The sequence below is a fragment of the Pseudomonas sp. MB-090624 genome, from assembly GCF_003205245.1.
Classification (GTDB): Bacteria; Pseudomonadota; Gammaproteobacteria; order Pseudomonadales; family Pseudomonadaceae; genus Aquipseudomonas; species Aquipseudomonas juntendi.
Window position 1 is genome coordinate 19601 of the sequence record NZ_QJRK01000021.1, and the last position, 56167, is coordinate 75767.

At 63.3% G+C, this 56167-nt stretch carries 51 protein-coding genes, 3 tRNA genes and 1 pseudogene (1 of these 55 only partly in view); 22 read left to right on the top strand and 33 right to left on the bottom strand.

Translation table 11 applies throughout. The features are described 5' to 3' along the window. The first annotated feature begins 24 nt into the window (after positions 1-24). The 3 genes from DMX12_RS13295 (at position 25) to DMX12_RS13305 (ending at position 436) form a co-directional block, all read left to right on the top strand. Positions 25-101: transfer RNA gene (locus tag DMX12_RS13295), tRNA-Asp, on the top strand. Positions 102-270: 169 nt separating this feature from the next. Continuing rightward, positions 271-346 (top strand) — tRNA-Val (locus tag DMX12_RS13300). Positions 347-359: 13 nt separating this feature from the next. Then, positions 360-436 (top strand) — tRNA-Asp (locus tag DMX12_RS13305). A gap of 108 nt (positions 437-544) precedes the next feature. Here DMX12_RS13305 and map read toward each other — a convergent pair. Further along, a pseudogene (gene map, locus DMX12_RS13310) lies at positions 545-1341 on the bottom strand (type I methionyl aminopeptidase). A 259-nt stretch (positions 1342-1600) separates the two neighbouring features. On the opposite strand from map, the gene DMX12_RS13315 reads away from it, so the two are divergent. The 3 genes from DMX12_RS13315 to nirD all read left to right on the top strand — a co-directional run bounded on the left by DMX12_RS13315 (position 1601) and on the right by nirD (position 8836). Continuing rightward, the gene (locus DMX12_RS13315; RefSeq protein ID WP_110678014.1) at positions 1601-5626 is read left to right on the top strand and encodes a bifunctional nitrate reductase/sulfite reductase flavoprotein subunit alpha; all 4026 of its coding nucleotides are present in this window, start codon (positions 1601-1603) and stop codon (positions 5624-5626) included. A gap of 295 nt (positions 5627-5921) precedes the next feature. Then, complete coding sequence (gene nirB / locus DMX12_RS13320; protein WP_110678016.1) at positions 5922-8474, top strand: nitrite reductase large subunit NirB; 2553 nt, start codon at positions 5922-5924, stop codon at positions 8472-8474. Then, complete coding sequence (gene nirD, locus DMX12_RS13325) at positions 8474-8836, top strand: nitrite reductase small subunit NirD (protein ID WP_110678018.1); 363 nt, start codon at positions 8474-8476, stop codon at positions 8834-8836. The genes nirB and nirD overlap by 1 nt, the downstream gene beginning before the upstream one ends. A 127-nt stretch (positions 8837-8963) precedes the next feature. On the opposite strand, the gene DMX12_RS13335 is transcribed toward nirD, so the two are convergent. From DMX12_RS13335 to DMX12_RS13355, 4 genes are all read right to left on the bottom strand, one after another. After that, on the bottom strand, positions 8964-9914 hold the full coding sequence (locus DMX12_RS13335) for a 2-hydroxyacid dehydrogenase (RefSeq protein ID WP_110678020.1): 951 nt from the start codon (positions 9912-9914) through the stop codon (positions 8964-8966). A gap of 40 nt (positions 9915-9954) precedes the next feature. After that, complete coding sequence (locus DMX12_RS13340; RefSeq protein ID WP_110678022.1) at positions 9955-10713, bottom strand: SDR family oxidoreductase; 759 nt, start codon at positions 10711-10713, stop codon at positions 9955-9957. An 18-nt stretch (positions 10714-10731) separates the two neighbouring features. After that, positions 10732-11442 (bottom strand): fumarylacetoacetate hydrolase family protein, encoded by a 711-nt coding sequence (locus DMX12_RS13345; RefSeq protein WP_110678024.1) that lies wholly within the window; start codon positions 11440-11442, stop codon positions 10732-10734. 203 nt (positions 11443-11645) lie between these two features. Then, positions 11646-12986 carry an MFS transporter gene (locus DMX12_RS13355; RefSeq protein ID WP_110678027.1) on the bottom strand — a complete coding sequence of 447 codons (1341 nt, stop codon included), beginning with the start codon at positions 12984-12986 and terminating at the stop codon, positions 11646-11648. Positions 12987-13400: 414 nt separating this feature from the next. Here DMX12_RS13355 and DMX12_RS13365 point away from each other — a divergent pair, with 414 nt between their 5' ends. Next, positions 13401-14330, top strand: coding sequence for an AraC family transcriptional regulator (locus DMX12_RS13365; RefSeq protein ID WP_054905610.1), 930 nt, complete (start codon positions 13401-13403; stop codon positions 14328-14330). A 10-nt stretch (positions 14331-14340) separates the two neighbouring features. After that, entirely contained in the window at positions 14341-15273 is a 933-nt protein-coding gene (pcaQ, locus tag DMX12_RS13370) for a pca operon transcription factor PcaQ (RefSeq protein WP_110678030.1), read from the top strand. Here the strand turns inward: pcaQ and DMX12_RS13375 are convergent. From DMX12_RS13375 to DMX12_RS13425, 11 genes are all read right to left on the bottom strand, one after another. Continuing rightward, a complete protein-coding gene (locus DMX12_RS13375; protein ID WP_110678032.1) occupies positions 15264-16610 on the bottom strand; it encodes a TolC family outer membrane protein in 1347 nt (448 codons plus the stop codon). The genes pcaQ and DMX12_RS13375 overlap by 10 nt on opposite strands. Beyond that, entirely contained in the window at positions 16580-18151 is a 1572-nt protein-coding gene (locus tag DMX12_RS13380) for a DHA2 family efflux MFS transporter permease subunit (RefSeq protein ID WP_110678034.1), read from the bottom strand. The genes DMX12_RS13375 and DMX12_RS13380 overlap by 31 nt, the downstream gene beginning before the upstream one ends. Beyond that, positions 18148-19212: an HlyD family secretion protein gene (locus tag DMX12_RS13385; RefSeq protein ID WP_110678037.1), complete on the bottom strand. Its 1065-nt coding sequence runs from the start codon at positions 19210-19212 to the stop codon at positions 18148-18150. Before DMX12_RS13385 ends, DMX12_RS13380 begins: the two co-directional genes overlap by 4 nt. 87 nt (positions 19213-19299) lie before the next feature. Beyond that, positions 19300-20100 (bottom strand): DUF3050 domain-containing protein, encoded by an 801-nt coding sequence (locus DMX12_RS13390; protein ID WP_110678038.1) that lies wholly within the window; start codon positions 20098-20100, stop codon positions 19300-19302. Between the two features lie 41 nt (positions 20101-20141). Further along, entirely contained in the window at positions 20142-21113 is a 972-nt protein-coding gene (locus DMX12_RS13395) for a fatty acid desaturase (protein WP_110678040.1), read from the bottom strand. A 10-nt stretch (positions 21114-21123) separates the two neighbouring features. Further along, positions 21124-21951: an SDR family oxidoreductase gene (locus tag DMX12_RS13400; RefSeq protein ID WP_110678042.1), complete on the bottom strand. Its 828-nt coding sequence runs from the start codon at positions 21949-21951 to the stop codon at positions 21124-21126. Beyond that, positions 21948-23093, bottom strand: coding sequence for an acyl-CoA dehydrogenase family protein (locus tag DMX12_RS13405; RefSeq protein WP_110678044.1), 1146 nt, complete (start codon positions 23091-23093; stop codon positions 21948-21950). The genes DMX12_RS13400 and DMX12_RS13405 overlap by 4 nt, the downstream gene beginning before the upstream one ends. Positions 23094-23097: 4 nt before the next feature. Beyond that, complete coding sequence (locus DMX12_RS13410; protein WP_110678046.1) at positions 23098-23541, bottom strand: type II toxin-antitoxin system RatA family toxin; 444 nt, start codon at positions 23539-23541, stop codon at positions 23098-23100. 9 nt (positions 23542-23550) lie between these two features. Continuing rightward, positions 23551-24807 (bottom strand): aspartate aminotransferase family protein, encoded by a 1257-nt coding sequence (locus DMX12_RS13415; RefSeq protein WP_110678048.1) that lies wholly within the window; start codon positions 24805-24807, stop codon positions 23551-23553. A 3-nt stretch (positions 24808-24810) separates the two neighbouring features. Next, the gene (locus DMX12_RS13420) at positions 24811-25884 is read right to left on the bottom strand and encodes an SDR family oxidoreductase (RefSeq protein WP_110678050.1); all 1074 of its coding nucleotides are present in this window, start codon (positions 25882-25884) and stop codon (positions 24811-24813) included. Between the two features lie 199 nt (positions 25885-26083). After that, the gene (locus DMX12_RS13425) at positions 26084-26821 is read right to left on the bottom strand and encodes an AraC family transcriptional regulator (RefSeq protein WP_110678052.1); all 738 of its coding nucleotides are present in this window, start codon (positions 26819-26821) and stop codon (positions 26084-26086) included. 270 nt (positions 26822-27091) lie between these two features. On the opposite strand from DMX12_RS13425, the gene DMX12_RS13430 reads away from it, so the two are divergent. The 6 genes from DMX12_RS13430 to DMX12_RS13455 all read left to right on the top strand — a co-directional run bounded on the left by DMX12_RS13430 (position 27092) and on the right by DMX12_RS13455 (position 30435). Beyond that, positions 27092-27856: an FKBP-type peptidyl-prolyl cis-trans isomerase gene (locus DMX12_RS13430; protein WP_110678054.1), complete on the top strand. Its 765-nt coding sequence runs from the start codon at positions 27092-27094 to the stop codon at positions 27854-27856. Positions 27857-28145: 289 nt separating this feature from the next. Beyond that, positions 28146-28586, top strand: a complete 441-nt coding sequence (locus DMX12_RS13435) for a YkvA family protein (RefSeq protein ID WP_029885873.1) — start codon at positions 28146-28148, stop codon at positions 28584-28586. Positions 28587-28663: 77 nt separating this feature from the next. Beyond that, positions 28664-28834 carry a YhfG family protein gene (locus tag DMX12_RS13440; protein WP_110678056.1) on the top strand — a complete coding sequence of 57 codons (171 nt, stop codon included), beginning with the start codon at positions 28664-28666 and terminating at the stop codon, positions 28832-28834. Beyond that, entirely contained in the window at positions 28831-29448 is a 618-nt protein-coding gene (locus DMX12_RS13445; protein WP_110678058.1) for a Fic family protein, read from the top strand. The genes DMX12_RS13440 and DMX12_RS13445 overlap by 4 nt, the downstream gene beginning before the upstream one ends. 283 nt (positions 29449-29731) lie before the next feature. Then, positions 29732-30070 (top strand): helix-turn-helix transcriptional regulator, encoded by a 339-nt coding sequence (locus DMX12_RS13450; RefSeq protein ID WP_054890369.1) that lies wholly within the window; start codon positions 29732-29734, stop codon positions 30068-30070. Then, positions 30067-30435 (top strand): hypothetical protein, encoded by a 369-nt coding sequence (locus DMX12_RS13455; protein WP_009686241.1) that lies wholly within the window; start codon positions 30067-30069, stop codon positions 30433-30435. The genes DMX12_RS13450 and DMX12_RS13455 overlap by 4 nt, the downstream gene beginning before the upstream one ends. 96 nt (positions 30436-30531) lie before the next feature. Here DMX12_RS13455 and DMX12_RS13460 read toward each other — a convergent pair whose 3' ends face one another. Continuing rightward, positions 30532-32613, bottom strand: a complete 2082-nt coding sequence (locus DMX12_RS13460; RefSeq protein WP_167524230.1) for a carboxy terminal-processing peptidase — start codon at positions 32611-32613, stop codon at positions 30532-30534. 143 nt (positions 32614-32756) lie between these two features. On the opposite strand from DMX12_RS13460, the gene DMX12_RS13465 reads away from it, so the two are divergent. Continuing rightward, complete coding sequence (locus DMX12_RS13465; protein ID WP_110678060.1) at positions 32757-33719, top strand: NAD(P)H-quinone oxidoreductase; 963 nt, start codon at positions 32757-32759, stop codon at positions 33717-33719. Positions 33720-33825: 106 nt separating this feature from the next. Here DMX12_RS13465 and DMX12_RS13470 read toward each other — a convergent pair whose 3' ends face one another. The 6 genes from DMX12_RS13470 to DMX12_RS13500 all read right to left on the bottom strand — a co-directional run bounded on the left by DMX12_RS13470 (position 33826) and on the right by DMX12_RS13500 (position 39217). Further along, the gene (locus DMX12_RS13470) at positions 33826-34479 is read right to left on the bottom strand and encodes an HAD family phosphatase (RefSeq protein WP_029885876.1); all 654 of its coding nucleotides are present in this window, start codon (positions 34477-34479) and stop codon (positions 33826-33828) included. A gap of 14 nt (positions 34480-34493) precedes the next feature. Then, entirely contained in the window at positions 34494-35483 is a 990-nt protein-coding gene (locus DMX12_RS13475; protein ID WP_110678062.1) for an ABC transporter ATP-binding protein, read from the bottom strand. A 1-nt stretch (position 35484) separates the two neighbouring features. Continuing rightward, positions 35485-36279: an ABC transporter permease gene (locus DMX12_RS13480; protein WP_009686246.1), complete on the bottom strand. Its 795-nt coding sequence runs from the start codon at positions 36277-36279 to the stop codon at positions 35485-35487. Beyond that, positions 36269-37099: an ABC transporter permease gene (locus DMX12_RS13485; RefSeq protein WP_371928263.1), complete on the bottom strand. Its 831-nt coding sequence runs from the start codon at positions 37097-37099 to the stop codon at positions 36269-36271. Before DMX12_RS13485 ends, DMX12_RS13480 begins: the two co-directional genes overlap by 11 nt. Then, complete coding sequence (locus DMX12_RS13490; RefSeq protein WP_110678064.1) at positions 37096-37902, bottom strand: alkaline phosphatase family protein; 807 nt, start codon at positions 37900-37902, stop codon at positions 37096-37098. The genes DMX12_RS13485 and DMX12_RS13490 overlap by 4 nt, the downstream gene beginning before the upstream one ends. A gap of 250 nt (positions 37903-38152) precedes the next feature. Beyond that, positions 38153-39217, bottom strand: a complete 1065-nt coding sequence (locus DMX12_RS13500; protein ID WP_110678066.1) for an ABC transporter substrate-binding protein — start codon at positions 39215-39217, stop codon at positions 38153-38155. A 315-nt stretch (positions 39218-39532) separates the two neighbouring features. Between DMX12_RS13500 and DMX12_RS13505 the strand changes: the two genes are divergently transcribed. After that, on the top strand, positions 39533-40246 hold the full coding sequence (locus DMX12_RS13505) for a UTRA domain-containing protein (protein ID WP_054912940.1): 714 nt from the start codon (positions 39533-39535) through the stop codon (positions 40244-40246). A 100-nt stretch (positions 40247-40346) separates the two neighbouring features. Here DMX12_RS13505 and DMX12_RS13515 read toward each other — a convergent pair whose 3' ends face one another. The 7 genes from DMX12_RS13515 to minC form a co-directional block, all read right to left on the bottom strand. Continuing rightward, complete coding sequence (locus DMX12_RS13515) at positions 40347-42500, bottom strand: mechanosensitive ion channel family protein (protein WP_054912951.1); 2154 nt, start codon at positions 42498-42500, stop codon at positions 40347-40349. 44 nt (positions 42501-42544) lie between these two features. Next, positions 42545-42712 carry a hypothetical protein gene (locus DMX12_RS29495; protein WP_009686254.1) on the bottom strand — a complete coding sequence of 56 codons (168 nt, stop codon included), beginning with the start codon at positions 42710-42712 and terminating at the stop codon, positions 42545-42547. A 220-nt stretch (positions 42713-42932) separates the two neighbouring features. Then, positions 42933-44222, bottom strand: coding sequence for a M18 family aminopeptidase (locus DMX12_RS13520; protein WP_110678068.1), 1290 nt, complete (start codon positions 44220-44222; stop codon positions 42933-42935). 180 nt (positions 44223-44402) lie between these two features. Then, positions 44403-45038: an RluA family pseudouridine synthase gene (locus tag DMX12_RS13525; RefSeq protein WP_029885883.1), complete on the bottom strand. Its 636-nt coding sequence runs from the start codon at positions 45036-45038 to the stop codon at positions 44403-44405. A gap of 153 nt (positions 45039-45191) precedes the next feature. Then, positions 45192-45446: a cell division topological specificity factor MinE gene (gene minE, locus DMX12_RS13530; RefSeq protein ID WP_009682849.1), complete on the bottom strand. Its 255-nt coding sequence runs from the start codon at positions 45444-45446 to the stop codon at positions 45192-45194. A 3-nt stretch (positions 45447-45449) separates the two neighbouring features. Beyond that, complete coding sequence (gene minD / locus DMX12_RS13535; protein WP_003252574.1) at positions 45450-46262, bottom strand: septum site-determining protein MinD; 813 nt, start codon at positions 46260-46262, stop codon at positions 45450-45452. A 120-nt stretch (positions 46263-46382) separates the two neighbouring features. Continuing rightward, a complete protein-coding gene (minC, locus tag DMX12_RS13540; protein WP_110678069.1) occupies positions 46383-47144 on the bottom strand; it encodes a septum site-determining protein MinC in 762 nt (253 codons plus the stop codon). 111 nt (positions 47145-47255) lie between these two features. On the opposite strand from minC, the gene DMX12_RS13545 reads away from it, so the two are divergent. Beyond that, positions 47256-48191, top strand: coding sequence for a lipid A biosynthesis lauroyl acyltransferase (locus DMX12_RS13545; RefSeq protein WP_110678071.1), 936 nt, complete (start codon positions 47256-47258; stop codon positions 48189-48191). 25 nt (positions 48192-48216) lie between these two features. Further along, positions 48217-49368, top strand: coding sequence for a patatin-like phospholipase family protein (locus DMX12_RS13550; protein ID WP_110678073.1), 1152 nt, complete (start codon positions 48217-48219; stop codon positions 49366-49368). 54 nt (positions 49369-49422) lie between these two features. On the opposite strand, the gene DMX12_RS13555 is transcribed toward DMX12_RS13550, so the two are convergent. Next, positions 49423-50250, bottom strand: coding sequence for a VacJ family lipoprotein (locus DMX12_RS13555; protein WP_009682854.1), 828 nt, complete (start codon positions 50248-50250; stop codon positions 49423-49425). Next, positions 50243-51541, bottom strand: coding sequence for a serine/threonine protein kinase (locus DMX12_RS13560; RefSeq protein ID WP_054912170.1), 1299 nt, complete (start codon positions 51539-51541; stop codon positions 50243-50245). The genes DMX12_RS13555 and DMX12_RS13560 overlap by 8 nt, the downstream gene beginning before the upstream one ends. 190 nt (positions 51542-51731) lie before the next feature. On the opposite strand from DMX12_RS13560, the gene DMX12_RS13565 reads away from it, so the two are divergent. After that, positions 51732-52100: a hypothetical protein gene (locus DMX12_RS13565; RefSeq protein ID WP_054890444.1), complete on the top strand. Its 369-nt coding sequence runs from the start codon at positions 51732-51734 to the stop codon at positions 52098-52100. Positions 52101-52140: 40 nt separating this feature from the next. Here the strand turns inward: DMX12_RS13565 and DMX12_RS13570 are convergent, their stop codons facing one another. After that, positions 52141-53706 (bottom strand): beta (1-6) glucans synthase, encoded by a 1566-nt coding sequence (locus DMX12_RS13570; RefSeq protein WP_110678075.1) that lies wholly within the window; start codon positions 53704-53706, stop codon positions 52141-52143. 197 nt (positions 53707-53903) lie between these two features. Between DMX12_RS13570 and DMX12_RS13575 the strand changes: the two genes are divergently transcribed. From DMX12_RS13575 to DMX12_RS13585, 3 genes are all read left to right on the top strand, one after another. Then, on the top strand, positions 53904-54764 hold the full coding sequence (locus DMX12_RS13575; protein ID WP_009682858.1) for a glycine betaine ABC transporter substrate-binding protein: 861 nt from the start codon (positions 53904-53906) through the stop codon (positions 54762-54764). A 239-nt stretch (positions 54765-55003) separates the two neighbouring features. After that, entirely contained in the window at positions 55004-55315 is a 312-nt protein-coding gene (locus tag DMX12_RS13580; protein ID WP_009682859.1) for a DUF485 domain-containing protein, read from the top strand. Next, on the top strand, positions 55312-56167 hold the 5' portion of the coding sequence (locus DMX12_RS13585) for a cation acetate symporter (RefSeq protein ID WP_009682860.1). The gene runs 809 nt beyond the window's last position; 856 of the gene's 1665 nt are visible here — the first part of the coding sequence; the start codon lies at positions 55312-55314; its stop codon lies beyond the right edge, outside the window. The genes DMX12_RS13580 and DMX12_RS13585 overlap by 4 nt, the downstream gene beginning before the upstream one ends.

Below are 56167 nucleotides of genomic sequence, written 5' to 3' on the forward strand. Positions count from 1 at the left end.
ATCACCCACCACTCGATGTATAGCGCAGCGGTAGTTCAGTCGGTTAGAATACCGGCCTGTCACGCCGGGGGTCGCGGGTTCGAGTCCCGTCCGCTGCGCCATATTCAACTTCCAGGGCCCACTGAACACCCGGAAGTTACAAAGAAAGCGACCTTAGGGTCGCTTTTTTTTGCCTGAAATTTTGTGCCTGATTTAAATGCGCAAAAACTTCGATAAGGGCTTGCCAGAGCGAAAAGTCGCCCGTAGAATGCGCGCCACACCGAGAGACATGGGTGATTAGCTCAGCCGGGAGAGCATCTGCCTTACAAGCAGAGGGTCGGCGGTTCGATCCCGTCATCACCCACCACTCGATGTATAGCGCAGCGGTAGTTCAGTCGGTTAGAATACCGGCCTGTCACGCCGGGGGTCGCGGGTTCGAGTCCCGTCCGCTGCGCCATATTCAACTTCCAGGGCCCACTGAACGCCCGGAAGTTACAAAGAAAGCGACCCTAGGGTCGCTTTTTTTGTGCCTGTATGCTTCAAGAGCCCGCAGAACGCTTCAGTTTCAGCCCCGGCGTTCTTCTTCACGCAACGTCAGCACTTCGAAACCGTCGTCCGTCACCGCCACCGTGTGCTCCCACTGCGCCGACAAGCTGTGGTCGCGGGTAACCACCGTCCAGCCATCTTTCAGTTCGCGCGTGCCGCGCCCACCCTGGTTGATCATCGGTTCGATGGTGAACACCATGCCTGGCTTGAGCTTCATGCCCATGCCGCGCTGGCCCACGTGCAACACCTCCGGTGCTTCATGCATCTGCTGGCCGATACCATGCCCACAGTATTCGCGCACCACGCTGTAGCCCGCGGCCTCGGCATGGGCCTGCACGGCGTGGCCGATGTCACCCAGCGTGGCCCCAGGGCGCACCTGCTCGATGCCTTTCCACAGCGCTGCATAGGTGGTGTCGACCAGGCGGCGGGCCTCGTCGCTGATCGTGCCAATGCAGTACATCTTCGAGGCGTCGGCGATGTAGCCGCCCTGTTCCAGGGTAATGTCGACGTTGACGATCGAGCCTTCCTCAAGCACCTCGTCGGCCCTGGGTATGCCATGGCACACCACATGGTCCACCGACGTATTGAGCGAGTAGGGGAACCCGTACTGGCCCTTGCTCGCAGGCCGGCCTTGAGCGTTTCGACAATGTAGGCTTCGGCGCGGTCGTTGATTTGCAGGGTGGTCACGCCGGGGCGGATGAAGTTGTCGAGGTCAGCGAATACCTGGGCCAGCAACTGGCCGGCCCGGCGCATCAGCTCGAGTTGGGCGGGGGTCTTGAGGATCACCTGGGGCATGGGGAAAGGGCGGTTGCTCATGCTGGAATTTGCCCCAGCATAGCGCCAGCGGGTGTGAAGTTGCCACCGCATGGTGCGCAGGGTGCGCACGGTACGCCAGAGCGCGGGCGTGGTAGAAGCGTCTGCTCCAGCTGGCCCACTAATTGCTGGCTACCTCCCATCCCGGGCCATCAACGTCGACAGCCCGCACATTCTCACGACAAAGGCGCCGTGTTGCCCCCGCTTGCTGCTGCAGGCCGGGGCAGCCGGCGCCTTTTTGCGTTTCCACAGGAGCCCGCCCATGGTCAATAACGAAGTGCGCAGCGTATGCCCGTATTGCGGGGTTGGTTGCGGCATCGTCATGAGCGTTGCCGACGGCAAGGTCGGCAAGATCAGCGGCGACAAGCAGCACCCCAGCAACTACGGCCGGCTGTGCACCAAGGGCCTTACCGCCCACTTGCCGCTGACGGCGGCCGGGCGCATGGAAGACGCCTACCTGCGCCAGCAACGCAACCAGCCGCCAGTGCGCGCCAACATGGACCAGGCAATTGCCGAGAGTGCTAAGCGCCTGCGTGGCATCATCGACCGGCATGGGCCAGACGCCGTAGCGCTCTACGTGTCCGGGCAGATGTCGCTGGAGGCCCAGTACCTGGCCAACAAGCTGGCCAAGGGTTTCATTCGCACCCGCCACATCGAGTCCAATTCGCGCTTGTGCATGGCCAGTGCCGGCAGCGGCTACAAGCTGTCGCTAGGCGCCGACGGCCCGCCTGGCAGCTACGAGGATTTTGAGCACGCCGATGTGTTTCTGGTGATCGGTTCGAACATGGCTGACTGCCACCCGATCCTGTTCTTGCGCCTGCTCGACCGGGTCAAGGCGGGGGCCAAACTGATCGTCGTAGATCCTCGGCGCAGCGCCACGGCCGACAAGGCCGACCTGTTCCTGCAGCTGCGCCCCGGCAGCGACATGGCCTTGCTCAATGGCCTGCTGCACCTGCTGCATCGCAATGGCCACACCCAACCGGACTTCATCGCCCGCCATACCGAAGGCTGGGACGACATGCCCGCCTTGCTCGATGACTACAGCCCCGAACGGGTGGCCGCCATCACCGGGCTGGCCGAGGCCGACATCGTCAAGGCCGCGCAATGGATCGGCAGCGCCGGCAACTGGATGAGCTGCTGGACCATGGGGCTGAACCAGAGCATTCATGGCACCTGGCACAGCAATGCCATCTGCAACCTGCACCTGGCCACCGGTGCCATTTGCCGCCCTGGCAGCGGGCCGTTCTCGTTGACCGGCCAGCCCAATGCCATGGGCGGCCGCGAAATGGGCTACATGGGGCCCGGCTTGCCCGGCCAGCGCTCGGCGCTGGTGGCGGCCGACCGTGCCTTCGTCGAACAGCAGTGGCAACTGCCACCCGGTAGCCTGCGCAGCGAAGCCGGCGAGGGAACGGTGGCCCTGTTCGAGCAACTCAAGGCCGGCGAGGTGAAAGCCTGCTGGATCATCTGCAGCAACCCGGTTGCCAGTGTCGCCAACCGCCAGCAGGTACTCGACGGCTTGCGCCAGGCCGACCTGGTGATCGCCCAGGACGCCTTCCTCGACACCGAAACCAACCGTTACGCCGATATCCTGCTGCCTGCTGCGCTGTGGGCCGAAGGCGAGGGCGTGATGATCAACAGCGAACGCAACCTGACCCTGATGCCCCGCGCTGTCGAGCCGCCCGGGCAAAGCCTGCCGGACTGGCAGATCATCGCCCGCGTGGCCTGCGCGATGGGCTATGGCGAGGCCTTCGATTACCCGAACGCCGAGGCGGTGTATGAGGAAATTCGCCGCTTTCACAACCCGGCCACCGGCTATGACCTGCGTGGCATCAGCTATGCCGACCTGCGTCAGCAACCCCGGCAGTGGCCCAGCGCCCCGGGGCGCGAGCAGCACCGCAGCCCGCTGCGTTACCTGAACGATGGCAGCAGCCAGGCGCTGCTGCTCGATGACGAAGGGCAGCGGCCGGCTATCGCCTTCCCCACGGCCAGTGGCAAGGCACGCTTCTTCGCCCGGCCCTGGTTGCCCGCCGCTGAGTTGCCGGATGACGCCTACCCCCTGGTGCTCAACACCGGCCGCGTGCAGCACCACTGGCACACCCTGACCAAGACCGGCAAGGTACCGGCGCTGAACAAGCTGGAGCCCGGCCCGTTCGTTGAAATCCACCCGGAAGATGCCGCCCGTTTGGGCATTGCCGAGAAAGACCAGGTGGCCGTTCGCTCGCGGCGTGGCCAGGCCGTGCTCCCGGCGCGTATCAGCGACCGGGTCATGCCGGGCAACTGCTTTGCGCCGTTTCACTGGAACGACCTGGTCGGTGAGCAGCTGGCCATCAATGCCGTGACCTGCGATGCGCTCGACCCTCTGTCGTTGCAGCCCGCATTCAAGCACTGCGCCGTGGCCCTGCAGCGGGTTGCCGGCGAGCGTATCGATGCCCTTGAACTGCACACCTCCGTTGCCGAGCCTGCCAGCATGCCTACCGCCACCTTGTCCCGCCTGTTAGGCCTGGACACCTTGCCGGCCCCGGTGCTGGCCGAAGACGAGCGCCACTATCTGCAAGGTTTTCTGCTGGGGCTGGCCCAGGCGCGCGCCGACGCTGTGCCCAGCCTGCCGGCCAGTGCGCCGCTGCCGGCCAGCCGGCGTATGTTCGTTGACGGCTTGCTGGCCGGGCTGTTCGCGACCCCTGCCCAGGCACCGGCCGCGGCGCCAGCCCAGCCGCTGCACCAGGTGGTATGGGCTTCGCAGACCGGCAACTGCGAACTGCTGGCCGAGCGCTGCGCCGAACGCCTGCGCGGCGCAGGCCTGCAGGTGCAGCTCAGTTGCATGCAGGCGACCCGCCCCAGCCAGCTGCGTGGCGCTGCCAGCGTGGTGTTCATCACCAGCACGTTCGGTGATGGCGAGGCCCCCGACAGTGCCGCGAACTTCTGGCAGGCGTTGCAAGGTGAGGAGGGCGGCCACTGCGCCGAGCTACCGTATGCCGTGCTGGCCTTGGGCGACTCCAGTTATGAGCAGTTCTGTGGTTTTGGCCGCAAGCTGGACCAGCGGCTGGCCGAGCTGGGCGGCCGGCGCCTGCTGCAACGGGTGGACTGCGAGCCCGACTTCGACGAAGTGTTTGCCGGCTGGCTGGAGGCACTGCTGCCAAGCCTGGGCAGCACCGCCGCGGCACAGCCGGCCGGCGCAGCGGCACCCGTGGCGGCTTACACCAAGCAGCGGCCCTGGGCGGCCACCCTGCTGGAAAACCGGCTGCTCAACGGCCCCGGTGCCAGCAAGGAAACCCGCCAGTTGGTCTTCGACCTCAGTGGCAGCGGTTTCACCTACGCCGCCGGCGACGCCCTGGGGGTATGGCCACGCAATTGTCCGGCGCTGGTCGCAGAACTGCTGGCGCTGATGCAACTCGACGGCCAGGCGCTGGTGGAATTGAAGGGCCAGCCAGCCATGCCGCTGGCCGAAGCCCTGCAGGCACACCTGGAAATCGCCAAGGTCACCCCACAGCAACTGCAGGTGTTCGCCGCTAATGCCCCCGACCTGCAGCGCCTGCTGCAGCCTGAGTGCAAGGCCGAACTGCAAGCGTGGTTGTGGGGCCGGCAACTGGTCGATGTGTTGCGCGCCTTCCCGCAGCAACTGCCACTGGCCAGTTGGCTCGCGTTGCTCAAGCCGTTGCAGCCACGGCTGTACTCGATCAGTTCCAGCCCACTGGCGCACCCGCAACAGGTGCACCTGACCGTTTCCACGGTGCGCTACGGTGATCGCAACGGTGTGTGCTCCAGCTTCCTGGCCGACCGGGCACAGGCGTTGAAGGTGGCGATCTTCCCGCAGGTGTCGAAGCACTTCCGCCTGCCTGAGGACGATGGTGTGCCGTTGATCATGGTCGGCCCTGGTACTGGCATTGCGCCGTTTCGGGCGTTCCTTGAAGAGCGCGAAGCGCGCGGCGCCAGCGGGCCGAACTGGCTGTTCTTCGGCGAGCAGCACGCTGCGAGCGACTTTTATTACCAGGCGCAATTGCAGGCCTGGCAAGCCACGGGGCACCTGCGGCTGGACACGGCGTTCTCGCGTGACCAGGCGCAAAAGATCTACGTGCAGACGCGCATGCTCGAGCACGGTGCGCAGCTGTGGCAATGGTTGCAGGCCGGGGCGTACTTCTATGTCTGCGGTGATGCCCAGCGCATGGCCAGGGATGTGGATGCGGCCTTGCGGGCGATTGTCGCCGAGCATGGCGGCATGGATGCGGCGGCGGCTGATGCCTACGTCGACGGCCTGAACCAGGCCCGGCGCTACCGGCGTGACGTGTACTGATGTGCACCGCGATGGGCTGCAGTGCACTGGGAATGTGCGCAGCCGGTGCCGGGTGGCGGGCGAGCGAGCCCGCTGCTGCAAAGGCCTGGAACGCTGTGCAGGCCCGTGCAGGCGCGGGTTTGCGCGTAACGTGTCCACCCCCGGCAACGGGCTTGGCACACTCCCTGCTTAGCCCATGTAACAACAAAGCCCACTGATCAACGGCGATCAACCGGGCCCCCTACCGTGATGAATACAGGCAAAGGCGCCTGGAGCTTCGGCTCCAGGCGCTTTTTTTTTGATCGAGGATCGGCTTATGAAGGCAACAGCGAGCAGCGGGCAACGAGAGCGACTGGTCATCGTCGGCAACGGCATGGTCGGCCACCACTGTGTCGAACAACTGGTCAGCCGCGGCGCCCTGCAGCAGTTCGAGGTACGGGTGTTCGGCGAGGAGCGCCAGCGCGCCTACGACCGAGTGCACCTGTCCGAGTACTTTGGCGGTAGCTGTGCCGAAACCCTGGCCCTGTGCGAGCACGACTTCTACACCACCAGCGGTGTGCACCTGCACCTTGGCGAAGCGGTCCTGCAGATCGATCGCGAGCGGGGCGAGGTGGTTACCGCGCAAGGCCGCTACGGCTACGACCAACTGGTCCTGGCGACCGGTTCCTACCCCTTTGTGCCGCCGATCGAGGGCTCCAGCGGTGATGCCCGCCTGGTCTACCGTACCCTCGACGACCTCGATGGCATTCGCGCTGCCGCCGCCAGCGCCCGCCGTGGCGTGGTGGTGGGGGGTGGCCTACTGGGGCTGGAAGCGGCCAACGCCCTCAAGTCGCTCGGCCTGGAAGCCCACGTGGTGGAGTTCGCGCCACGGCTGATGCCGGTGCAACTGGATGGCGAGGGCGGCGCAGCGCTCAAGGCACAGATCGAAGCGCTGGGCGTGGGGGTGCACCTGTCGCGTGCCACCCAGTCGATCAGCCAGGGCGACGCTTACCGCTACCGCATGAACTTCGACGGTGGAGAATACCTGGAAACCGACCTGATCGTGTTCTCCGCTGGCATTCGCCCACAAGATGCCCTTGGCCGTGCCTGCGGCCTGGACGTCGCCCCACGCGGCGGGGTGGTGATCGACGAGCACTGCCGCAGCAGTGACCCGCGCATCTTCGCCATCGGTGAATGCGCATCGTGGAACGGCAGCGTGTTCGGCCTGGTGGCTCCCGGCTACAGCATGGCGCGCAACCTGGCGGCATTGCTCTGCGGCGAGGCGCCGGTGCCGTTCAGCGGTGCCGACATGTCGACCAAGCTCAAGCTGCTGGGGGTGGACGTCGGTTCGATCGGTGATGCCCACGGTGCTACGCCCGGTGCACGCAGCTACCGCTTCATCGACGAAGCCAACAGCGCCTACCGGCGGCTGGTAGTGGATGCCAGCGGCAAGCATGTGCTGGGTGCGGTGCTGGTTGGCGACAACAGCTATTACGACACCTTGCTGCAGTATGCCCAGAACGGTATTGCCCTGCCGGCCGACCCCGCCGCGCTGATCCTGCCGCAAGGCGGCGCAGCACCAGCGCTGGGGGCCGACGCCTTGCCCGACAGCGCCACCATCTGCTCCTGCCATAACGTCAGCAAGGGTGCAGTCTGTGCCGCCATCGACAGCGGCTGCAGCGACCTGGCTGCGGTCAAGGGCTGCACCAAGGCGGCAACCGGCTGTGGCGGCTGCGCGGCCTTGCTCAAGCAAGTCTTCGAGCATGAACTGACGGCCCGCGGTGTAGCGGTGGACAAAAGCCTGTGCGAGCACTTCGCCTACACCCGGCAAGAGCTGTACGGCATGGTGCGGGTGGAGGGCATCCGCACCTTCAGCGAATTGCTCGCACGTCACGGCAAGGGCCACACCGGCTGTGACATCTGCAAGCCGGCGGTGGGCAACATCCTTGCCTCCTGCTGGAACCAGCCGATCATGGACCCGGCGCTGGTGCCGCTGCAGGACACCAACGACACCTTCATGGCCAATATGCAGAAAAACGGCACCTACTCGGTGGTGCCGCGTATTCCGGGGGGTGAAATCACCCCGGACAAACTCATCGTGATTGGCCAGGTGGCCAAGAAGTACGACCTGTACACCAAGATCACCGGCGGCCAGCGCATCGACCTGTTCGGCGCCCAGCTGCACGAATTGCCGCTCATCTGGGGGGAGTTGATCGAGGCCGGTTTCGAAACAGGCCATGCCTACGGCAAATCGACCCGTACGGTGAAGTCGTGCGTGGGCAGTACCTGGTGCCGCTACGGCGTGCAGGACAGCGTGGCCATGGCCCTGCGCCTGGAAGACCGCTACAAGGGCCTGCGCAGCCCGCACAAGCTCAAGTTCGCCGTGTCTGGCTGCACCCGCGAATGTGCCGAGGCGCAGAGCAAGGACATTGGTGTGATCGCCACCGACAAGGGCTGGAACCTGTACGTGTGCGGTAACGGCGGCATGCGCCCGCGGCATGCTGAACTGTTTGCCACCGACCTGGACGACGAAACCCTGGTACGCCTGATCGACCGCGTGCTGATGTTCTATATCCGCACCGCCGACAAGCTGCAGCGCACTTCGGTGTGGCGTGAAAACCTCGAGGGCGGGCTGGACTACCTGAAACAGGTGGTCATCGACGACAGCCTGGGCCTGGCCAGCGAACTGGAAGCGCAGATGCAGCATGTGGTCGACCAGTATCAGTGCGAATGGGCCAACGCCCTGAACGACCCTGAGAAGCTCAAGCGCTTCCGGACCTTTGTCAACGACCAGCGCGCCGACCCGGACGTGCACTTCGTGCGTGAACGCGAACAACGCCGGCCTGCCGCGCCGCTGCACCTGATCCCCACTGTCGAGGAGGCTGTCTGATGATGCTGTCCAATGCTGCTGTGAACGAACGCGAGAACTGGCAGGCCGTGTGCCGGGCGCAAGATCTGGTGGCCGACTCCGGTGTGGTGGTGTGGCTCGACGGTGCCCAGGTGGCGCTGTTCTATCTACCTGGCCAAGCCCAGGCGCTGTACGCGGTGGATAACCGCGACCCACGCTCCGGGGCCAACATCATCGGCCGCGGCTTGGTGGGGAGCGTGCAGGGTGAGCTGGTGGTGGCGGCGCCTTTGTACAAGCAGCATTTCAGCCTGCACACCGGGGAATGCCTGGAGGACAGCGGGCAGCGCTTGCGGGTATGGCCGGTGCGGTTGAAGGGTGACGCGGTGGAACTGGCTGTGGCCTGATTCTCGTGCATTGCCAGTGCCGGCCCTTTCGCGGGCTTGCCCGCTCCTACAGGTACAGCGCAGCCCTCAAGCCCTGCGATGACTCTGTGGGAGCGGGCGAGCCCGCGAAGAGGCCGGCACTAGTGCCTCAGAACACCAGCCCCTGCGGCGTGCGGCCGGCAAACACATCTACCAGGCTGGCCACCACCATCTCGCCCATGCGCGTGCGGGTCTGCACGGTGGCACTGGCCCGGTGCGGCTGCAGTACCACGTCCTCACGCTCGAACAACGCCTCGGGCGCTCGCGGCTCATCGGCAAACACATCCAGCGCCGCGCCGGCGATCTCGCCAGCCTGTAATGCCGCGATCAAGGCCGGTTCGTCCACCAGCTTGCCGCGCGCGATGTTGATCAGGTAACCCTCGCTGCCCAAGGCCCGCAGCACGTCGCGATCGATCAGCGCCTCACCCTTGTCGGCCGCCGCTGCAAGGATCAGTGCGTCGCTGTGCTTGGCCAACTGCAGCAGGTCGGCCTCGAACCCGTATGGCACATCCAGCGCCTGCAAGTCGGTGTAGCGAATCGGGCAACCGAACGCGGCTGCCCGCTGCGCCACCGCGCGGCCGACCCGGCCCATGCCAACAATGCCCACGCGCATGCCCGACACCTGACGGGCCAGTGGCAACGGTGCCAGCGGCGTGGCACTGGTGGCCCAATGGCCGGCGCGCACGAAACGGTCACCGGTGCAGATGCCCCGGCACACACCGATCAGCAGGCCGATGGCGAGGTCGGCAACGTCCTCGGTGAGGGCACCGATGGTCGCTGTCACCTGGATGCCGCGGTCGCGGGCGTAGGCCAGGTCGACCGCGTCGGTGCCGACACCATTGACCGCGATCACTTCCAGGTTGGGCAGGCGCGCCATCAGTGCCTGGCTGATACCTGTGTGGCCACCGGTGATCACGCCGCGGATATTGTCGGCATGCTGGCTGACATAGGCGTCCTTGTCGGCCTGTTCGTAGTAGCGATGTACGGTGAACAACTGTTCAAGGCGCTCACGGATCTGCGGGATGAGGATCGGGCTAAGTTGCAGGACTTCGGGTTTCATCGGTCACTCCATCAGGAACAGGGTTCATCAAAAGCAAGGTTCAGCCACGGCCAACGAATGGCATGTTGCTGGCCATCACGGTCATGTTCAGCACGTTGGCGTCCAGCGGCAGCGCAGCGATGTAGCGCACCGCGTCGGCCACGTGGCGCACGTTTAGCATTGGCTCGGCGGCGATCTCGCCATTGGCCTGGCGCACACCCCGGGTCATGCGCTCGGACAGCTCGGTCAGGGCGTTGCCGATGTCTACCTGGCTGCAGACGATGTTGTAAGGCCGGCCGTCCAGCGCCAGTGCCTTGGTCAGGCCCAGCACCGCATGCTTGCTGGCGGTGTAGGGCGCGGTGAACGGGCGTGGGGTATGCGCCGATATCGAGCCGTTGTTGATGATCCGCCCGCCTTGCGGCTGCTGGCGGCGCATCAGGCCGAAGGCCGCGCGGGCACACAGGAACACCCCATCGACGTTGGTAGCGATGACGTTGCGCCAGTTTTCCAGCGGCAGCTCGTCGACCGGTACGGCCGGGGCATTGATGCCGGCATTGTTGAAGATCACGTCGAGGCGCCCATGTTCCTCCTCGACGGTGGCAAACAGCTGCGCGACGCTCTGTTCATCTCGCACGTCAGTGGCTACCGCCATGGCTTCACCGCCCGCAGCCTGCGCCTGTTCGACGACCGCTTGCAGCGGTTCGAGACGGCGCCCGGCGAGGACCAGGCTGAAGCCATCCTCCAGCAGGGCGAGGGCGACGGCGCGGCCGATGCCGCTGCCGGCGCCGGTGACCAGAGCGATTTTCCTGTTCTGCTTCATTTCGTCACTCCAGGGGAATCAGGCAGCGTTGGCGGCTTGCCCGGCAGGGCGGGGGCCGACGTGCAAGTGCAGTTCGCCGATACCGTCGATGCCGGCGTGGAGGGTGTCGCCCGGGTTCAGCGCCGCCACCCCGGGCGGGCTGCCGGTCATGATCAGGTCACCCGGGCGGAGCGGCAGCTGGCGGGACAGCCGGCTGATGACTTCGGCCAACGTCCAGGTCTGCTGGCTGAGGTGGGCACGCTGGCGCTCCTGGCCATTGACCAGCAGCCACAGCGTCGCATTCAGCGGCCAGGCGCACTCGCTGGCGGGCACGATGGCAGTCATGGGGGCCGAGGCCTCGAACACTTTGGCCGCCTCCCAGGGGAGGCCTTCGGCCTTGGCCTTGCGCTGGTGATCGCGCCGGGTCATGTCCAGGCCGGCGGCAAAGCCGAACACGTGTTCCAGGGCATGCTCCGGGGCGATGTCGGCACCGCCCTTGGCGATGGCTGCGACCAGCTCGATTTCGTGGCAAAACTCGTCGGTCTGCGGCGGGAAGGGCAGCTCGCCCGCTGCCTCGACCACATTGCTCGCTGGTTTCATGAAGAACACCGGCTCCTGTGGCGCCGGCCCGTAGGTTTCCGGCCATGGGTAGTTGCGGCCCAGGCAGAACACCCGGCCGACCGGAAAGCGCACATCGCTGCCGCGGATCGGCAGGCTGACGATGGCCGGCGGGTTGAACAGGTAAGTCATGGGTCAATCCTCCTTGCTGGGGTGGCCAGCGTATGTCACGGGCTGGCCGCTAAAGTTGGACGAAAGCGGGGTTGGGTTGGACTATCCAGGCAACCTGTACCGGCCCTATCGCCGGCAAGCCGGCGCCCACAGGTCCAGGCAACTGCGCAGGCCTTGTGGGCGCTGGCTTGCCAGCGATGAGGCCAGCACAGGCCGTGGGAATCTCAAGCTGCAGTCTTGAGCTCGATGCGGTACAGCTTCCCCAGCAGCAGCGAATACGAAAGCGTCCCCATCAACGCCACCGCGCCAATGAACCAGAACGCCATGGCGAATGAACCGCTGGCCTGCACGATCGCGCCAATCACGATGGGCGTAACGATGCCGCCAATGTTAGCGGCCAGGCTGGTAATCCCGCCGGTCAGGCCGATCAACTCCTTGGGCGCCACTTCCGACACCGCCGCCCATGACGACGAAGCGATACCCTGGGCAAAGAACGCCAGGGTCAGGACGGCGATGCACAGCACGTTGGAGTCGGTGAAGTTCACCAGCACGATCGACATGCCCAGCATCGAGCCCACCACCAGCGGCAGCTTGCGGGCAAACGACAGCGAGTAGCCCTTGCGGATCAGCAGGTCGGAGACGATGCCCGCCAACAGGATGCCGACCGTGGCGCCAATGAACGGCATGACCGCGAAAATGCCGACCTTGATCAAGGTCAGCTGGCGCTCTTCGATCAGGTAGGTCGGGAACCAGGTCAGGAAGAAATACAGCGCCGAGGTGCTGGCGAACTTGCCCAGGCAGATCGCCCACACCTGGCGGTAGCGGAACAGCTCGGCGACCTGGCGCCAGTCGAAACGGGTGCGTTGCTGGCTGCTTTTGACCAAGCCGCCGCCGTTCTCTATGTAGGCCAGTTCTTCCTTGCTGACCTTCTTGCAGTTCAACGGGTCGCGGTACAGGAACAGCCACAGCACGCCAAACACGATGCCGACCAGGCCCGTGCTGTAGAACACATGGCGCCAGTCGTAGGTGGTCGCCAGCCACAGCAGGGCGCCAGTGAACAGCGCCGTGCCCAGGTACTGGCCGCACACGTAGATGCTGCTGGCCATGCCGCGCTCGCGGGCGGGGAACCACACGGTGACGGCGCGGCTGTTGGCCGGGAAGGCCGGGGCCTCCATGGCACCGACCGCCAGGCGCAGGCCGAACAGTGAGGCAAAGCCACTGGCCAGGCCCTGGGCCACGGTCACTGCCGACCAGCTGATCAGCGACACGCCGTAGGTCAGGCGCGAGCCGAAGCGGTCGGCGATAAAGCCTGCCGGCACCAAGGCCAGGGCGTAGGTCCAGGCGAAGGCGGAGAAAATCAGGCCCATCTCGACCTTGTCCAGGCCAAGGTCCTTGGCCATGAACGGCGCGGCGATGGAAATGTTCACCCGGTCGACGTAGTTGATGATGGTCGCCACCAGCAGCAGCGACAGCATGAACCAGCGGCGGCGGGTGGGCAGGCGCTGGGCAGGGGCCGCGTCCAGCGCGTACGACGACGCGGCGCGGGGGGTAGGCGTGCTCGACATGAGTCGACCTCGTTTGTTGTTGTTGGTAGAGGTTGGGCTGCAGTCCCTTTACTAAGGTGGTCGTACAACGTCTTGAATGCAACGGCGGTTTTAGATCGTTTTTTTCACGGGAGGCGAGGGAAGACTGCACTGTCCAAAAAATCGAGAGGTAGGGTTTTGACCGGTTTTTCTGCTGGGTGTCGCATTTCTAGCGGGCTGTGGACGTTCAGGGTTGCGCAGGTTTTTGCAGACAGGTTTAATTTGATGAGTTTGGACATCGTACAACTTGCGTTGCCTGTTCCGGCCGCTTCGCGGGCACGCCCGCTCCCACAGGTGCAGCGCAGCCTTCAAGCCCTGTGATGATGCTGTGGGAGCGGGCGTGCCCGCGAAGCGGCCGGAACAGGCAGCGCCATTCTGGAACCTGGAGTAAGCCCAATGCCCCCAAAGCGCGAGGTCCCGACCTACGTCATGCAGCAGCGCAGCGAGCTGATGGACTTCTACATCCGCGACCAGCGCGGCCGCCCCGCCGAGACAGCGCCGCATCGCCACGAGTACTTCCAGATCCAGGTCAACCTGGGCGGCGACACGGTGCAACACATCGGTAGCGTGCAGCGCCCCTTCAGGCGCAACACCCTGGCTTTCATCCTGCCGCACCGGGTGCATGTGATCCCGCACCCGGCCAACAGTGACTTCGTGGTGATCAACTTCTCCCAGACCTTCCTGCTGCCCCACTTGGCCTGTGACCCGATGGACCTGGAAGAGGTGTCGATCCTGCAGGCGCCAGAGCTGTCCCCCTTCCGCTTTCAGGAGCACCTCGACTTTTGCCTGGGCGAGGCCGACTTTGCCGAGTTACGCCAAGTCCTCGACCGCATGCGTGTACTGGATGCCAACCGCCGCTTCGGCACCCGCGAAATCCTCAAGGGCCTGTTGCTGCAACTGATCGGCCAGGTCTGTGGCCTGTATGCCGAGCCGCTGCGCGAACTGGCCGAGAGCAATGCCGCACAGCTCAGCCGCCGCGCTGCGCTGGGCCGCATGAGCGAATACCTGCGCAGGCATATCGACGACCCCGACCTCAACCTGCAGAAGGTCGCCGCCGCCACCTACCTGTCGCCCACCTACTTGACCCACTGGCTGCGCAAGGAAATCGGCAAGACCTTCAGTGAGCTGGTGCTGGAGCGGCGCATGCACGCCGCACGCAACTACCTGCTCAACGGCAGCCGCCCGGTGGGCGAGGTGGCACGGCTGTGCGGCTTTGCCGACGAAGCCTACTTTTCCCGACGTTTCCGCCAGATCCACGGCCTGCCACCCGGGCAGTTCCGCCGCCAGCAGCGCGACCCGGATACGCCACAGGCGGCGATGCGGTAAGCTTGCCGGCATGAACCTCGACACCCGCATCAAGTACCGCCACCTGCTGTGCTTTCTGGAGATTGCCCGGCAGGGCAGCCTGGCCAGGGCTGCCAACGTGCTCGCCATCAGTCAGCCGGCGATCTCCAAGACCCTCAAGGAGCTCGAAGACCTGCTGGAAACGCGGCTGTTCGCGCGCAGCCGCCAAGGGGTCGAGCTGACGCCGGCCGGTACGCGCTTCATGCGCTATGCCGGGCCCAGCGTGCAAGCCCTGCGCGATGGCGTCAGCAGCCTGCGCGGCGAGGCACGGGCGCCGTCGCAGGTCCGCATCGGCGTGCTGTCCACGGTCGAGGGCCTGCTCATGCCCGAAGTGCTGTGCCGCCTGCATCAGCGTCATGAAGCGCTGGTGATCAGGGTGGTGACCGGGGTCAGCGCACAGCTGCTTGGCCAACTGCACCTGGGGGAACTGGAGCTGGTGGTCGGGCGCATGACCGACAGCCCGCAAATCCAGGGTTTGTCGTTCGAGCACCTGTACAGCGAGTCGATGAGCCTGGTGGTACGCCCAGGTCACCCACTGCTGACCGGCACACCCGTTGAGCGCGGCCAGGTAGGGCGTTACCCCTTGGTCTTGCCGCCTGCGGGTACCACCATCCGCCAGCATGCCGACAGCCTGTTCGTGCAATGCGGCATCCAGCTGCCGGCGCAGCGCCTGGAAACGCTGTCCCTGGCGTTGAGCCGGCGCTACCTGCTGAGCAGTGACGGCGTATGGGTGGCGCCGCGCGATGCCGTGCTGCTCGACCTGCGCCGTGGCGAGCTGGTCGAGCTTGACCTGGGTGTGCGTGAACCCGGTGGCTCGGTGGGCATTTGTCGCAATGCTGCCCTGCCGCAAAGCCTGCCGGGGCAGTGGGTGTGTGAAGTGCTGCGCGAAGTGGCCGGGCAGTACCGCGAGGGCGTTTACCCCTGAGCCTGCGCTGTCAGCAGGGCGCTCAGCGCCTTGAGGTTGTCGTCATTGAGGCTGCCACTGGCTGCCATCAGGCGTAGCTGCGCCTGCAGGATGGCATAGCGTTGCCGTGCCAATTGCAGGCGGGTGCGGGTCAGCTGCTGTTCGGCCTCGAGCACATCGTTGCTTATCCGGGCGCCCGCCTCGAAGGCATGTGCGGTCATGCGCAGGTCACTCTGGCTGGAGCGCAGAGCCTGTTGCAGGGCTTGGTACTGGGTGATGCCGCCGGTCAGGTTCAAGTAGGCCTGGCGGGCCATGAACTCGGCCTCGCGGCGTGCATCTTCCAGCTCGTTCCGAGCGGCACCTTGCAAGGCATGGGCTTCGCGGGTGCGGCTCTGGGTGGCGCCCCCGGAATACAACGGTACGCTGAGCTGCACGCCAACCACGGTTTGTGTGTATTTCTCCTCGGGCACTGTCACGTCGTACAGGCTGCCACCGACCGAGGCAAAGCGGCCATGCGCGGCCACCAGGTCGAGGGTGGGCAGGTGGCCGGCCTTTTGCTTTTCCACTTCCTGTTCGGCAATCAGTTGGCGGACCTCGGCGGCCTGCACCTTCAGATTATGCTGGCGGGCCTGGTCCGCCCAGGCAGCCAGCCGTGCCGGTTGCGGGCCGCTGAACGCGACTTGTTCATCGAGCCTGGCCAGGGCACCCGGCGTGCTCCCGGTCAGCCGGCCAAGAGCCTGCTGACTGAGGCGCAAGGTATTGTCGGCGGCAATCTGCTCGGCCTGTGCCATGTCGTAGCGGGCCTGGACGCGCTGTACCTCGCTCGGGGTTCCTGAGCCCTCACGGCGAAAGCGCTGCGCCTTGTCCAGTTGCCGGCCGAGGGTTCGAACCTGCTGGCGGGTGGTAGCCAATTGGTCCTCGGACAGCAACAGTTCGAAGTAGGCGTCGGCGACGCGCAGCATCAAGTCCTGGCGCGCTGCGAGCAGGTCGATTTCGCCAGCCGTGGCCTGGGCCTTGCCCTGCTCATGGCCGATCACGTTCTGCCAGCGCAGCAGCGGCTGGATCAACACCAGCGCATAGGCATTGGTGTTGTCGCGGTTGCGCCTGAGCGCACCGCTGTGTTCGCGGTCGACCCAGGCTGCGCCGCTTTCAAACGACAGATGCGGCAATAACGTTGCCAACCCTTGCTCAGCCTTCTGCGCTGCGGCCAGCTGGCGCTGTTCGGCTGCGGCATAGGCCATGTCATGCCCCAGGGCCTGCTGGTAGGCTTGGTATAGATCACGCGCCTGGGCCGGGCTGGCGCAAACCAGCGTCAGCACAAGCAAGGCTAGACGGATGGGGGTGCATTGTCCGAACACGTCGCGGACTCCTTTGCAAGTGAGGGCTTGGGTTGGCGGGAATTGCGCATCAGTAGCACCATCGGCACGCCGATCAGCATCACGGCGCCGAGCAGTCCGAAAAGCATGCTGAAGCCGAGCATCTGCGCCTGCTCCCGGGCTTGGATGAAGGCCAGTAGAGCATTGGCCTGATCGGGGCTGGTCAGGTCGGTGGATAGCCGCCGTGGGTCAAGGCTGGCCAGGTCCCAGCCGCTGGCGACCAGTCGGTTTTCGTCGACGTGTTCGGACAACTGGCGGTAGCGGGCCCAGGAGAAACGCGTTAGCAAGGTTGCGGCAATAGCGATGCCGACGCTGCCACCCAGCTGACGCATCAGGTTCAGTACGCCGGAGCCCACGGAAATGAGCTGCCCCGGCAACTGGCGCATGGCCAGGTTGGTCAATGGGACGAAGATCATGCCCAGGCCGAAGCCGCGAATGATCAGCGGCCAGTAGAGGGTGTCGGGATTGCTTTGCAGGGTGAATTGCGTATGCAGGTACATGGCGTAGCCGTACACCAGGATGCCCAAGCATATGAAGTAGCGCTCATCAATACGGTTTTCCTGCGATAGCTTGCCGATTACCAGAGTGCTGACCGCGCTGGCCAGGGCCCCGGGGAAGATGACAAGGCCGCTTTGGTAGGCGCTCTGTTCGAGTAGCGTCTGCAGCAGCAGGGGCACCATGAACAAGGTGCTGTACAGGCCGAAGCCAACGCAAAAGGCGCAGACCGACCCCAGCAGGAATTCACGGTTGTTGAACAGTGCCAGGTTGACGATGGGATTGGCCACGCGTCGCTCCCAATAGCAGAAGCCCAGCAAGCCCAGCAACGCCAGGGCCATGCACAGCAGGCTCAGGTTCGACTCCAGCCAGTCCCAGTGCTCGCCGCGCTCTAGCAGGATCTGCAAGCTGCCCACACCCACGGCAAGCAGCACGAACCCCAGGTAATCGATGCTGTGCGGGCGTTTCTCGTTGGCCGAGTCGCCCACGCACAGCCACGCCAGCAGTAAAGCCAACGCCCCGATCGGCAGGTTGATCAGAAAAATCCAGTGCCAGGAAAATTCATCGATCAAGTATCCCCCAACCGACGGGCCCAGCGTGGGCCCCATCATTACCCCGACACCGTACAAGGCCATGCCGGAGCTGACTTTTTCCTTTGGGAACACGTCGTAGATGATCGCCTGCGAAATGCCCAGCAGGCCGCCCCCGGCCAAGCCCTGGATCACCCGCCAGAAAACCATCTGCCACAGCTCCTGGGATAGCGCGCAACCCAGTGAAGCCACTACGAAAAGCGCCGACGAAACCAGGTAGTAGCGGCGCCGGCCAAACCAGGCGGACAGCCAGCCACTGGCCGGCAGGATGACCACGTTGGCGACGATGTAACCGGTCGAGACCCAGGAAATCTCGTCGACCGACGCCCCAAAGCTGCCCATCAGGCTGGGAATGGCGACGTTGACGATCGTCACGTCGAGCAACTCCATCATCGAGATCAGGGTGACCGTCACGGCCACCAGCCACGGGGACCTCATAGGGCTTGCCCGCTGTTGCGGGTATCGACCTCGACGAACACGCTCATGCCTTGGCCAAGCGCCTGCTGCAGGGTGGCGGGCAACTCGCGGAACTCGATGCGCGCCTGTACCCGCTGCACCACCTTGGTAAAGTTACCGGAGGCGTTTTCCTGTGGCAGCAGCGAGAAGCGCGCGCCCGTTGCCGGTACCAGGCTGTGCACCACGCCGGCGAACTGCTGCCCTGGGAAGGCATCGATGCTGATGCGCGCCGGCTGACCGACACGTACCCTGCCGATCTGGGTTTCCTTGAAGTTGGCCACTACCCACAGGTGCTCGGTACTGACCAGACTCAGCAGCTTCTGGCCGGCCACTACGAACTGCCCGGGTTGCACATCCTTGTGAACGATCACTCCCCCTTGGGGTGAGGCATGCCGGGTGTCCTGCAGTTCGATGCGGGCCAGGGCCAACGCCGCTTCGGCGGTCTTGATTCGGTACGCTTCAACTTTCAGTGCAGCCTGATTGGCCAAGGTGCCCTCACGGGCCGCCTTGGCGTTGTCGCGGGCCGCCTGCAACTGATGGCTCAGCGCAGCGAAGCGAGTCTGTGCCGCTTCCAACTCCTGGGTACTGACCACGCCTTGGTCGGCCAGACGCTGTGCCCGCTGGTAGTCGCTGCGGGCTTGGCCAGCGCTGGCCGCCAACTGACCGATGGTCGCCTGTGCTGCCTGGCTACGGGCTGCCGCGCCGCGGACCTGGCTGTCCACCAGGCCAGGCATGCCACCTTGACCAGTCGCCATAAGCGCGCCCAGGTAATTGGCTTGAGCCTGTTCAACACGCTGCTGGTATTCGTCGTCACGTACTTGGAAGAGCAGGTCACCTTCGTTCACCCGCGTGTTCTCATGCACCGGTACCTGCACTACGACGCCACTCAGCCGGGCCCGGATGGGTATGATCACACCGTCCACTTCGGCGTTATCTGTACTGACGTACTGCCTCGCGTACTGCCAGCGTTGCAGCCCCAGCACGGCCAGACCTGCAATGACCAGTATCGATACTGCCAACTTGGCGGACTTGCCTTTCGTCATGTCACACGCTCTCGTCCTTGTCGTTATGGGCCATCGGCCCTTGCTTGTGGCTTTTGTCGCAGGTGCGCACAGGCAGGGCCGTGATGCTCAGCTGGCGGCAGCCACGCAGGTGGCCTGTAGGGTCGCGCTCCCACGCTGCTGCAACTGCTCCAGTACCCCATCCCAAAGTACTGTGCGAGCGACCAGCGCGTCGGCGGCGCTTTTCGCAAGTGTCTGCCGTTGCGCCGGTTCGCTGACGATTTCGGCAATGATGCGTTTGGCTGCAGGGCCGTGATCATCGCCGTCCATCTCGATGTGACGTTTGAGGTAGTAGGTGAACATTGGCACGCTGGCTTCATTGATGGCCCAACGTTGCAGAAGACCGCCGAACATGTCGGGGATGATGTCTTCGCGGCCGAAGAAAAAGTACGCCAGTACCTGTTCGGTGGAACCATGCAGGGCGACATCCAGCGTCTTGCTGACGAACACTTTGGCCGGCAGTGGGATATCGACCATAGTCAGCGCCTGGGCCAGCGGTACACCGGCTTGCAGCAGCGCCTGGAACTGGCGAAATGGGCCGGTGTCTGCACCAATCTCGTCCATGGCGCTGAGGTAGAGATCGAGGTGGCTGATAAAACCACCCTCAGGGTGCTCGTCAGTTTCCTCGCCGGTGACTATTTCGTTGATCAGCCGGGCGGCAATGATATGCCGCGGTGGCAACCACGGTAGGCTGACGCAAGTCAGGTCGCGCTGGATGCGCTTGAGCAGCGTCATGAAGTCCCACACGGCAAAGACGTGGTTCTCCATCAACAGGCGCACGTCATCCAAGGTGCTTATGCGGGTGAACAGAGGGTGTGCCAGGAGGGTGCGGCGTTCGTTTGCAATCAGTTCATCTACGTCGAAAGACATACTCTTTTCCTTGAGTGTGAAATTGGCTCGGGGGGCGTTGATCACTGCCCGTGATTGCCTCGCGGTGGCATTGCCTGCCAGGCGCCGGCGTACGGAAAACGTGCCTTGCAGTAGCGCAAAGCGCCGAAGAAATGCGGTTCCAGCAGTGCCTGGCGGCCTTCGTACCAGCCGCTGGCGACCAGTTGCCGATGCAGGCGTGGCAGGCGCCAGCACGGCACCCGCGGGTACAGGTGATGCTCCAGGTGGTAATTTGAGCCCAAGTGCAGCCAGGTGCTCAGCCGAGCAGTGCGCGAGCGCGCCACCGGCATGACGACGCTGGCTTCGAAAGCATGCTCCTGATAGGCGTTCAGGGCCGAAATCAGCAGGGCCAACAGCAGGCACCCGGCAATGGCCGGCAACAGCAACGGCCACTTTGCGGCCAGCAGCAGCCACAGGGTAGGCCACAACACTTGGCAGGCCAGATTGGCCCTGGCCAGCAAGCGGATCTGCCGATCTGGTAACGGTAGAGTGCCACTGACGTTGGCGCGGGGTAGGGCCAGGCGCACAGTTTGCAGCAGGTACCAAGCAGTGGCGTGCAGGCGCGATACCAGCAGCCGGCTCAGGGCCAAGCGGTAGCGCCGCAGCAAACGCCAGTCGGGGTCTTTGGGGCTACCGTTGTAGCGATGGTGCTGCCAATGGTCGACGAAGTAGCCAGTCACACAAAACCCCGCGAGCATCGAACTCAACAGCACCGCCAGCAGGCAGCTGTTGAGGCGGTTGTCGCTGAGGTTGAAGTGGAAACCTTCATGGCCGAGGATGCCTTGCAGGAAGAGGCCGTACGCCGCCAGCAGCAGTAGCGGTATAGCCAGCGGCCATGCCTGCGGGGCCAGCTCGAGGGTGGCCACCAGCAGCCCCAAGGGGGCGGCAAACAACAGCAGCGCATAGCCGACCACCAAGGCGGTTTCCAGCGGCGACGTCGTCAGCAAGTCGCGGGCCGGGCGTAGCGTGGGTTTGTCCAGTGCCAGTTGCGTCATCGGCCTATTCTCAGTCGATTAGCTCGGGCTTGAGGGTCAACTGCCCGGCCTTGCTCAGGCTGCGCAGGCGCATGCCGATGAAGGCATCGACCAGGCTCGGCAGCCAGCGCGCGGTATACATGGCCAAGCTGCCTAGGAGCGTCAGGCCGCGGTTACGCAGCCCATCCTGGGTGCAGGCACGCACCAGACCATCGCTAGCGTCGTCGAGTTTTTCTTCCAGCGACAGCAGGACGCGCTCGCCGCGCTTGAAGCTGACCAGGCGCTTGACTGACAGGCCGACCCGTTCGGCCGGGTCGTGGATGGCGGTGTCGATAAAACCGGGGAATACCGTAACCACGTCCAGTTGCCCTGGGTACTGCATGCGAAGCACATCTGAATAGGCGCTAATGGCTCGCTTGCTAGTGGCATAGGCGGCCACATAAGGTGCGTTAACCAGGGCAAACAGCGACGACACGTTGACCACCTTGCCGCACTTGCGCAGCAGTGCCGGCAACAACCGTGAGGTCAGATGCCAGGGTGCCAGCAAATTGACTTCTAGCGCGCGCCGCACGTCTTCGTTGACCCCCGATTCGCCGCGTTCCAGTGTCAGCACCCCAGCGTTGTTGACCAGGATATCGATGTCGCCGAACCGTTCGAGGATCGAGTCGGCGGTTTCGTCCAGGCGTTCGCGGTCGCACAGGTCGAGGAGGTAGTAGGCATCGAAATTCAGTGCCGTGTCGGGTTCGAGTCGGTCGATGCCGATCACGGTTGCCCCTTGGCGCTTGAGCTTGCGCGCTGTTTCCAGGCCCAGGCCGCGGGCGGCGCCGGTAATAACGACGATCTTGTTTAGCAGTTTCACAGGGGGGCTCCATTGGCAATGCTGAAGGTGGCGCCTTGCAGATAGTGGTCAAGGTTGGCGGTCATGCTGAAGCGGCCGGGTGGGTGAAATTGCAGGCCGCGAGTACTTGCCAGCCAGTCGCAGCCCAAGTTCGAGCGAATGAAGGCTAGGCCGCCGAGCATCTGGTGGGCCAGGTCGGAGGCGCTGGCCAGTTGCTGCTCGATGCCGTACCGCGTCAGCAACAGGCGCGCCAGCAAGTCATCGGCGTTGCCTTGCGAGTGATCGACCTCGTGGGCCAGACCCTCCAGCGCACTCAGGCACAACTGCAGCTGGCAGGCCAGTTGTACCCGTTGATGGTCGCTCCAGCGGCGTTCGTCGATGGCCCATTCCACCAGCCCCATGCAAGCACCCAGGTAGCTGGCACTGATCAGCAGCTCGAACCAGATGAAACCGATCGTCTGTACGTCGCCCAATTGCGATTTCAGCCCGGCAGAGAAGATCATCTTGTTGCTCACATAAACATCTTCCAGCCGCAATTCCAGGCTCTGCGCTGCGGCCAAGGCAGTATTGGCCCAAAACGGGTGATGGCTGATACCGGGGGCGGTGGCAGGGATAAGGGCGATCATCAGTTCGTCACCGTGTTCGGTGGCGCGGCTGTAGCTTGCGGTCAGCAGGTCCATCGAGCGACTCAGGCTGCACGGTTGCTTGCTGCCGCTCAGGCGTACGCCATCGGCCAATTGTACGGCCTCCATGCCGGCATCCAGGATGCCGCCGCCGGGTACGCCTTCAGCGAAGCCAGAGGCCAGCAACAGGCGTTGCTGTGCAATCGCTGACAACAGCAGGCCTTCCGTACCTGCACTTTTAGTGGCAACGGTTACCAGGCTGGCCACGGAAAACTGGTGCATGGTGCTGGCCACTGCCAGCGAAGGCGACAGGGCGCCCAGGGCCAGCTGCACCTGCAATGCTTCACGGGCGGTGGCGCCCAGGCCGCCCCCAGATTGGGGCACCAGCAAGGCTACCGGCCCGGTGTGTTTGAACCAGTCCACTACTGGACTATCCGCGGCCTCGCGCTGTTCGAACGGCAGCTCGGTCAGCAGCTTGGCAAAGTCCGGGGCAAAGCGATGCAGGGTTTCCCGGGCGTTGTGCAGGAGTGACAGAGGCATGACATCAATCCTTGATCTGGCTGTTCGGGAACAGGCCATGGATGATGGCGCTGATGTTGTCGCGGATCGCCTGACGGGCCACCGGGTCGAGCATGTCGGCGAGCATCGGCAGACCCAGATCGAAACAGGAGTTGAAGGCGATGCTGGCGCCCTCGGCGGTTTCGCTGACTTGCCATGAGCCGGAAAAGTGGTCGATGTCGCCCGCTGTCTGGCGGAAATGGATATGCAGGTTGGCTGGGTCGAAGACGTCACGTTCCTGCCATTTGAGGATGCCGCTGTGGAAATTCACTTCCCAGTTGCTCAAAACCTCGTGCTCATGGACCGTTTCGATCTCGATGTTGCGCACCGACTTACATAACTGTGGATAGATGCTGAAGTTGCTGATGGCGGCGTACACCTGCTCGGCACTCTGGCTGGGAACATGGGCATTCAGGCTGACTTCTTTCATTTCGTTGTCCTATTCAAAGGTACGGGCAAGGGCGCGGGCGAAACCGCCGAGTAGCCATTCAACGTCGCTATCGCTATACAGGGCGGGCGGAGTGAGGCGGATAACCCGATGAGCGTTGAGCGAGTGGTTGACCACAATGCGTTGGTCGATCAGGTGCATGACCATATTTGCCGCCAACCCGGCATCGGTGAACTCCACGCCTATCAAAAGCCCGGCGCTGCGCAACTGGACTTCGGCGCCCCGCGGGTGTTGCCCGAGAATGTCCGCCAGACCCAGTTGCAGGCGTTCGCCCAGGGCGGCTGCACGTGGCACCACCTGTTCAAGTTGCATCACTTGCAAGGTCGCCATCACTGCCGCCATAGCCAACGGGTTGGCGCCGAAGGTGGTGGTGTGCATCAGCGGGTTGCGGTTGAGCGGGGCCTGCATGTCGGCCGTGCAGACCATGGCGCTAACCGGCACGCAGCCCCCAGACAGGCTTTTGCCGACAAGCAGGATGTCCGGGGTAACGCTTTCGTGATCGCAGGCCCACCAGCGCCCGGTGCGGCCCAAGCCGGACTGAATTTCATCGGCGATCAGCACCGCGCCGTACTGGTCGCACAGCCGACGCACCTGTTGCAGGTAGCCTGCGGCAGGCACGATCACCCCGGCTTCGGCCTGCACAGGCTCGAGAATCACGCAGGCGCGCTCGGGCTGGGCCTGCAACTGCTTACGCAGCGCTTCGATATCTCCAAATGGCACGAAGTGGCTGTGGCCCAAGCGGTCGTCGAATGGTGAGCGATATAGCTCGCGCCCGGTTACTGCAAGCGCCCCAAGGGTCTTGCCGTGGTAACCACCATGGGTCGAGATAACTTGCTTACAGCCGTTCAACCAGGCCAGCTTGAGGGCGGCCTCAGTGGCTTCGGTCCCGGAGTTGCAGAAGTAAACGTACTGCAGCGGTGCAGGGCAAACTGCAGCCAGGGCTGCAGCGGCCTGGGCCTGGAACGGGTTGAGCAGCAGCTTGCTAGCCATCGGGTGGCTGTGCAACTGGCGGCTGACTGGTTCGACCACGCGCGGGTGTGCATGGCCGAGTAGGAATACGCCATAGCCTCCGGCATCAAGGTAGCGATTGCCGTCCATGTCGAAGAGGTAGGCGCCTTCGCCGGCCACTTCTACAGGCAGGTTCATCATTGCTGCCAGACGGGCATAGCCAGCGTTGACATGGTCACGGTACTGCGCGCGCACACGCTCGCCATTGAGCCCTTCAGGCAGGGCGGTGAAGCTGTTCATCGTTCAGGCCTCCATGGCCAGTTCGCCACGGCTTGTACCCGCTGCCGGAATCTTCAGCATGCGTTGCATGGCCGATAGCTTGGGCGACAGTCGCGCCAAAGTCAGTGCCAGCTCCTGGCGCGGTGAGCGCAGCGCCAGGCGTTGGGCAGGTAGCAGTTGATCCAGCGAGCTGGGCAGCGGCTGCAGAAGGCTGGCGTAGCGGCATAGTTGGGTGGCGCGACCCAGGGCGGCACGAATGTTCTCTTCCAGGGCTGGCAGGAACACCGGGCGCACCAGGCGTTCGTAGATGTCCGGGTTCATGCAGCGCGGGCGCTGGAAGGGCTTACCTTGGTCGTGCATTTCGGCGCACATGAGGTCAAGCAGGGTACGGATATCCAGCGCCTGAGGACCGTTGCTAAGAAAATAGTCGTCGCCGATCAGGCGCTGGTCCAATGCGCTGGCTATGGCTGCCGCAGCCACGTCGCGGGCGATCACGTCTACACGTCCGTCTTCTGGGCACGGGATGATTGGCAGATAGCCCGACATCATCAGCCCCATGGTCAGGTGGAAGCCTTGCAGCATCGGCATGTGGCCGCTGTGGCTGTCGCCGATGATGATCGACGGGCGGAAGATCGACACCGCCACGCCGGCCTCACGTACCAAGCTTTCAGCCTGGCGCTTGACCACTTCGTACGGGGTCGAAGGCATGACTCCGGGGTGGTAGGCGCATGGGTGGGTGAAAGCGGTGCTGATGTGGTACAGCGGCACATCGGCGTCGCGGACGAACTCGAGCACCTGTTCGGTACCTTGGTAGTTGACCGAGAATACTGCTTCGGCGTGGCCATCCAGCCGGGTGATAGCCGCGCAGTGGATGACCCAGTCGACACGTTTGATCAGGGCCAGGTAGTCCGCACTGGAAAGCCCCAGACGTGGTTGGCAAATATCCCCGCGCAAGGTTTCCACTCCGGGATGGCGGATGCTGCTGCGACGGGTCAGACAGACCAGGTGGTAGCGGTCGGCCAGTTGGTCGATAAGGGTATCGCCCAGTACGCCGGCGCCGCCGGTAAGGAAAACAGTCAGCCGTGAGGGTCCTGACATGGGCTAGCACTCCTTGCTCGCTAGGTTGATGAAGTGGCATGTGCCACGGCGCCCGACTGCCAGACAGCCGCGGGGGGCCAAGGACCGGAACGATTAAAAAAGCCGACCTGAGTGCCCATGGTTACAGGCGGCCGGCAAGCGACCCGGCGCCTGGTGGTGGAGACCCCGGTTGGCGCGGGCTGGAGGGGATGATGGCGATTTACAACTGCGGTTTCTTGAACGAATCGCTTGTATTGCGCAGCACCATGGCAACGCGGCTTGGTGACATGCCGACCATGCGTCGCATCATGCGTGTAAGGTGGGCCTGGTCAGCGAAACCACCGGCGATCGCTGCGTCGCTGAGGCTGGCACCATGTGCAAGGGCGTGGCAGGCACGCTCCAGTTTGCGCCAGATGATCCACTGCGACAGCGGCACACCCATCTGCCGGGTGGCAAAAAAGCGCAGACGTGGGCTGGACAGGCCCACCGCGCTGGCCGCGCGGGATACCGCGCCAATGCCCGCCCAGTCCTGGCGCAGCAGGTGCAGTGCATTGGTCAGCCGCGGGTCGAAGCTTTCTGGTGGCACCAGCTTGAGTTCCAAGGCAGCCACCACCTCATGAAAGCAGGCGGCTTGGCGCACGCAATCGACGATGTCCTGGCTGACCGCGGTCTTACCGCTTTCATCAAGCAAGGCTTTGAGCGCACGGCCCAGTGGTGCATCTGGGTAGAAGTACAGAAAAGCGACGCGGTCAGGGTTGGGCAGTGACCTGTGGTCTACCGAAGGCCCGATCAGTACCCCGGGGGCGCTGAGGGTCTGCGTGCCAAACTCCACGGTGATGTCATGGCGCAGGCCGATGCATAACTGGATAGCGACATGGGCGTGGGCGGCAGTCTGGTCGGACTTGCCGGTGTAGCCCAGCCAGTACTCACCGAAAGTTACTGCGCCGTCCCATCTCATCGTGCATCCCTGAAGCCTGGTCTGGATAGCTGGGCCGCACTTGGGCCAGTACCCCGAAAGCGGCAGATGATAGCGTTCTGGTATATCTTGGTCGACACAAAGCGTGACGAATGATTTTTTGCATTGATCCAGGCCGTTCTGCCGTGCGCGAGGCTGTGGAACTATTCCCTCTTTGTTGGCTCTTATGCCGGTAGCCATGGGTTGGGGACGCCTGATAAGCTCGCGGCTTCTACCCTGATTGCCCTTATGGCGCATGAACAAGGAAATGACATGAAACAGCATCGTTTGGCGGCTGCGGTTGCCCTGGTTGGCCTGGTACTGGCTGGCTGTGATCAACAGGCCAGCAGCCCCGAGCTGAAGACCCCGGCGCAGAAAGCCTCCTACGGAATCGGCCTGAACATGGGCAAGAGCCTGGCTCAGGAAGGCATGGAAGACCTTGATTCCAAAGCAGTCGCCCTCGGTATCGAGGACGCCGTTGGCAAGAAAGAACAGCGTATCAAGGATGAAGAGCTGGTAGAGGCCTTCACCTCGCTGCAGAAACGTGCCGAAGAGCGCCTGGCCAAGGCCAGCGAAGAAGCCGCCTCTGCCGGCAAGAAGTTCCTTGAGGAAAACGCCAAGAAGCCGGGTGTCGTCACCACCGCTTCGGGCCTGCAGTACCAAGTGATCAAGAAGGCCGACGGCCCGCAGCCCAAGCCGACCGACGTGGTGACTGTCCACTACGAAGGCAAGCTGATCGACGGCAAGGTCTTCGACAGCTCCGTCGAGCGCGGCAGCCCCATCGACCTGCCGGTGAGCGGCGTCATCCCGGGTTGGGTCGAAGGCCTGCAACTGATGCACGTTGGCGAGAAGTACAAGCTGTTCATCCCGGCTGAACTGGCCTACGGTGCACAAAGCCCAAGCCCGCTGATCCCGGCCAACTCGGTACTGGTGTTCGATCTTGAACTGATCGCCATCAAGGACCCGGCCCAGCTGCAAGGCGCTGAGCCGGACGCTGAAGCCCCCGCTGAAGCGCCTGCCGAAGCCCCTGCCAAGTAATACTGGCTGTTTGCCGAAAACGCCCCGTCTTTACGGGGCGTTTTCGTTTTAGCTGCTTGGACGAACCTGCCACTGCTGATACTGTCCGAGGAAATGCAGCGTGAAGAAGTAGGACGCTTCTGACGCAAGTCGCTCGCGGCGCTGGTAGCAACAGCCTGTAACGACTGTGTAAAAAACGCCCGATCTGACCGGGGCCCTTGCCTGGCAGGCACCCAGGGTCAGAAACTGTGGCCTGTTCACAAGGTTATCCACAATAAATGTGGATAACCTTTTCCCTCTCGGAGGTTCCATGAGCGCACCCTGGAATTTCGCCCGTTTCCTGCCCTTGGCCGAGCGCCTGCTCAGCCGCGGCCGGTTGCCGGCCTTGCTGTTCGCCGTGGCGCGCAAAGGCCCACGCCTTGGCCAGTTGCGTGACGACGTTAAATTGCTGCAGTCGCTGTGCCTGGCTTGGTGGCGCGGCGAATACCGCGCCATCAGCCCCAAGGCGCTGGTGACCATCGTCGCTGGCCTGCTGTATTTCGTCAGCCCCATCGACGCTATCCCCGACTGGTTGCTGGGCGTCGGGTTCCTCGACGACATCGCAGTGCTGGGCTGGGTACTGAAAACCGTGGCCGACGAACTGGCCCGCTTCAGGGCCTGGCGCGACAGCCAGGCACCCGAGCGGCTACGCGTGGTCGAGCGGCTGCCCGCGACACCGGAAGCACTGCGCCTGGAGCGCAATACCCGGTAAAACCGAACTTTTGGGTAGCTGGCCTGGCTTGGAGTCTGTCGGCTACAATGACACCTACAGACATTAGAGACTCGTCCATGGACAAGCTAAGCCTGCACGCCAAAAAAGCGTGGTTCGCCAAGCATCGCACTGCGAATTTCGACAGCAGCCTGCGCCTTGAAGGCTTTATCGTGCCGCCAGACGACGGCAAAGCGAAGTTGCCTGCCCGTGCTGCTGCACGCGAAGCCGTGCGGCAACTCAAGGCTTGAGTGTCGACAAGTATGGGGTTTATCAAGACCCTGATTGCTATCCTGACACGGACGTCCTGAAGAACATTCTCAACCTGCGCAATGCAGAGGATCTGGCTGATGCTGAGCGTTACCTCACCCAGGTAGCGGCATCGCAGCTGGAGTTCGAAGAGCCTCCATACGATCTAGGTACATTAAAACGAATTCACCGCTGTCTGTTTTCCAGTATCTACAGTTGGGCTGGAGAAACTCGATCCGTAAAGATCAGCAAGGGCCATAGCCACTTCTGTGTACCGGACCGTATCGAGCCAGAGGTAGCGAAAGAATTTTCCAGAATGGCGCGGGCGGGCTGGTTTGAAGGCTACTCTCGTGATTCGCTCGTGGTTTCCGTTGCTCAATCGTATGGAACATTGAATGTCGCTCATCCCTTCCGTGAAGGTAATGGTCGGGCCCAACGTGTTCTGTTTGAATGGCTAGTCGTGAACGCTGGTTTCGAGATTACCTGGGGACGGGTTGGCCAGGAGCAGTGGGTAGCGGCGAATATCGAGTCTTTTCAAGGCAATGACCAGGCTTTGGAGCTCGTCTTCAATCAATGTATCGGCGCTCCGATCAGGGAAGCCAACGATCCATCTTGATACTTGTTTTCTGATTCTGTGGGTGCTTCAGCGATTGCAAGCTGGCGTTGACATTCATTGGGGGCCGACCTCGTGTGTCGATACCCGCTCTCAAGCACGCCTGCTGGAAATCTCTTACAATGAGATATAACAGAAGGGGAGCAGCCCGATTGCCGTTCGCTATTGGCTGTCATCCGGTTGGATGAGAGGGCAGGGTCGCCGCGCTGTGTTGCAACGCCTATGCCGGCTCCCCCAGATAGGCCGTATGGATTGCATGCTGTAATCCTTGTTGAAGGGGTTTGTAATGGGTATTCAGGTCATCAGCCGCGACGGTCAGCCCGAGTACGCCGTGGTTCCCTGGGAGCAGTACCAGGCGCTGCTGCAGGCTGCAGGGCAGGCACCTGCCGAGGCCGCTGCCAGCGAGCCGGCTCCCGCCGCAGCCGTTGCAGCGCTGCCGGCGTTCAGTGAAGTTGCACAGATCCGCCAGGCCAAGGGCATCGCGCCTGAACAACTGGCGCGTAATGTTGGGGTCAGCCCGGCCTACCTGGCCATGATCGAATCAGGCGAACGCCACCCGGATGCCGCCATCCGCCGTGCCCTGGCCTGGCACCTGGGGGTCGCGGGCTGGAGCGAGCCATCATGAGCCAGGTCAGGATCAGCCGTCAGCATTGGGACAACCTGCTGGGCGAGCTTGACCTGGCCCGCCGTCAACGTCACTTGCTGACTTACAGAGCGCTGATCGAGCGCTTGCAATTGCCCAGCCCGGCCATGCAGACACTCACCGCTGCGCTGGAATACCTGGCGGTGCTGGACGCGCGTGCCGAGCAACCGCTACGCAGTTCGTTGGTCATCAGCCAGGGCGCCAGCCGCTTGCCGCGTACCGGCTTTTTCGAATGCGTAGAGCGCCTGGGGCGCTTCTCCGGCCCGATCGACGGTATGGAGGCCGCGTCGTGGCATGCTTCCGAAGTGGTGCGGGTGTTCGAATACAGCTACCCCGAAAGCGCCTGATCGCCAGCTGCACCGGGTTTTAGCCAAGCAGGCACGAAATGAAAGGGCCGGGCATTTGCATGCCCGGCCCTTGTTATGTCGCGACAGCCAGCGGCCTTACTTCTTGGCCACTTTGCTGCTGGCGCTGAGGTAGTCGATCAGGATGCGACCGGTTTCCGCCAGGTAGGCGTCGTCTTCCGGCTTGGTGTTTTCATCCTCGGCCGGCAGCGCGTCTTCGTCCTCTTTCTTCAGCTCTTTGAGCGGTTCTTCACCCTTGGCCTTGCGGCGGGTGTTTTCCAGCGCCAGTTGTTTCGCCTCGATCTCGTCGTGGCGGGCACGGCGGTCCTGCTCGTTGAGGCTGACGGTTTTCTCGTTCATCAGCTTCTGGGTCAGGGCCAGGCGGTCGCGGATGTAGGTGAACTCGGCATCCTTGTCGCTACGTGCCTCATGCTGAGCCTTGAGCTGCGCCAGGAACGGTTTGAACGGGTCGGCAGCGGGCTTGACCACCGGGCGAATGGTGTCCCAAGGCATGGCCTCGGGCAGGGCGCTTTCGCCAATTTCCTTGGTGTCGATGATCGATGGGTAGTCGATGTCCGGCAGTACGCCCTGATGCTGGGTGCTCTGCCCGGATACCCGGTAGAACTTCGCCAGTGTGAGCTTCAGCTCGCCATGGTTGAGCGGCTGGATGGTCTGCACGGTGCCCTTGCCGAATGTCTGGCCGCCAATGATCAACGCGCGGTGGTAGTCCTGCATGGCACCGGCGAAAATCTCCGAGGCCGATGCCGACAGGCGGTTGACCAGCAGCACCAGCGGCCCTTTGTAGAAGGCACCCGGGTTTTCGTCTTCCAGCACGTCGACCCGGCCATCGCTGTTGCGCACCAGCACCGTCGGGCCTTTCTCGATGAACAGGCTGGTCAGTTCGGTGGCTTCCTGCAACGAGCCGCCGCCGTTGTTGCGCAGGTCGATGACCACGCCGTCGACTTTCTCTTTCTGCAGCTCGGTGAGCAGTTTCTTCACGTCACGCGTGGTGCTCTTGTACTCCGGGTCGCCGGCGCGGTAGGCCTTGAAGTCCAGGTAGAAGGCCGGGATCTCGATGATGCCCAGCTTGTAGTCACGCCCGTCCTGCTTGAGCTTGAGCACCGACTTCTTTGCCGCCTGCTCTTCCAGCTTCACCGCTTCGCGGGTGATCGACACGATCTTGCTGGTCTGGTCGCTCGGTGCGTTGCTGGCCGGGATGACTTCCAGGCGCACCACCGAGCCTTTCGGGCCGCGGATCAGCTTGACCACTTCATCCAGGCGCCAGCCGACCACGTCGACCATTTCCTTGTTGCCCTGGGCGACACCGATGATCTTGTCTGCCGGTGCCACCTGCTTGGTCTTGGCTGCCGGGCCGGCCGGCACCAGGCGCACGATCTTGACCTGGTCGTTGTCGCTTTGCAGCACTGCGCCGATACCTTCCAGCGACAGGCTCATGTTGATGTCGAAGTTTTCCGCGTTGTCTGGCGACAGGTAGTTGGTGTGCGGATCGTAGGACTGGGCGAAGGTGTTGATGTAGGCCTGGAAGATATCTTCGGCACGGGTCTGGTCCAGGCGCGCCAGCTGGTTCTTGTAGCGCTTGGTCAGGGTTTCCTGGATCTGCTTGGGCTCCTTGCCGGCGATCTTCTGGCGCAGCACTTCGTCTTTCACGCGTTTGCGCCACAGGTCGTCAAGCGCGGCCTGGTCCTTCAGCCATGGCGCGTCCTTGCGGTCGATCAGCAAGGTTTCCTTGGTGGTGAAGTCCATTTTGTCCACGCCCTTGTTCAGCTCGGCCAGGGCGAAGTCCAGGCGTTGCTTGACGCGGTCGAGGTAGCGCTTGTAGATGGTGAAGCCCGGGTCGAGGTTGCCGCTTTTGAGGAAATCGTCGAATTGCGTTTTCCACTTGTCGAATTCGGCGATATCGGCCGCGGTGAAGTAGCTGCGCGCCGGGTCCAGCAGCTTGATGTAGCTGTCATAGATGATGACCGAACGGGCGTCATCCAGTGGCGGCTTGCTGTAATGGTGGCGCTTGAGCAACTCCACCACATTGAGGCTGGCGACGATCTCGTCGCGGTCGGGTTGCAGGCTGTCCCATTTATTGGCGGCCGCTGCATTGCCGCCGAGCGCGAGGCTGCCCAGGCCGATCATCATGGCCAGGGCGGTGCTTGGGAGGAAATGCTTCATGCTGATTCGACGTGGGGGCAATTGATCACGCATAGTAGGCCGTCTTTTCCGTTCGCCGGTTCCAGAAGAGCCGGGCGCATACTGCAAAAAGCCTGGGCACAACGATCCCAGGCTCGGTCATATGATTCAACTATGGAGGCACTGTGAAGGCATTGCAAGGCGTTGACGGACATGTGACCTGGGTCGAGGCCGAACGCCCGACCTGTGACGCGGGCCAAGTGCGCATCCGCGTGGCTGCGGCGGGGTTGAACCGCGCCGATTTGCTGCAGATGAAAGGTTTGTACCCACCGCCGCCAGGTGCCAGCCCGTACATGGGGCTGGAGTGCTCCGGGGTAGTCGAAGAAGTGGGCGCTGGCGCAGCCTGGCGCGTGGGTGATCGGGTCTGCGCGCTGCTGGCCAGCGGTGCCATGGCCGAGGAAGTGGTGGTCGACGCCCGCCACGTACTGCCGGTGCCCGAAGGCCTTAGCCTGCATGAAGCCGCTGCACTGCCAGAGGTGTACGCCACTGCCTGGCTGAACATCTTCCAGCTTGGTGCGCTGAAGGCAGGCGAGAAGGTCCTGGTGCACGCCGGTGCCAGCGGCGTCGGCTCGGCGGCCATTCAGCTGTGCAAGGCGTTTGGCAGCCCGGTCTGGGTCAGCGTCGGCTCGGCGGACCGCCTGGCCTATTGCCAGGCCTTGGGCGCAGCAGGTGGCGTGGTGCGTAACCAGAACCTCGACGCGCTGGAAGGGCTGGGCCCGTTCGACGTGATTCTCGACCCGGTGGGGGCCAGCTATGGTGAGCTCAACCTCAAACTGCTGGCCCGTGACGGGCGCTGGGTGATCATCGGCCTGATGGGCGGCCGCACGTTCGAGCTGGACCTGGCTCAGGTACTGGGCAAGCGCCTGGGGATCACCGGTTCTACCCTGCGCAACCGTGATGACAGCTTCAAGGCCGAGTTGCTGCGCGAGTTGCAGCAGCAGGTGTGGCCGCTGTTCAGCGAAGGGCGCCTGTCGCCGCAACTGGTCGATACCTACCCTGTGGAGTTTGCCCAGGCGGCGTATGCCGAGCTGGAGACCAACCAGGTGTCGGGCAAGTTGGTGATGGTGATCGACCCGAGCCTGGCTTGAGGTTGCCGGGGCTGCTGAGCAGCCCATCGCGACACAAGGCCGCTCCTACAGGAGCTTGCATTTGCCTGTAGGCGCGGCCTTGTGTCGCGAAGCGCCCCCATGGTCCTCAAGTCCAACTCAAAACAGGCCAGCCGTTCTTCTCGGCGTGCTCGCGCAACACCCCATCCGGGTTCACCGCATACGGGTGATCCACCTTCAACAACAACGGCAGGTCATTCCTCGAATCGGAATAGAAGCTCGCCCCCTCCAGGTTCTCCTGCTCCTGGTCCAGCCACTCCAGCAGCCGGGTAATCTTGCCTTCGCGGTAGGTCAGTACCCCATGGGTGTTGCCGGTATACACCCCGTTCACCGCCTCCAGCTCGATCGCCAGGTATTCGTCCACGCCCAGGCGCGCCGCAATCGGCCCCACCAGGTGCGTGCCCGAAGCGGAAATGATCAGAATGCGATCGCCGCGCTTGCGGTGCTCGGCAATGCAGCGGCAGGCGTCGCCGTAGATGATCGGTTCGATCACCTCTTCAACCCACGGCTCCACCAAATGCTCGACTTCCTCCAGGGTGCGCCCGGCTATCGGCTCCAGGCTGAAGGCCATGTAGTCCTCCATCTGCAGGTGGCCTTTGCCGTACGCTTCCATCAGCTCATGGTCGCGGCGCAGGAATTCCTTGCCATCGACCCAGCCCAACCGGGCCATCTGTTCACTCCACAGCGACGCGCAGTCGCCGTGGATCAGGGTTTCGTCCAGATCGAAAATTGCCAATGCCATCGTGTTGCATCTCCTTAGGCCACTTCGCGTAGCGCCGTGGGGTCGATCGACAGGCTCACCCGTTGCCCGTCTGCATGCAGGTCGGCCGGCGAGCGGTTGAGTACGTCGACCACCAGTTCCACGCCACGCACTTGAACGCGGTAGCGGATCACGTTGCCCAGCAGGCTATGGCTGCGTACCTCGGCGTCGCGCTCACCCGCCAGGCCCAAGGTGATGGATTCCGGGCGGATCGCCAGGCGGCAGGCTATCGGGCGTTGCAGCAGGCGGCTGGCGCTGTCGGCGTCAAGCAGGTTGTAGTTGCCGATAAAGCCTGCGGCAAACAGGTCCACCGGCGCAGTGTAAAGGGTTTCGGCATCGCCGCTTTGCACAATGCGCCCCTGGTTCATCAGGAAGATACGGTCGGACATGGTCAGCGCCTCTTCCTGGTCGTGGGTGACGAAGATGGTCGTCAGCCCCAGTTCGCGCTGGATCGCGCGAATTTGCTCGCGCAGGTGCTTGCGGATACGTGCATCCAGTGCCGACAGCGGCTCGTCGAGCAGCAGCAGGCGTGGCCGGGTGACCAGCGAGCGGGCCAAGGCCACGCGCTGGCACTGGCCGCCCGACAACTGGTGCGGGTAGCGCCCGGCAAAGGTGCCCAGCTCGACCAGGTCCAGTGCCTCGCGCACGCGCCGCTGGCATTCCTCGGCCTTGACCTTCTGCATGCGCAGGCCAAAGGCAACGTTCTGCTCCACGGTCATGTTGGGGAACAGCGCGTAACTCTGGAACACCATGCCGATGCCGCGTTGCTGCGGGCTCAGCGGCACGATGTCGTGGCCGTCCAGCAGGATCTGCCCGCGGTCCACCGGGGTGAGCCCGGCGATGCAACGCAGCAGCGTGGACTTGCCGCACCCGGAGGGGCCGAGCAGGGTGACGAATTCGCCGCGCTCGATGTGGCAGTCGATGTTCTCGAAAACCGGGTTGCCGGCATAGCTCTTGTGCAATTGCTGTACGCTGACGAAGCTCATGTCAGGTCTTGTCCTTGTTCAGGCGGTTGGCAACCCAGGTCAGTACCAGCACGAAGGCGAAGTAGGAAATCACCAGCGCGCTGTTGAAGTGGCCGCTGCTGTTGCGCATGTTGTTCAGGTACACCTGCAGGGTCTCGTAGCGGGTGCCGACCAGCAGGTTGGCGAACACGAACTCCCCGAACAGGAACGAGAACGACAGCAGCAGCGCCACCATCAGGCCCTTGCGCAGGTTTGGCAGCACCACCAGCAGTGCGGCTTGCCAGGTGCTGGCGCCCAGCAGCTGGGCTGCGTCCATCAGGTCGTGCAGGTGAATGGCCTGCAGGTTGTTGGTGATCGCCCGGTACATGAACGGCAGGGCGATGGTGAAGTAGCAGCCGATCAGGATCCACGGCGTGCCGACCATGGCCATCGGCCCGCTGCCGTACAGCTGCAGCAGCCCTACCGACGACACCACCGGCGGTACCGCGAAGGGCAGCAGGATCAGGATGTTCATCAGCCCGTCCAGCCTGGGGAAGTGGTAGTGGACCACGAACAACAAGGGCAGGATCAGCACCACCGACAGCAGCAGCGCCCCCACGCAGACCAGCAGCGACTGGCCGAACGCCGCCAGGAAGCGGGGTTCGCTCCACAGCGCGATGTACCACTTGAACGTCAGGCCGCTGGGCAGCAGGCTGGCCGACCAACTGGTGGCCAGCGAGTAGAGCAGGGTGCCGGCCAGGGGCAACAGCAGAATCAGGAACAGCAGGTACACCACGGCGCGGTGGTACCAGCCGCCGGCACGGGTTTCAGCGCGCATGGTAGCTCCGTTTCAGTAGCCATTGGTGCACCACCGTGACCAGCGTCATCAGCCCTACCAGAACCATTGCCAGCGCGCTGGCCAGGTTGGGGTCGAGGCTGATGTCACCGGCCACCAGGCCAGCGATGCGGATCGGCAGTACGTTGAAGTTGCCAGTGGTCAGCGCGTACACGGTGGCGTACGCGCCAAGGGCATTGGCCAGCAGGATGACGAAGGTGCCCAGCAGGGCCGGGGTCAGCACCGGCAGGCCGATGTGCCGCCAGAACTGCCAGTGGCTGGCGCCCAGCAGTGCTGCCGATTCACGCCAGTCTTCGCGCAGCGCGTCGAATGCCGGGTACAGCAGCAGCACGCCCAGCGGGATCTGGAAGTAGGTGTACACCAGGATCAGGCCGTTTCTGGAATAGATGCTGAAGTCTTCCAGCAGGCCGATCTGCTTCAGCAGCAGGGTCAGTGCGCCGTTGAAACCGAGCAGGATGATGAAGGCAAAGGCCAGCGGCACCCCGGCGAAGTTGCTGGTCATGTTGGCGAAAGCGCTGACGAAGTCGCGCAGCCTCGAGTCTACCTGGCGCAGCGAATAGGCACCGAGGGTCGCGATGACGATACCGAACAGGCTCGACCAGAAGCTGATCTCCAGGCTGCGTTGCAACGCCTGCAGGTAGAACTTCGAGGTGAACACCTTGCTGAAGTTGGCCAGGCCCCAGCCAGCCTCCGATTGCAGGCTGTTGATCGCCACCCAGGCCAGCGGGGCGATCTGGAAGATGACGAAGAACACCGCGAACGGCAGTAGGCACAGCAAGGCCAGGTAGCGGCTGCGGTTCACTTGAGCAACTCCTTGCATACCGTTTTGTCATGCGCCACGCCCAGCAGCTCGCAGATGGTGCCGCATAGCTCGGTCTGCTGTGGCTTGGCGGCCGGGTCAAGGCTGAAGGCTTCGCCAAAGACGAACAGCGGCACTTCGCGTTCCTCGGTGAGCAAGCCATTGTGCGAGCGGTCGTTGTTCATGCCGTGGTCGGCAGTGACCAGTACCTGGTAGCCCTCTTCGAGCCAGCCTGGCAGGTAGTCGGCCAGCAGGATGTCCACGCTGCGCGCGGCATTGCGGTACTGGCTGCTGTCCAGGCCATGATGGTGGCCGACATCATCGATGCTCATGGGGTGCAACAGCAGAAAGTTCGGGGCGTGCCGCCGGCGCAGGTACTCGCCGTCGGCCAGCAGGTGGGAGTCGGGGTAACGGTCGTCCCAATAGAACAGCCCGTGCTGGATCGGCAGCTTCGGGGCGTGGGTGTGGCGGTCGCGCTGCGGGTCGAAAGGCGAGCGATTGTACAGCTCGCTCATCCAGTGGTAGGCCGCTGCCGCCGTGCCCAGGTTGGCCTCGCGCGCGTAGTGGAACACGCTGCGTTGGTTGGACAGGCGGTTGACGCCGTTGTGCACGATACCGCTGTCGATGGGCGCTACGCCGGTGAGGATGCATTCGTACAACGGCCGTGACAGCGATGGCAATTCGCATTCCACGCGGTACAGCGCGGCGCGGTCGGCCTCGACATAGGCGTGCAGGTGGCCCATGGCATGGTGAGCGACCTGGTAGTTGAGGCCGTCGAGCAGGACCAGGATGACGTTGTGTTGCATGGTGGCTCCCAATGAGCTGCAGGCGGTTCTAGCTGAAAGCTGAAAGCTGAAAGTTGCAAGCTACAAGCTGCAAGAAGAAGCCCGCATGGCGCTCACCGGCTTCCACTTGCAGCTTGAAACTTGAAACTTGAAACTTGAAACTTGAAACTTGAAACTTGAAACTTGAAACTTGAAACTTGAAACTTGAAACTTGAAACTTGAAACTTGAAACTTGAAACTTGAAACTTGAAACTTGAAACTTGAAGCTTCTTCATTCCATCTCGATGATCACCTGCTCCTGCCACAATTGCGGCAGCTTCTTCGAGGTCGTTTCCCAGGCTTCGGCATTCTTGATCGGCTGCGCCGCACTGTACTGCTCGTTGGGCAGCAGTTTGGCCTGCACGTCTTCCGGCAACTTCATGTGCTCGGCCCGGATCGGCCGGGCGTGCCCCTTGGCCAGGTTGATCTGCCCGGCGTCGCTGAAGATGTATTCACGGGTCAGCTTGGCAGCGTTGGGGTGCTTGGCGTATTTGTTGATCACCGTGGTGTAGCCGGAAATCACCGAGCCGTCGGCCGGGATCAGCACTTCAAAACGCTTGGGGTCGATCTGCTCGCGGTAGCTCAGGCCGTTGAAGTCCCATACCACGCCCACTTCAACTTCACCCTTTTCAAGGGTCTGGATGGTCGGGTTCGCCAGGGACAGGCGCTTCTGCTGCGCCAGCTTGGTGAACAGTTGCAGGCCGGGTTCGATGTTGCTTTCACTGCCTTTGTAGGCAATGGCTGCCGCCAACACGCCATTGGCCGCCTGGGCAGCGGTGCCGACGTCACCGATGGCGACTTTATACTTGCCCTTCTCCAGGTCATGCCAGGTGGTTGGGCGATCGCCTTCCTTGACCAAATCCTTGTTGATGATGAAGGCGATGGTGCCGGTATAGGCCAGTGCCCAGTGGCCATCTTCATCCTTGGCCCACGTCGGCACCTGGTCCCAGGTGCTGGGCTTGTACGGTTGGCTGACACCCTTGGCCACTGCAATCGGGCCGAAGGCGGCGCCCACGTCACCGATATCGGCGCTGGCGTTGTCTTTCTCGGCCTCGAACTTGGCCAGCTCCTGCGCCGAACTCATGTCGGTGTCGCTGTGCTTGAGGCCATATTTGCTGGCCAGGTCTTCCCAGGTGCCTTTCCAGTTGGCCCAGGCATCGGGCATGCCCACGCTGTTGATGGTGCCTTCCTTGCGGGCGGCGTCTTCCAGGGCCTTGAGGTCAGGGCCGGCGGCCAGCGCCGAGGTGCACAGGGTAATGGCCGAACCGAGCAGTGACGCCATGAACAACTTTTTCATCCGAAGCTCCTTGGTATGGGTGCCTGTAGCGATCGTTGTTAGGAGTGAGGGGTGTTCTGGACCGTTGGTCTAGGTCAGCAAACCTTGAGCCAAGGTAGGCCGCTTGCGTGACAATTTGATGTAGGGAAACACCGGCAACGGCCCTGCGACTAAAGCGTAGACCACGGAATTCAACCGGTCGGGCGGCCTTGGCGCGTTTCTGGCAAGGGTCGCGGCAGGCGCTTGTCACAGGATATTCATCAGCCCTGCCTAGGCTGCACTAATCTTCACAGGCCCCTTTGTGGGGCTGGACTAGTCCAGATAGGTAACCTTTTGATGCAGTCGACGCCCCCGCGTGCGGTAACAGCCATCTGCCATGCCCTGCAGGAGCAGATCGAGCACGGCTTGCTGGAGCCGGGCGGCAAGTTGCCGGCCGAGCGCCGGCTGAGCGAGCTGTTCGGCACCACGCGCATTACCCTGCGTGAAGCGCTGGTGCAGCTGGAAGCCCAGGGCCTGATCTACCGCGAAGAGCGGCGCGGCTGGTTTGTGGCGCCGCAGCGCCTGACCTACGACCTGATCGAACGCAGCCACTTCCATGCCATGGTGCGCGCCCAGGGGCGCGTGGCCAGCACCGAGCTGCTGTCGGCGCGGCTGCAGCCAGCCCCGGCGGCCATCTGCGCGCGCCTGCAGTTGCCAGCGTTGTCCAGTGTGGTGCGCATCTGCCGGTTGCGGCGCATTGATGGGCGGGCAGTGTTGTATGCCGAGCACTACCTCGACCCCCGGTATTTTCCGGACATCCTCGAGCACGACCTGGCGCAGTCGCTGACCGAGATTTATGGGCGGGTGTATGGCATCGAGTATGGGCAGGTGTGTTTCGAGATCCTGCCCACGGCATTGCCGGTCGAAGCGGCGGGGGCGTTGAAAGTATCGGCGGGGAGCCCGGGTCTGCACATTACCCGGGTCAACAGCGACCAGTATGGGCACCTGATCGACTGTGACCTGGAGTATTGGCGGCATGATGCCATTCGTATTCGTGCCCAAGCGGGCTAGGGTGTTGGCTGCTTCGCGGGCTTGCCCGCTCCTACAGGTACTGCACAGGCCTTGAACACTATGATTACCCTGTGGGAGCGGGCAAGCCCGCGAAGAGGCGCTAACTGGAGGAACCGGTTTCCGCCATCCCGCCACCCCCAGCGGTCACCACCTGCACCGACAACCGTGGCGTCGCCAGATCCAGCCCGGCCTCGTCCAGCTGCCGCTTCAGCGCCAGGTTGAACGCCCGCGACACTTCCCACTGCTTGATCGGCGCGGTCTTGAACCGTGCCCGCAACACCGCCGAACCCGACTCGAAGCTTTCCACCCCCTGCAGCTCCAGCGGCGACCAGATATTGCGGCGCATCAGTGGGTCGTTGCGCAGTTTTTGCCCGACTTCGCGAATCAGCGTGATGGCCTGGTCGATGTTCATGCTGTGCGGGATCGCCACCCGGAAGATCGCGTAGCCGAACTCCCGCGAGTAGTTCTTGATGCTCTTGATTTCGCTGAACGGAATAGTGTGCACGATGCCGTCGATATCGCGCAGGCGCACGGTGCGAATGGTCAGCCCCTCGACGGTGCCCAGGTGGCCGCCGACATCCACGTAGTCGTCGATGGCCAGCGAGTCTTCGATGATGATGAACAGCCCGGTGATCAGGTCGGCCACCAGCGACTGCGCGCCAAAGCCGATGGCCAGGCCGATCACGCCGGCACCGGCCAGCAGCGGGGTGACGTTCATGCCCATGTTGGCCAGGGCCACGATCACGGCAATGATGAAGATGACCACGAACATCACGTTGCGGATCAACGGCATCATGGTTTGCGCGCGGGCATTGGCCAGCCCCCGGCGCGAACGTACCAAGGCATGGTGCACGGCGGTGTCGGCCAGGATCCACACCAGCCAGGCGACGATCAGCGTGCCGGCCAGCCCCAGCAGGCGCACGCTGATGTCGTGACCGTCGCCCTCGGCGAAGGTGATCATCGACAGGCCCCACACGCGCAGGCCCAGCTCGATGAACAGCAGCCAGATGAGGATGTGCACCAGCAGGTAGCCAAAGTTGCGCAGGCGTTCGGCATACACCGCCTGGCGCTTGGCCGCCCGCTTGGGGTTGGCTGCATGCCGCCGCACCAGGCCATTGAGCACCATGCACACCACCACCAGCACCGTGCACATCAGCGACTGGCGCAGCGCGGTGCTGGTGTCACCGGCAGAAACGAAGGTGGCGAACAGTGAAATCGCCACCAGGATCAGTGCGGGAATGAACCAGAAGCTGCCAAGGATCTCGATGGTGTCGCTGAGCGTGCGCCGCGTCAGGCGCCGGGACAGCGGCTGGTTGCGGATCAGGTGGGCGATCGGCCGGCGGAAGCGCAGGATGAACAGCCCGGTACACAGGGCGGCAATCACATTGGCCAGGGTTGCCAGCGCATGCGCCAGGTGGGTACCCAATGCCACCAGCAGGCGCGGGTCGCTCATGGCCTCGCCAAAGGCGGCGAAACTGCCGATCAGCCACAGCGGCCGGAACGCCTGGTGCCGCAGGATATGCAGGGCGCGGTGGCGGTGCGGGCCGTCGAGCAGCGAAAAGGCGATGACGCACACCGCCGAGAAGCAGGTGCCCACCACCAGCGCGTAGGCCAGCACCATGGCCAGCGATTTGCCCAGTGACGGCGGCAGCACGAAGCTCAGGTACACGGTGAACACCAGCGCCACCAGCCAGGGGCCCAGCTTGCGCAAGGCAAAGCGCACCAGGTCCCAGGTGCGTGGGTGTTGCGGCAGTTCTTCACTCAGGCCAAACCGCAGGCGTATGCGGTGGCCGACCCAGTTGAAGAAGTAGGCCAGCAGGCTCCACACGGCAATCACCGCGGCAAAGCCGAACAGGATGGCCGGCCACTGGTGCACCGGCACCATCAGCTCGGTCAGCTCGACCTGGGCCTGTTCGATTTCCGCCGCCCAGCGGTGGAACGGGCTGGCATCGCCGCTGAACTGTTTTTCGAAGTCACTCAGCGCACCGCCGATCAGGCCGAGCACACCTTGCTCGACACTGGGCTGAGTTTGCCGGGTGGCATCGCGCAGTTTTTTCAGGTCGGCCAGCAGCTTGGCCCGTTGCTGGTCGTTCTCGAGGTTCTTGATCACCTCGTCCAGCGACTTGCCCAGTGGCTCGGTGGCCTCCGGCTGCGCGGGCGCGCTGCTGCCCAGCAGGCTGGGCAGGCCCGCTGCCTGCACCGGGGTGATGAACAGCAAGAACAGTAGGGACAGGAAACGCAGAAGGGCAGGCACTGGCAAATCTACCTCAGGTCAAACGATTGCCCGAGTGTAGAGGTTTATGTCGGCAGTTTCTCGAGGATCTTCCAGCAGGTCAGGCCAAAGATGCCCAAGGTGCCGATCCACATCATCAGCACACCGATACTGCGTTCGCGCATGCTGAAACCAACGGTCAGCAACAGCAGGAACAGGAAAACCGGCACGAACAGGGACAAAAACGGGGACATGGACAGCAATCCTTTTGCAGTGGGGCCATGTAACAAGCATAGCGGGTGGCAAGCGAAGCGGGATTGACCTTGAGCAGGCCAGGCCCTGTCGCCGGCAAGCCAGCTCCCATAGGTCCCCTGCAGGCCCTGGCATTGTGGGCTACAGGCAACCCCGCCGACCCAGGTATTGTGGGGACCTGTGGGAGCTGGCTTGCCGGCGATAGGGCCAGACCTGCCTACCTCAAGGCAGCTCGCGGCACCGGTAGAACGCTGTCAGCACCTTCACCAGGTGCGCCAGGTCATGGCTACCACACAGCTCGCGAATCGAGTGCATGGCAAAGGTGGGCAAGCCGATATCCACGGTGCGCACACCCAGGTGGCTGGCCGTGATCGGCCCGATGGTCGAGCCACAGCCCATGTCGCTGCGTACCACGAAGCTCTGCACGGGCACTTCTTCGGCCATGCACAGGTGGCGGAAGAACCCAGCGGTTTCGCTGTTGGTGGCGTAACGCTGGTTGCTGTTCACCTTGATCACCGGCCCGGCGTTGAGTTTGGGCCCATGGTTGCCGTCGTGCTTGTCGGCATAGTTGGGGTGCACGCCGTGGGCGTTGTCGGCCGATACCATCAGCGAACGCTGGATGGTGCGCACGTAGGTGTCGCCATCGGGCAGCAGGCGTTGCAGGGTCTGCTCCAGCATCGGGCCATCGGCGCCGCAGGCCGAGCAGCTACCGACCTCTTCATGGTCGGTGCACACCAGCACGCAGGTTTCGTCGCTGTCGGCGGCCAGCAGTGCCTGCAGGCCGGCGTAGCACGACAGCAGGTTATCCAGGCGGGCCGCGGCGATGAAGTCGCCATTCAGGCCGACCAAGGCGGCCTGCTGGGTGTCGTAGAAGCTCAGTTCGTAGTCCAGCACCACGTCGGCGATCAGCTCGTGTTCACGGGCCAGTTGCTCGGTGAGCAGGGCGCGGAAGTCGATGCGTTCGTCACCGGCCACCTGGGCCAGAATCGGCGGCAGTTCGTTCTGCGGGTTGATCGCCCAGCCCTCATTGGCGGTGCGGTTCAGGTGGATGGCCAGGTTGGGGATGATGGCAATGGGCAGTTTGAAGTCGATCAGTTGGCTTTCGACCTTGCCATCACGGCGGTAGGTGACCCGCCCGGCCAGCGACAGGTCGCGGTCGAACCACGGCGCCAGCAGGGCGCCGCCATACACTTCCACACCCAGTTGCAAAAAGCCCTGGCGCTGCAGCTCGGGCTGCGGCTTGACCCGCAGGCAAGGGCTGTCGGTATGCGCGCCGACCATGCGGATACCGTGGTGTAGCGGGTCTTGCTTGCCCAACTTGATGGCGATGATCGATGAATCGTTGCGGGTAACGTAGTAGCGCCCGCCCGGCACCGTGGCCCAGCTATCACGCTCGTCCAGGCGCTGGTAACCGGCTGCCTCCAGGCGTTGGGCCAGGCTGGCGGTGGCATGGAAGGGCGTGGGGGAGGCCTTGAGAAAGTCGATAAGGCCAGAATTCAGTGCATCGCGCATAACTCACTCCAATTCGAGCTTCAAGCTATAAGCTTCAAGCCATAAGCTACAAGCCATAAGCTACAAGCCATAAGCTACAAGTCGTAAGCTACAAGCTTCAAGCAAAGGCAGTCCGCGGAGCAAGCTTCCACGCGATCTGTCTTTGCTTTTTCTTGCAGCTTGAAGCTTGAAGCTTGCAGCTTAAAAAGGTGCAGGGCACTCGAACTTCAGCCGTTGCCCGGAAACCGGGTGGGTGAAGCTCAGCATCGAGGCGTGCAGGCACAACCGCTCATGCGCCGCCAATGCCTGCGGGTTGGCATACAGGCGATCGCCCAGCAACGGGTGCCCGATCGACAGCATGTGCACGCGCAACTGGTGTGAACGCCCGGTGATCGGGGTCAGCTCCACCCGGCAGTGGTCGCCACAGCGCTCGACGATGCGCCAGAAGGTCAGGGCATGCTTGCCTTGCTCATGGTCCACCACGTGGCGGGGCTTGGTCGGCGGGTCGTAGCGCAGCGGCAGGTCGATGCTGCCGCTGTCCAGCGCCGGCTGGCCCCAGCACAACGCGGTGTAGGCTTTTTCGGTTTCACGGTCGTGGAACTGGCGCGACAGCTCGCGGTGGCTGTCGGCATCGCGGGCCAGCAGGATGATGCCCGACGTTTCCCAGTCCAGGCGGTGCACGATCAGGGCGTCGGGGTAGCCGTTTTCCTGCAGGCGGGTGATCAGGCAGTCCTTGTTGTCGTCGGCGCGGCCAGGCACCGACAGCAGCAGCGTCGGCTTGTTGATCACCAGGATGGCGGCGTCTTCGTGCAGGATCTGGATGTTCGACAGCGGCATTGCTCGGTCTCGGTTATATCAGGGGAAAACAGCGGGGCCGCTTTGCGGCCCTTTCGCGACACAAGGCCGCTCCCACAGGGGGGTGCATAACCCTTGTGGGAGCGGCCTTGTGTCGCGAAAGGGCTGCAACGCAGCCCCGGCTTTTTTGCCGAATCAACGATCCGGCAAGGTAATGTTCAGCTCCAGAATCGAGCAGCTGCCCTGGTTCTCCAGCTCGATATGCACGTCGTCATTGCCGATGTTCACATACTTGCGGATCACTTCCAGCAGTTCTTTCTGCAGCTCCGGCAGGTAGTCCGGCTCGCTGCGCTGGCCGCGCTCGTGCGCCACGATGATCTGTAGACGCTCTTTCGCCACCGACGCGCTGGTCTGTTTCTGTCTGCCACGAAAGAAGTCAAAAAGGTTCATGGTTTATTTGCTCCCGAAAATGCGCTCGAAGAATCCTTTCTTCTGTACATCGATGAAGCGCATTGGCTTCTCTTTGCCCAACAGGCGGTCGACTGCATCGCTGTAGGCCTGGCCAGCGTCGCTCTGGTCATCGAGGATGACCGGGATACCCTGGTTGGAAGCCTTGAGCACAGCCTGAGACTCCGGGATGACGCCTTTGAGTTTGATCGACAGGATTTCTTCGACGTCGGCCACGCTGAGCATTTCGCCCTTCACCACGCGCTCGGGATGGTAGCGGGTGATCAGCAGGTGCTCCTTGATCGGCTCTTCGCCGTTCTCGGAACGGCGCGATTTGCTCGACAGGATACCCAGCATGCGGTCCGAGTCACGTACCGACGACACTTCAGGGTTGGTCACGACAATCGCTTCGTCGGCGAAATACATCGCCAGGTGCGCGCCTTTCTCGATACCGGCCGGCGAGTCGCAGATCACGTACTCGAAGTCCTTTTTCAGGTCCATCAGTACCTTTTCCACGCCTTCCTGGGTCAGCGCGTCCTTGTCACGGGTCTGGCTGGCGGCCAGCACGTACAGGTTCTCGAGGCGCTTGTCCTTGATCAGGGCCTGCTGCAGGTTGGCTTCGCCGTTGACCACGTTGACGAAGTCGTACACCACGCGGCGTTCGCAGCCCATGATCAGGTCGAGGTTACGCAGGCCCACGTCGAAGTCGACGATGACGGTCTTGTGGCCGCGCAGTGCGAGGCCGGTACCAATGGCGGCGCTGGTGGTGGTCTTGCCCACACCCCCCTTGCCGGAAGTAACCACGAGAATCTTGGCCAAGGTGTTTCACCCCTAAAATAGTCGGGACACTTGTCCCTGCAAAAAACTGAAATAGCTTTAATAGCTCAAATAAAAGGCAACTGTAAAAAAAGTTGCACTAAAAATGCTGGCAAGTATCCGTTAAAGACGGGTGATGTTCAACACGTCACCAGACAGGCTGACTTGCACGCCGGTGCCCCACAGCGGGTCGCGGCGCAGGTCTTCGCAGACCTTGTACTGGCCAGCGATGGAGACCATTTCGGCGGTCATCTGCTGGCAGAAGATACGTGCCTTGGTATTGCCTTTGATGCCGGCCAGGGCGCGGCCGCGCATGGCGCCGTACACATGGATGTTGCCATCGGCCAGAAGTTCCGCACCCGGGCTGACCGAAGCCGTGACTATCAGATCGCCACCTTGGGCGTAGATCTGCTGGCCACCGCGTACGGGCGAAGTGATGATGCGGGTCGGGCGTACCTCCGGCTCCGGGGCGGGCGGCGGTACTGGGGCGGGGTCTGGTTTTTTTACCGCTTCGGGTTCGGGCTCCAGCGGCCGCTCACGGGCGCCGGACGGCGGCAGCACGGGCAGGTCGATGGCGATGGCGGCGGCGATGTCCTCGATGCGGCTGGCACGAATGGCCAGCGTGCGCAGGCCATGGTGGCGGCAGATCCGCATCAAGCCGGGCAGGTCGATTGCCCCTTCATCGGCAGGCAGCTTGTCCAGCGCCAGCACCAGCGGCGTGTTACTGAAGAAGTTCGGCGCCTGGGCGACTTTGGCCGCCAGCTGGCGGTCCAGGGCTTCAAGGTCATTGCGCGCCAGTTCCAGTACGGTGATGGCAAGCATGCTGCCCTTGAGCTGGAACACGGAAGCGGTGTCGGGTGTGTGGTTTGGGCTCATGGTCTGCATAGACGGCTTGTTGCGGAAAAAGTGCCCTGACTTATAACGAGAACACCGGTTGCCCGCAACATGCGCTGATCCGTTGTAGAATGCGCAGCCTTTGTCTTTCCGGATGCTTCAATGGAACGCCCGCGTTTTCGTCGCTATTACCTTCACCCAAAGTTCTGGGGCCTGTGGCTGGGCCTGGGCCTGCTGTGGCTGGTAGTCCAGTTGCCGTACCGGGTGCTGTTGAAAATCGGTGCCGCGCTGGGCGCGGTGATGTACCACTTTGCCGGCGAGCGCCGGCGCATTGCTGCGCGCAACCTGGAGCTGTGCTTTCCGGAGCTGTCAGTCGACGAACGGCAGCGGTTGCTGAAGGCCAACTTCGCGTCCACCGGCATCGCCTTTTTCGAAATGGCCATGAGCTGGTGGTGGCCCAAGGCGCGGCTGGCACGCTTGGCCCATGTCGAGGGCCTGGAGCACCTGCAAGCCGCGCAGCAGGCGGGGCAGGGGGCCATCCTGATGGCGGTGCACTTCACCACCCTGGAAATCGGCGCGGCGCTGCTGGGCCAGCAGCACACCATCGACGGCATGTACCGCGAGCATGGTAACGCGCTGTTCGATTTCATCCAGCGCAGCGGCCGCGAGCGCCACAACCTAGATTCGCTGGCGGTGGAACGCGAGGATGTGCGTGGCATGCTCAAGCTGCTGCGTTCGGGCCGGGCGATCTGGTACGCGCCGGACCAGGACTACGGCACCAAGCAGAGCCTGTTCGTGCCGTTGTTCGGCATACCCGCCGCAACGGTCACGGCCACCACCAAGTTTGCCCGGCTGGGCAAGGCGCAGGTCATTCCGTTCACCCAGAAACGCCTGGACGATGGCAGCGGCTACCGGCTGGTGATCCACCCACCGCTGGCGGACTTCCCCGGGGAAAGCGAAGAGGCCGATTGCCTGCGCATCAACCAGTGGGTCGAAAGCGTGCTGCGCGAATGCCCCGAGCAGTACCTGTGGGCGCACCGCCGGTTCAAGTCGCGGCCCGAAGGGGCTGAGCGGCTGTATGACAAGAAAAGGCGTTGAACTCTGTGTCGGCGGGAAGCACGCCATGGCCCCACCTGCGGTAACCGGCCTTATCCTGTCTGGCGGTGGCGCCCGCGCCGCCTATCAGGTCGGCGTACTGGCCGGCATCGCCGAGCTGTTGCCGGCCAGCGCAGCCAACCCGTTCCCGGTGATCGTCGGCACTTCGGCAGGGGCCATCAACGCCGTGACCCTGGCCAGCGGTGCCGGCCAGTTCAACAGCGCCGTTCAACGGCTGACGCACTTCTGGCAGAACATTTCCAGCCACCTGGTGATCCGCAGTGACTGGCCTGGGGTGGTGCGCCAGGCCAGCCGGTTTGTCGGCCACAACCTGCTTGGGCTGGGCGGCCAGGCGCCCGTGGCGTTGCTCGACAGCCGCCCGCTGCGCACCTTGCTGGAGGCGCAGCTGAACCTGGATGGCATTGGCCAGGCCTTGGCCGCCGAGCAACTGCGCGCGGTAGCGGTAACCGCCTTCGGTTACGAGTCCGGCCAGGCGGTGACCTTCTACCAGGGCCGAGGCTCGATCGAGGCCTGGTTGCGCCACCGCCGCATCGGCGTGCCCACGCCGCTGGGCATCGACCACCTGCTGGCCAGTGCGGCGATCCCGCTGCTGTTCGCGCCGGTGCAGCTGGGTGACGAGTATTACGGTGACGGTGCGGTGCGGCAGTCGGCGCCGATAAGCCCGGCCCTGCACCTGGGTGCCAGCCGGGTGCTGGTGGTCGGCGTCAGCGGCAACCCGCAGCGGCCTGCGCCACCCTTGCCGCCCCAGCGGGTGTTCAGCGGGCAGCAGCCAAGCCTGGCGCAGATCGGCGGGCACCTGCTCAACAGCACCTTCATCGACAGCCTGGAAGATGACATCGAACTGCTGCAGCGGCTCAACCACCTGGGCCGGCTGTTGCCAGCGCACCTGGACGCACGCCGCCTGGGCCTGGCACCGATCGACGTGCTGGTGGTTGCGCCCAGCCAGCCGCTGGACGAGATTGCCGCGCGCCACCGCCGCGACCTGCCGGCGGCGCTGCGCCTGTTCCTGCGCGGGCCGGGGGCAACCCGTACCAGTGGCGCGGGGGTGTTGAGCTATCTGCTGTTCGAAGCCGGTTATTGCAGTGAGCTGATCGAGTTGGGGCGCCGCGACGCCCTGGCCAAAAAGCGCGAGCTGTGCCAGTTCCTGGGTATCGGATAACGCCTGCGCCGGCCCTTTCGCGGCATTGCACCGCCGCCAAAGGGCCGGGCCGGGTTAGTCGGCTATCTGCAGCTTGCGCGACTGGGTATACACGTAGCGCACTTTTTCATACTCGAACGGCGAGTTGAGCTGGCCATAGCGGAATTTGGTGTTGTAGCGCTTGTCCACCACGCGCAAGGCGAAGATCTCGGGGTGGTCCTTGCTGGCGTCGGCCACGTTGAGGTAGTTGATGCTCTGCTCGCCGGCGTAGTCCACTGCCAGGCCGGTGGTATCGCGCAGGTTCGACGGGCCCAGCAGCGGCAGCATCAGGTACGGCCCTTCGGGTACCCCGTAGAAGCCCAGCGTCTGGCCAAAGTCTTCGCTCTGCCGTGGCAGGCCCATGCTGGTCGCCGGGTCCCACAGCCCGCCTACGCCAATGATGGTGTTGAACATCAGCCGCGCGGTGATCTCGGCCGAGCGCTTGGCCTTGAGCTGCAGCACGCTGTTGAACAGGTTCGGCACATCGCCCAGGTTATTGAAGAAGTTGCTGACCCCGGTGCGGACGAAGCTTGGCGTGACGTACTGGTAGCCGTTCACCAACGGCAGCAGCACCCACTGGTCGAGGCGGTAGTTGAAGTGGTAGATGCGCCGGTTGACCGACTCCAGCGGGTCGTACACGTTCAGCGCCTCCAACGTGGAGCGCTCGAACTCGCGCTGGTCCAGGCCGGGGTTGAATTTCAGCTCGCGCAGCGGGTCGAGAAAACCGTCGGACTCGGGCACCAGTGGCGCTGTGCCAACCACCTGCGGGTCGGCCTCGACCACGCTGGCCCGCGGTGCGGTTTCGGCGGCCAGGGTGTGGCCGGCGGCTAGCAGGGCAGTGGCGAAGAGGAGTTTGTTAACCACGGAAGAACTCCAGCATGGCGTCGCTGTTGACGCGGTAGTTGAGGTTGCCGCAATGGCCGCCATGGGGGTAGAGGGTCAGCCGGTCACCAAAGACCTTGCGCAGGAAGCCGATGTCGCCCGGGCCGAGGATGACGTCGTCGGCGTTGTGCATCACCGCGATCTTGTCGCTGCTGTGCAGGTAGTCTGCCAGCGCGTACAAGCTGACCTGGTTGATCAGTTGCAGGATGCTGTTGCCGTCGGTGCGTGCACGCCACATGGGGATTACCTGCTCGGTCATGTAGCAGTCGAAGTCACACTGCAGGGCACGTTTGAAGAACGGCGTGAGGCTGCTGCCTTCGGTGATCGGGTACTTCGGCGGAATGATCAGGCCGCGACGGTTGATCAGGTCGGAGGTAAAGGCAATGTCGGCCGCCGAGAAGCGGAACGAGGTGCCGATCAACATGGCCATCTGTTCGTTGGACAAATGTTGCTTCGACTGCTGGAAGTCGTACAACAGGGCATCGTTGAGGTCGATGTAACCCTTGTCCTGGAAGTAGCGGGTGAGCTTTTGCAGCATCAACTCGTAGAAGGTGGTGCTGCGGTCGATGCCCTTGACCTGGGTTTGCACCAGCTTGTCGAGGTTGTTGATCGAGGTGTACAGGTTGACCGGTGGGTTGAGCAGCAACACGCGCTTGAAGTTGAAGCTGCGGCGGGTTTCGTCCAGGTGGCTGACGAACGCCGCGTCGAGGGCCCCCAGGCTGTAGCCGGTGAGGTAGAACTCGCTGACCGGCAGGCGCGGGTGCTGGGCCCGCACGGCCTGCATGACCCGGTACAGGTCTTCGGCGTCTTCCTGGGTGATGCCGGGGGTGGCAAAGCGCGAGGCGGCGCTTATGAAGTCGTAGCTGGTAGGCGACGACAGCTGCACCACGTGGAAACCGGCCTGATAGAACAGCTTCTTCAGGTATTCGTTGATGGTGCTGGTGTAGGCGGCCCCGGTGCCGGCGATGATGAAGATCAGCGGCGCCGCGTGGTCCTGGCGGGCCAGGCGGTACTTGAGCTTTTTCACCGCCCAGAAGTTGTCGGGCAGGATGAACTCGCGCTCCGGGCGCAGGTTCAGGCTGTAGTCGGACTGGTCGATGTCTTCATCGCTGGGCAGGGTCGGGCGCTGCTCCGGCGGTGTGGTGGCGATGGTGGCCTCGAACGGGTTGGTCAAGGGGTAGCCATAGCTGGCGGCGTCGATATCGCGCGCTGAAGCGGCCACAGCCATGAGCAGGCCACCGAGCAAGGCAGCGAGGCGCAAAGTACGAAGCATGTAATCCCCCAAAAGAACGCAAGGTCAAGCGTATGCAGGCTAGGACCACTGCGGGCTGAACAAAGTTGCCTGGCGTAGTGGCCTTTGGTGTTCTTGTTATCTGCAACATAGCTGCAGGCCGACAATTTTGCCTTATCAGGGGCGATGGGTGATCATCGTTTTCTTCAATAGTGACTGTAGGGAAAACAGGATGTCTCGTGCCTTGCCGGCAGCCATGGTCATGCTGTTCATCGGGCTGTGGCTCGCAGCCAGTTACGCGGTGCGTTACGGGCTGATGGAAGACGGCCAGTGGGTCGGCCTGTGCACGTTACCGGCGGCGTACTGGCAGTGCGAGGTCCGGTCGTTGCTGGGGCTGGGCATTCACCACCAGGTGCTGGCCTGGGGCGGGTTGGGCCTGGCCCTGTTGGCGCAGGTGGTCGCCGGCCGTGCAGGCTGGTGGCTGGCCTTCCTGGCCCTGGTGTTCGCGGTGCCGGCGCTGGTGCTGTATACCGCCAGCATTGCGGTGTTTGCGCTGGTGCTGGCGGGCTTGCGGTTGGTCCGCTCGCAGCAGCGGGCCTGACCAGGCCAACCGCCGCATTAAAGGTGCGCCGCGGCCGCCATCACACCGCGCGCAGCCGCAAGCTGCGCCACAGCGCCACGGTCATTACCACGCTCACCACCGCCCACCCCCAGGCCTGGCGGTTCTGCAGCCCTTCGACAAACAGCTGTGGCGCCACCCCGGCGCCCACGATAAACGCCAGCAATGCCACCTCCGCCCGCGGCGCGCGCACCGGCCACAGCGCGTACACCAGCGCCGGCAACGCCAGCGCTGCAGTGGGGAAGCTGCGGTAGCGCGGGTCGAACACCAGCGCCAGCATGCTCACCGCCGCAGCGAAGCCTGCTGCCAGCAACAGCCAGCCGGCGCGGGCCTGCAACCCGGCGAACAGCCGCTCGCGCCAACCGGCGCGCTGCGCCTGGGCCAACACGGCATGGGCCAGCACCAACAGGTTCAATGCGACCAGCGCCAGCGCCCACACCCATTCCCCGGCGAAGCGCGCATGGGTGCGCACCAGCTCGCCCCACAGGCCCAGGCAACCCGCCCCCAGCGCAGCCAGCAGCGGTAACAGCAACGCCGCCCGCAGGGTGGCGGGGCGCCCGGCCAGCACCAGCATGACCAGCATCAGCGCGGCGCTGCCCAGCAACCACTGCGGCCAGTAGTGCAGGTTGCTCACCGGCCCTTCCAGCACACCCTTGTCCTGCCGGTCGGCATCGTACAACCCCCAGTACCCGCCCACCGCACCTTCGTTGGCACGCTTCCACGGCTGGTCGAAGGCCTCGATCAGGTTGTAGTGCCAGCCATTGGCCTCTGCCATGCTCACAAAACCACGAATGAAGCGCGCTTCATTGACCCGGCTGGGCACTGCCGTCTCGCGCTGGCGACCTTCGCTGGGCCAGCCGGTTTCACCAATCAGGACGTCCTTGGGCGCAAAGCGCGTACCGAACACCCGGCGTACATCGGCGACATGGGCCAAGGCCTGGTCGATGCCCTGGGGGTCGTCCTCCCAGTAGGGCAACAGGTGAATGGTGAGGAAGTCCACCGCCGGTGCCACCTGCGGGTGCTGCAACCAGAATTCCCAGACATCGGCGTAGGTCACCGGCACGTGCACCTGGCTTTTCACCCGGGCGATCAGCGTGGCCAGGTGCGCACCGGTCACCTCCTTGCGCAGCAGGGTTTCGTTGCCGACGATCACTGCGCTGACCACGTCGGGGTTGGCATTGGCGGCGGCGATCAGCAGGTTGATTTCCCGCTCGGTGTCGGCGGCGTGCGCATTGACCCAGGCCCCCAGCATCACCTTCAGGCCGTGCTTGCGCGCCAGCGCCGGTATTGCTTCAAGACCGGTCATGGAATAGGTGCGAATGCACTGAAAGCGTTCGGCCAACAAGGCCAGGTCGGCATCCATACGCTGCGGGCGCAGCCGAAACGGTTGGTCGTAGGGCGACTGGTCCTTGTCGAACGGTGTGTACGAGGCACATTGCAGCTTGTGTGCAGGGCTCGCGGCATCGGGCAGTTGCAGCGGCTTGCCAAGCCCGTACCAGAGCGCTCCCAGCCCCAGCAGGGCAAAAAGGCAGGCAAGCAGGTACAACGGCAGCAGCGCGCGGGCAGAACGGGGCATCAGGCGGTCCATCGTCAGGCACAAAGGGATAGATAGTAGCCCGGCGCCAAAGCTTTGGCATGCAAGGATCGCGCAGGTCGTGGTGGGCATATGGCGCTAATGGCACAGTGCTGTCGCATATGGGGCAGGTACAGGTCGCAGCTGGATCAGGTCGCCCGGGGTTGCAGGCAGATGATGGAATCTCCAAGACCTGACGAGGGGATGCTTTGATGGCGACTTTGAAAAAAATGCGACGTTTCCTGGGCGTGGGCACCGCCTTGGTACTGGGATTGAGCGCAGCACAGGCAATGGCCAAGGAAGTGAGCATTGGCTACGTGGACGGCTGGGCCGACAGCGTGGCAACCACCAACGTGGCGGCCGAAGTAATCAAGCAGAAGCTCGGCTACGATGTGAAGTTGCAGGCCGTTGCCACCGGGATCATGTGGCAGGGTGTGGCGACCGGCAAGCTCGATGCCATGTTGTCGGCCTGGTTGCCGGTGACCCATGGCGAGTACTGGGCCAAGAACAAGGATAACGTGGTCGACTACGGCGCCAACTTCAAAGATGCCAAGATCGGCTTGATCGTGCCTGAGTACGTCAAGGCCACCAGCATCGCCGACCTCAAGACCGACAACAGCTTCAAGCAGAAGATCGTCGGCATCGATGCAGGCTCGGGCGTGATGATCAAGACCGAACAGGCCATCAAGGACTACGACCTGACCGGCTACAAGCTGCAAGCCAGCTCGGGCGCCGCGATGACCGCCGAACTGGGCCGTGCCTACGCCAAGCAGCAGTCGATTGCAGTGACCGGCTGGGTGCCGCACTGGATGTTCGCCAAGTGGAAGCTGAAGTTCCTCGAAGACCCGAAAGGCGTTTATGGCGCGTCGGAAACCGTAAACAGCATCGGCAGCAAAGAACTGGCGACCAAGGCACCGGAAGTGGCCGAGTTCCTGAAGAAATTCAGCTGGCAGTCCAAAGACGAGATTGGCGAAGTGATGCTGGCCATCCAGGAAGGCGCCAAGCCTGAAGCGGCGGCCAAGGATTGGGTGGCCAAGCACCCGGACCGCGTGAAGGAATGGACTGGCAAGTAACGACCTGAAGGGCCGGTTTTGTTGCTTCGCGGGTAAACCCGCTGCCGCAGGGCTATCACAAGGCTGAACCTTGTGGTGGGCCCTATGGCAGCGGGTTTTCCCGCGAATGGCCCGGCACTTTGTTACGCAAACGGTAAAACACCGTTGCATCTAAGACTAAGGTCGTCTGGTTGGCGTCCATCGGCAGCATAAAGTAAGGGTGTGGGTGTTTCCCTACTTGTGCTGCTAGGACAAAAACAATGAACGACAGCATTTACCTCTCGATACAAAACAGCCCTCGCTTCAAGGAGCTGGTCAGCAAACGCGAACGGTTCGCCTGGATTCTCTCGGCGATCATGCTCGGCTTGTACTGCGCTTTCATCCTTCTGATTGCCTACGGTCCTCACATACTGGGCGCCAAGCTCAGCCCTGAGTCGTCGATCACCTGGGGTATCCCCATCGGCGTCGGCCTGATCGTCTCGGCATTCGTCCTTACCGCCATCTACGTGCGCCGCGCCAACGGCGAGTTCGATGAGCTGAACAAGGCCATCCTGAAGGAGGCGCAACAATGATTCGCCACGCCAAAGCCCTGGCCATACTGGCCTGCGGAGCCTTCGCACCCGCCGTGTGGGCCGCCGATGCCCTGACCGGCGAGGTGCAGAAGCAACCGCTGAACGTCTCTGCCATCGCCATGTTCGTGGCGTTCGTCGCCTTCACCCTGGGCATCACCTACTGGGCCTCCAAGCGCAACAAGTCGGCGTCGGACTACTACGCCGCCGGCGGCAAGATCACCGGTTTCCAGAATGGCCTGGCGATTGCCGGCGACTACATGTCGGCAGCCTCGTTCCTGGGCATTTCCGCACTGGTGTTCACCTCTGGCTACGATGGCCTGATCTACTCGATCGGCTTCTTGGTCGGCTGGCCGATCATTCTCTTCCTGATTGCCGAACGCCTGCGCAACCTGGGCAAGTACACCTTCGCCGACGTGGCTTCGTACCGCCTCGGGCAAAAGGAAATCCGCACCCTGTCGGCTTCCGGCTCGCTGGTGGTGGTGGCGTTCTACCTGATCGCGCAGATGGTCGGTGCCGGCAAGCTCATCGAGCTGCTGTTCGGCCTGGACTACCATGTGGCGGTGATCCTGGTGGGTATCCTGATGTGCCTGTACGTGCTGTTCGGCGGCATGCTCGCCACCACCTGGGTACAGATCATCAAGGCCGTGCTGTTGCTGTCCGGTGCCAGCTTCATGGCGCTGATGGTGATGAAACACGTGGGCTTCGATTTCAATACGCTGTTCTCCGAAGCGATCAAGGTGCACGCCAAGGGCGAGGCCATCATGAGCCCGGGCGGCCTGGTCAAAGACCCGATCTCGGCGTTCTCGCTGGGCCTGGCGCTGATGTTCGGTACGGCCGGCCTGCCGCACATCC

Excerpts from the sequence above, each read along its gene's own strand:
- DMX12_RS13520 (WP_110678068.1), bottom strand. The coding sequence starts at position 44,222 with ATGCGCGATGCACTGAATTCTGGCCTTATCGACTTTCTCAAGGCCTCC.
- DMX12_RS13500 (WP_110678066.1), bottom strand. The coding sequence starts at position 39,217 with ATGAAAAAGTTGTTCATGGCGTCACTGCTCGGTTCGGCCATTACCCTG.
- DMX12_RS13395 (WP_110678040.1), bottom strand. The coding sequence starts at position 21,113 with ATGACGCAACTGGCACTGGACAAACCCACGCTACGCCCGGCCCGCGAC.
- DMX12_RS13490 (WP_110678064.1), bottom strand. The coding sequence starts at position 37,902 with ATGCAACACAACGTCATCCTGGTCCTGCTCGACGGCCTCAACTACCAG.
- DMX12_RS13455 (WP_009686241.1), top strand. The coding sequence starts at position 30,067 with ATGAGCCAGGTCAGGATCAGCCGTCAGCATTGGGACAACCTGCTGGGC.
- DMX12_RS13560 (WP_054912170.1), bottom strand. The coding sequence starts at position 51,541 with ATGCTTCGTACTTTGCGCCTCGCTGCCTTGCTCGGTGGCCTGCTCATG.
- nirD (WP_110678018.1), top strand. The coding sequence starts at position 8,474 with ATGATGCTGTCCAATGCTGCTGTGAACGAACGCGAGAACTGGCAGGCC.
- DMX12_RS13580 (WP_009682859.1), top strand. The coding sequence starts at position 55,004 with ATGAACGACAGCATTTACCTCTCGATACAAAACAGCCCTCGCTTCAAG.
- DMX12_RS13575 (WP_009682858.1), top strand. The coding sequence starts at position 53,904 with ATGGCGACTTTGAAAAAAATGCGACGTTTCCTGGGCGTGGGCACCGCC.
- DMX12_RS13425 (WP_110678052.1), bottom strand. The coding sequence starts at position 26,821 with ATGAGATGGGACGGCGCAGTAACTTTCGGTGAGTACTGGCTGGGCTAC.
- DMX12_RS13385 (WP_110678037.1), bottom strand. The coding sequence starts at position 19,212 with ATGACGAAAGGCAAGTCCGCCAAGTTGGCAGTATCGATACTGGTCATT.
- pcaQ (WP_110678030.1), top strand. The coding sequence starts at position 14,341 with ATGAACCTCGACACCCGCATCAAGTACCGCCACCTGCTGTGCTTTCTG.
- DMX12_RS13470 (WP_029885876.1), bottom strand. The coding sequence starts at position 34,479 with ATGGCATTGGCAATTTTCGATCTGGACGAAACCCTGATCCACGGCGAC.
- DMX12_RS13505 (WP_054912940.1), top strand. The coding sequence starts at position 39,533 with ATGCAGTCGACGCCCCCGCGTGCGGTAACAGCCATCTGCCATGCCCTG.
- DMX12_RS13545 (WP_110678071.1), top strand. The coding sequence starts at position 47,256 with ATGGAACGCCCGCGTTTTCGTCGCTATTACCTTCACCCAAAGTTCTGG.
- DMX12_RS13570 (WP_110678075.1), bottom strand. The coding sequence starts at position 53,706 with ATGGACCGCCTGATGCCCCGTTCTGCCCGCGCGCTGCTGCCGTTGTAC.
- minE (WP_009682849.1), bottom strand. The coding sequence starts at position 45,446 with ATGAACCTTTTTGACTTCTTTCGTGGCAGACAGAAACAGACCAGCGCG.
- DMX12_RS13420 (WP_110678050.1), bottom strand. The coding sequence starts at position 25,884 with ATGTCAGGACCCTCACGGCTGACTGTTTTCCTTACCGGCGGCGCCGGC.
- DMX12_RS13415 (WP_110678048.1), bottom strand. The coding sequence starts at position 24,807 with ATGAACAGCTTCACCGCCCTGCCTGAAGGGCTCAATGGCGAGCGTGTG.
- DMX12_RS13525 (WP_029885883.1), bottom strand. The coding sequence starts at position 45,038 with ATGCCGCTGTCGAACATCCAGATCCTGCACGAAGACGCCGCCATCCTG.
- DMX12_RS13340 (WP_110678022.1), bottom strand. The coding sequence starts at position 10,713 with ATGAAGCAGAACAGGAAAATCGCTCTGGTCACCGGCGCCGGCAGCGGC.
- DMX12_RS13480 (WP_009686246.1), bottom strand. The coding sequence starts at position 36,279 with ATGCGCGCTGAAACCCGTGCCGGCGGCTGGTACCACCGCGCCGTGGTG.
- DMX12_RS13565 (WP_054890444.1), top strand. The coding sequence starts at position 51,732 with ATGTCTCGTGCCTTGCCGGCAGCCATGGTCATGCTGTTCATCGGGCTG.
- DMX12_RS13315 (WP_110678014.1), top strand. The coding sequence starts at position 1,601 with ATGGTCAATAACGAAGTGCGCAGCGTATGCCCGTATTGCGGGGTTGGT.
- DMX12_RS13440 (WP_110678056.1), top strand. The coding sequence starts at position 28,664 with ATGGACAAGCTAAGCCTGCACGCCAAAAAAGCGTGGTTCGCCAAGCAT.
- DMX12_RS13475 (WP_110678062.1), bottom strand. The coding sequence starts at position 35,483 with ATGAGCTTCGTCAGCGTACAGCAATTGCACAAGAGCTATGCCGGCAAC.
- nirB (WP_110678016.1), top strand. The coding sequence starts at position 5,922 with ATGAAGGCAACAGCGAGCAGCGGGCAACGAGAGCGACTGGTCATCGTC.
- DMX12_RS13365 (WP_054905610.1), top strand. The coding sequence starts at position 13,401 with ATGCCCCCAAAGCGCGAGGTCCCGACCTACGTCATGCAGCAGCGCAGC.
- DMX12_RS13345 (WP_110678024.1), bottom strand. The coding sequence starts at position 11,442 with ATGACTTACCTGTTCAACCCGCCGGCCATCGTCAGCCTGCCGATCCGC.
- DMX12_RS13460 (WP_167524230.1), bottom strand. The coding sequence starts at position 32,613 with ATGAAGCATTTCCTCCCAAGCACCGCCCTGGCCATGATGATCGGCCTG.
- minC (WP_110678069.1), bottom strand. The coding sequence starts at position 47,144 with ATGCAGACCATGAGCCCAAACCACACACCCGACACCGCTTCCGTGTTC.
- DMX12_RS13390 (WP_110678038.1), bottom strand. The coding sequence starts at position 20,100 with ATGTCTTTCGACGTAGATGAACTGATTGCAAACGAACGCCGCACCCTC.
- DMX12_RS13380 (WP_110678034.1), bottom strand. The coding sequence starts at position 18,151 with ATGAGGTCCCCGTGGCTGGTGGCCGTGACGGTCACCCTGATCTCGATG.
- DMX12_RS13355 (WP_110678027.1), bottom strand. The coding sequence starts at position 12,986 with ATGTCGAGCACGCCTACCCCCCGCGCCGCGTCGTCGTACGCGCTGGAC.
- DMX12_RS13405 (WP_110678044.1), bottom strand. The coding sequence starts at position 23,093 with ATGCCTCTGTCACTCCTGCACAACGCCCGGGAAACCCTGCATCGCTTT.
- DMX12_RS13450 (WP_054890369.1), top strand. The coding sequence starts at position 29,732 with ATGGGTATTCAGGTCATCAGCCGCGACGGTCAGCCCGAGTACGCCGTG.
- DMX12_RS13335 (WP_110678020.1), bottom strand. The coding sequence starts at position 9,914 with ATGAAACCCGAAGTCCTGCAACTTAGCCCGATCCTCATCCCGCAGATC.
- DMX12_RS29495 (WP_009686254.1), bottom strand. The coding sequence starts at position 42,712 with ATGTCCCCGTTTTTGTCCCTGTTCGTGCCGGTTTTCCTGTTCCTGCTG.
- DMX12_RS13430 (WP_110678054.1), top strand. The coding sequence starts at position 27,092 with ATGAAACAGCATCGTTTGGCGGCTGCGGTTGCCCTGGTTGGCCTGGTA.
- DMX12_RS13410 (WP_110678046.1), bottom strand. The coding sequence starts at position 23,541 with ATGAAAGAAGTCAGCCTGAATGCCCATGTTCCCAGCCAGAGTGCCGAG.
- DMX12_RS13550 (WP_110678073.1), top strand. The coding sequence starts at position 48,217 with ATGGCCCCACCTGCGGTAACCGGCCTTATCCTGTCTGGCGGTGGCGCC.
- DMX12_RS13435 (WP_029885873.1), top strand. The coding sequence starts at position 28,146 with ATGAGCGCACCCTGGAATTTCGCCCGTTTCCTGCCCTTGGCCGAGCGC.